The sequence below is a fragment of the Luteococcus sediminum genome (assembly GCF_054783495.1).
Map to the genome: position 1 here is coordinate 111,241 of NZ_BAAGQL010000013.1, position 55,781 is coordinate 167,021.

General features: G+C 69.6%; 55 protein-coding genes and 2 pseudogenes (1 of these 57 running past the window's edge). 22 read left to right on the forward strand and 35 right to left on the reverse strand.

All coding sequences use genetic code 11. From position 1 onward, the window contains the following. The first annotated feature begins 173 nt into the window (after positions 1 to 173). Genes ACYVKA_RS07320 through ACYVKA_RS07330 form a run of 3 tightly spaced genes read left to right on the forward strand, consistent with a single transcriptional unit; the run spans position 174 to position 4,622 of the window. Positions 174 to 1,106: an AAA family ATPase gene (locus tag ACYVKA_RS07320; RefSeq protein ID WP_460704895.1), complete on the forward strand. Its 933-nt coding sequence runs from the start codon at positions 174 to 176 to the stop codon at positions 1,104 to 1,106. Positions 1,107 to 1,110: 4 nt separating this feature from the next. Further along, positions 1,111 to 2,370 carry a DUF58 domain-containing protein gene (locus ACYVKA_RS07325; protein WP_394275270.1) on the forward strand — a complete coding sequence of 420 codons (1,260 nt, stop codon included), beginning with the start codon at positions 1,111 to 1,113 and terminating at the stop codon, positions 2,368 to 2,370. Then, positions 2,370 to 4,622 (forward strand): transglutaminase family protein, encoded by a 2,253-nt coding sequence (locus ACYVKA_RS07330; protein ID WP_460704216.1) that lies wholly within the window; start codon positions 2,370 to 2,372, stop codon positions 4,620 to 4,622. Before ACYVKA_RS07325 ends, ACYVKA_RS07330 begins: the two co-directional genes overlap by 1 nt. 187 nt (positions 4,623 to 4,809) lie before the next feature. Here ACYVKA_RS07330 and ACYVKA_RS07335 read toward each other — a convergent pair whose 3' ends face one another. The 5 genes from ACYVKA_RS07335 to ACYVKA_RS07355 all read right to left on the reverse strand — a co-directional run bounded on the left by ACYVKA_RS07335 (position 4,810) and on the right by ACYVKA_RS07355 (position 11,421). Then, positions 4,810 to 5,223, reverse strand: coding sequence for a DUF3040 domain-containing protein (locus tag ACYVKA_RS07335; RefSeq protein ID WP_460704218.1), 414 nt, complete (start codon positions 5,221 to 5,223; stop codon positions 4,810 to 4,812). A 99-nt stretch (positions 5,224 to 5,322) separates the two neighbouring features. Continuing rightward, entirely contained in the window at positions 5,323 to 6,513 is a 1,191-nt protein-coding gene (dinB, locus tag ACYVKA_RS07340) for a DNA polymerase IV (protein ID WP_460704220.1), read from the reverse strand. Continuing rightward, complete coding sequence (locus ACYVKA_RS07345) at positions 6,510 to 10,250, reverse strand: DNA polymerase III subunit alpha (RefSeq protein WP_460704222.1); 3,741 nt, start codon at positions 10,248 to 10,250, stop codon at positions 6,510 to 6,512. The genes dinB and ACYVKA_RS07345 overlap by 4 nt, the downstream gene beginning before the upstream one ends. Beyond that, a complete protein-coding gene (locus tag ACYVKA_RS07350) occupies positions 10,250 to 10,579 on the reverse strand; it encodes a DUF6504 family protein (RefSeq protein ID WP_394275690.1) in 330 nt (109 codons plus the stop codon). The genes ACYVKA_RS07345 and ACYVKA_RS07350 overlap by 1 nt, the downstream gene beginning before the upstream one ends. Before the next feature lie 146 nt (positions 10,580 to 10,725). Beyond that, on the reverse strand, positions 10,726 to 11,421 hold the full coding sequence (locus ACYVKA_RS07355; RefSeq protein WP_460704223.1) for a hypothetical protein: 696 nt from the start codon (positions 11,419 to 11,421) through the stop codon (positions 10,726 to 10,728). Between the two features lie 137 nt (positions 11,422 to 11,558). Between ACYVKA_RS07355 and ACYVKA_RS07360 the strand changes: the two genes are divergently transcribed. The 6 genes from ACYVKA_RS07360 (at position 11,559) to ACYVKA_RS07385 (ending at position 17,281) form a co-directional block, all read left to right on the forward strand. Next, positions 11,559 to 11,783: a hypothetical protein gene (locus tag ACYVKA_RS07360; RefSeq protein ID WP_460704225.1), complete on the forward strand. Its 225-nt coding sequence runs from the start codon at positions 11,559 to 11,561 to the stop codon at positions 11,781 to 11,783. Continuing rightward, on the forward strand, positions 11,780 to 12,070 hold the full coding sequence (locus ACYVKA_RS07365; protein WP_460704227.1) for a hypothetical protein: 291 nt from the start codon (positions 11,780 to 11,782) through the stop codon (positions 12,068 to 12,070). The genes ACYVKA_RS07360 and ACYVKA_RS07365 overlap by 4 nt, the downstream gene beginning before the upstream one ends. Further along, entirely contained in the window at positions 12,031 to 12,639 is a 609-nt protein-coding gene (locus tag ACYVKA_RS07370) for a hypothetical protein (RefSeq protein WP_460704229.1), read from the forward strand. Before ACYVKA_RS07365 ends, ACYVKA_RS07370 begins: the two co-directional genes overlap by 40 nt. Positions 12,640 to 12,693: 54 nt before the next feature. Then, a complete protein-coding gene (locus ACYVKA_RS07375) occupies positions 12,694 to 13,587 on the forward strand; it encodes a hypothetical protein (protein ID WP_460704231.1) in 894 nt (297 codons plus the stop codon). Beyond that, positions 13,584 to 14,942 (forward strand): hypothetical protein, encoded by a 1,359-nt coding sequence (locus tag ACYVKA_RS07380; protein WP_460704233.1) that lies wholly within the window; start codon positions 13,584 to 13,586, stop codon positions 14,940 to 14,942. The genes ACYVKA_RS07375 and ACYVKA_RS07380 overlap by 4 nt, the downstream gene beginning before the upstream one ends. A 146-nt stretch (positions 14,943 to 15,088) precedes the next feature. Further along, positions 15,089 to 17,281: a HelD family protein gene (locus tag ACYVKA_RS07385; protein ID WP_460704897.1), complete on the forward strand. Its 2,193-nt coding sequence runs from the start codon at positions 15,089 to 15,091 to the stop codon at positions 17,279 to 17,281. A 76-nt stretch (positions 17,282 to 17,357) separates the two neighbouring features. On the opposite strand, the gene ACYVKA_RS07390 is transcribed toward ACYVKA_RS07385, so the two are convergent. Further along, a complete protein-coding gene (locus ACYVKA_RS07390; protein ID WP_394275684.1) occupies positions 17,358 to 18,248 on the reverse strand; it encodes a methylenetetrahydrofolate reductase in 891 nt (296 codons plus the stop codon). A gap of 104 nt (positions 18,249 to 18,352) precedes the next feature. On the opposite strand from ACYVKA_RS07390, the gene ACYVKA_RS07395 reads away from it, so the two are divergent. Beyond that, the gene (locus tag ACYVKA_RS07395) at positions 18,353 to 19,459 is read left to right on the forward strand and encodes a polyprenyl synthetase family protein (RefSeq protein ID WP_460704235.1); all 1,107 of its coding nucleotides are present in this window, start codon (positions 18,353 to 18,355) and stop codon (positions 19,457 to 19,459) included. Positions 19,460 to 19,536: 77 nt separating this feature from the next. Here ACYVKA_RS07395 and ACYVKA_RS07400 read toward each other — a convergent pair whose 3' ends face one another. After that, positions 19,537 to 20,283, reverse strand: a complete 747-nt coding sequence (locus ACYVKA_RS07400; protein WP_460704237.1) for a thiamine phosphate synthase — start codon at positions 20,281 to 20,283, stop codon at positions 19,537 to 19,539. Positions 20,284 to 20,478: 195 nt separating this feature from the next. Between ACYVKA_RS07400 and pknB the strand changes: the two genes are divergently transcribed. Next, entirely contained in the window at positions 20,479 to 22,632 is a 2,154-nt protein-coding gene (gene pknB / locus ACYVKA_RS07405; protein ID WP_460704239.1) for a Stk1 family PASTA domain-containing Ser/Thr kinase, read from the forward strand. Between the two features lie 192 nt (positions 22,633 to 22,824). On the opposite strand, the gene ACYVKA_RS07410 is transcribed toward pknB, so the two are convergent. The 7 genes from ACYVKA_RS07410 to ACYVKA_RS07440 all read right to left on the reverse strand — a co-directional run bounded on the left by ACYVKA_RS07410 (position 22,825) and on the right by ACYVKA_RS07440 (position 29,414). Continuing rightward, a complete protein-coding gene (locus tag ACYVKA_RS07410; RefSeq protein WP_460704241.1) occupies positions 22,825 to 23,466 on the reverse strand; it encodes an MBL fold metallo-hydrolase in 642 nt (213 codons plus the stop codon). A gap of 52 nt (positions 23,467 to 23,518) precedes the next feature. Next, entirely contained in the window at positions 23,519 to 24,043 is a 525-nt protein-coding gene (locus ACYVKA_RS07415; protein ID WP_460704243.1) for a GNAT family N-acetyltransferase, read from the reverse strand. Beyond that, positions 24,040 to 25,062, reverse strand: coding sequence for a threonine aldolase family protein (locus ACYVKA_RS07420; protein WP_394275678.1), 1,023 nt, complete (start codon positions 25,060 to 25,062; stop codon positions 24,040 to 24,042). Before ACYVKA_RS07420 ends, ACYVKA_RS07415 begins: the two co-directional genes overlap by 4 nt. 20 nt (positions 25,063 to 25,082) lie before the next feature. Next, positions 25,083 to 26,471, reverse strand: coding sequence for a class II 3-deoxy-7-phosphoheptulonate synthase (locus ACYVKA_RS07425; RefSeq protein ID WP_394275677.1), 1,389 nt, complete (start codon positions 26,469 to 26,471; stop codon positions 25,083 to 25,085). A gap of 89 nt (positions 26,472 to 26,560) precedes the next feature. After that, positions 26,561 to 27,226, reverse strand: coding sequence for a response regulator (locus tag ACYVKA_RS07430; RefSeq protein ID WP_460704245.1), 666 nt, complete (start codon positions 27,224 to 27,226; stop codon positions 26,561 to 26,563). Next, complete coding sequence (locus ACYVKA_RS07435) at positions 27,226 to 28,368, reverse strand: sensor histidine kinase (RefSeq protein WP_460704247.1); 1,143 nt, start codon at positions 28,366 to 28,368, stop codon at positions 27,226 to 27,228. Before ACYVKA_RS07435 ends, ACYVKA_RS07430 begins: the two co-directional genes overlap by 1 nt. 2 nt (positions 28,369 to 28,370) lie before the next feature. Further along, positions 28,371 to 29,414: a lysophospholipid acyltransferase family protein gene (locus ACYVKA_RS07440; protein WP_460704249.1), complete on the reverse strand. Its 1,044-nt coding sequence runs from the start codon at positions 29,412 to 29,414 to the stop codon at positions 28,371 to 28,373. 177 nt (positions 29,415 to 29,591) lie between these two features. Between ACYVKA_RS07440 and ACYVKA_RS07445 the strand changes: the two genes are divergently transcribed. Further along, entirely contained in the window at positions 29,592 to 30,050 is a 459-nt protein-coding gene (locus tag ACYVKA_RS07445; RefSeq protein ID WP_460704251.1) for a hypothetical protein, read from the forward strand. 233 nt (positions 30,051 to 30,283) lie between these two features. Here the strand turns inward: ACYVKA_RS07445 and ACYVKA_RS07450 are convergent. From ACYVKA_RS07450 to ACYVKA_RS07460, 3 genes and pseudogenes are all read right to left on the reverse strand, one after another. Beyond that, positions 30,284 to 31,270 (reverse strand): annotated as a pseudogene (locus ACYVKA_RS07450) (ROK family glucokinase); the annotation flags it as partial. Between the two features lie 27 nt (positions 31,271 to 31,297). Further along, the gene (locus ACYVKA_RS07455; protein ID WP_460704253.1) at positions 31,298 to 32,458 is read right to left on the reverse strand and encodes a C40 family peptidase; all 1,161 of its coding nucleotides are present in this window, start codon (positions 32,456 to 32,458) and stop codon (positions 31,298 to 31,300) included. A 114-nt stretch (positions 32,459 to 32,572) separates the two neighbouring features. Continuing rightward, positions 32,573 to 32,818 (reverse strand): hypothetical protein, encoded by a 246-nt coding sequence (locus ACYVKA_RS07460; protein WP_460704255.1) that lies wholly within the window; start codon positions 32,816 to 32,818, stop codon positions 32,573 to 32,575. A 99-nt stretch (positions 32,819 to 32,917) separates the two neighbouring features. Here ACYVKA_RS07460 and ACYVKA_RS07465 point away from each other — a divergent pair. Continuing rightward, a pseudogene (locus ACYVKA_RS07465) lies at positions 32,918 to 34,600 on the forward strand (DEDD exonuclease domain-containing protein); the annotation flags it as partial. 45 nt (positions 34,601 to 34,645) lie between these two features. Here the strand turns inward: ACYVKA_RS07465 and ACYVKA_RS07470 are convergent. Both ACYVKA_RS07470 and ACYVKA_RS07475 read right to left on the reverse strand, forming a co-directional pair. Then, complete coding sequence (locus tag ACYVKA_RS07470; RefSeq protein WP_394275669.1) at positions 34,646 to 34,921, reverse strand: Lrp/AsnC family transcriptional regulator; 276 nt, start codon at positions 34,919 to 34,921, stop codon at positions 34,646 to 34,648. A gap of 87 nt (positions 34,922 to 35,008) precedes the next feature. Further along, on the reverse strand, positions 35,009 to 35,521 hold the full coding sequence (locus tag ACYVKA_RS07475) for a peptidylprolyl isomerase (RefSeq protein ID WP_394275668.1): 513 nt from the start codon (positions 35,519 to 35,521) through the stop codon (positions 35,009 to 35,011). Positions 35,522 to 35,734: 213 nt separating this feature from the next. On the opposite strand from ACYVKA_RS07475, the gene ACYVKA_RS07480 reads away from it, so the two are divergent. The 3 genes from ACYVKA_RS07480 (at position 35,735) to ACYVKA_RS07490 (ending at position 38,245) form a co-directional block, all read left to right on the forward strand. Beyond that, positions 35,735 to 36,745: a sunset domain-containing protein gene (locus ACYVKA_RS07480; RefSeq protein ID WP_460704257.1), complete on the forward strand. Its 1,011-nt coding sequence runs from the start codon at positions 35,735 to 35,737 to the stop codon at positions 36,743 to 36,745. A 238-nt stretch (positions 36,746 to 36,983) separates the two neighbouring features. After that, positions 36,984 to 37,556, forward strand: coding sequence for a hypothetical protein (locus tag ACYVKA_RS07485; protein ID WP_460704259.1), 573 nt, complete (start codon positions 36,984 to 36,986; stop codon positions 37,554 to 37,556). 2 nt (positions 37,557 to 37,558) lie between these two features. After that, positions 37,559 to 38,245: a hypothetical protein gene (locus ACYVKA_RS07490; protein ID WP_460704261.1), complete on the forward strand. Its 687-nt coding sequence runs from the start codon at positions 37,559 to 37,561 to the stop codon at positions 38,243 to 38,245. Positions 38,246 to 38,533: 288 nt separating this feature from the next. Here ACYVKA_RS07490 and qcrB read toward each other — a convergent pair whose 3' ends face one another. The 4 genes from qcrB to ctaE form a co-directional block, all read right to left on the reverse strand. After that, complete coding sequence (gene qcrB, locus ACYVKA_RS07495; protein WP_460704263.1) at positions 38,534 to 40,189, reverse strand: cytochrome bc1 complex cytochrome b subunit; 1,656 nt, start codon at positions 40,187 to 40,189, stop codon at positions 38,534 to 38,536. Beyond that, a complete protein-coding gene (qcrA, locus tag ACYVKA_RS07500) occupies positions 40,189 to 41,199 on the reverse strand; it encodes a cytochrome bc1 complex Rieske iron-sulfur subunit (protein ID WP_460704899.1) in 1,011 nt (336 codons plus the stop codon). The genes qcrB and qcrA overlap by 1 nt, the downstream gene beginning before the upstream one ends. 80 nt (positions 41,200 to 41,279) lie before the next feature. Continuing rightward, positions 41,280 to 42,086, reverse strand: a complete 807-nt coding sequence (gene qcrC / locus ACYVKA_RS07505; RefSeq protein ID WP_460704265.1) for a cytochrome bc1 complex diheme cytochrome c subunit — start codon at positions 42,084 to 42,086, stop codon at positions 41,280 to 41,282. 21 nt (positions 42,087 to 42,107) lie between these two features. Continuing rightward, positions 42,108 to 42,818, reverse strand: coding sequence for an aa3-type cytochrome oxidase subunit III (gene ctaE, locus ACYVKA_RS07510; RefSeq protein ID WP_460704267.1), 711 nt, complete (start codon positions 42,816 to 42,818; stop codon positions 42,108 to 42,110). 200 nt (positions 42,819 to 43,018) lie between these two features. On the opposite strand from ctaE, the gene ACYVKA_RS07515 reads away from it, so the two are divergent. From ACYVKA_RS07515 to ACYVKA_RS07525, 3 genes are all read left to right on the forward strand, one after another. Next, positions 43,019 to 43,447 carry a response regulator gene (locus tag ACYVKA_RS07515; protein ID WP_460704269.1) on the forward strand — a complete coding sequence of 143 codons (429 nt, stop codon included), beginning with the start codon at positions 43,019 to 43,021 and terminating at the stop codon, positions 43,445 to 43,447. Next, positions 43,444 to 44,487, forward strand: coding sequence for an anthranilate phosphoribosyltransferase (trpD, locus tag ACYVKA_RS07520; protein WP_460704271.1), 1,044 nt, complete (start codon positions 43,444 to 43,446; stop codon positions 44,485 to 44,487). The genes ACYVKA_RS07515 and trpD overlap by 4 nt, the downstream gene beginning before the upstream one ends. Positions 44,488 to 44,555: 68 nt before the next feature. Beyond that, on the forward strand, positions 44,556 to 46,016 hold the full coding sequence (locus tag ACYVKA_RS07525; protein ID WP_460704273.1) for a GuaB1 family IMP dehydrogenase-related protein: 1,461 nt from the start codon (positions 44,556 to 44,558) through the stop codon (positions 46,014 to 46,016). A gap of 133 nt (positions 46,017 to 46,149) precedes the next feature. On the opposite strand, the gene ctaF is transcribed toward ACYVKA_RS07525, so the two are convergent. From ctaF to ACYVKA_RS07580, 11 genes are all read right to left on the reverse strand, one after another. Further along, positions 46,150 to 46,548, reverse strand: coding sequence for an aa3-type cytochrome oxidase subunit IV (gene ctaF / locus ACYVKA_RS07530; protein ID WP_460704275.1), 399 nt, complete (start codon positions 46,546 to 46,548; stop codon positions 46,150 to 46,152). Further along, positions 46,545 to 48,209: an aa3-type cytochrome oxidase subunit I gene (gene ctaD / locus ACYVKA_RS07535; protein WP_394274847.1), complete on the reverse strand. Its 1,665-nt coding sequence runs from the start codon at positions 48,207 to 48,209 to the stop codon at positions 46,545 to 46,547. The genes ctaF and ctaD overlap by 4 nt, the downstream gene beginning before the upstream one ends. Positions 48,210 to 48,268: 59 nt before the next feature. Continuing rightward, complete coding sequence (gene ctaC / locus ACYVKA_RS07540; RefSeq protein ID WP_460704277.1) at positions 48,269 to 49,144, reverse strand: aa3-type cytochrome oxidase subunit II; 876 nt, start codon at positions 49,142 to 49,144, stop codon at positions 48,269 to 48,271. Between the two features lie 201 nt (positions 49,145 to 49,345). Next, on the reverse strand, positions 49,346 to 49,699 hold the full coding sequence (locus tag ACYVKA_RS07545) for a HesB/IscA family protein (protein ID WP_394274833.1): 354 nt from the start codon (positions 49,697 to 49,699) through the stop codon (positions 49,346 to 49,348). Between the two features lie 92 nt (positions 49,700 to 49,791). After that, positions 49,792 to 50,781: a glycerate kinase gene (locus ACYVKA_RS07550; RefSeq protein WP_460704279.1), complete on the reverse strand. Its 990-nt coding sequence runs from the start codon at positions 50,779 to 50,781 to the stop codon at positions 49,792 to 49,794. Beyond that, positions 50,781 to 51,068: a PspA-associated protein PspAA gene (pspAA, locus tag ACYVKA_RS07555; protein WP_394274835.1), complete on the reverse strand. Its 288-nt coding sequence runs from the start codon at positions 51,066 to 51,068 to the stop codon at positions 50,781 to 50,783. Before pspAA ends, ACYVKA_RS07550 begins: the two co-directional genes overlap by 1 nt. Next, the gene (locus ACYVKA_RS07560) at positions 51,065 to 51,874 is read right to left on the reverse strand and encodes a PspA/IM30 family protein (protein WP_394274836.1); all 810 of its coding nucleotides are present in this window, start codon (positions 51,872 to 51,874) and stop codon (positions 51,065 to 51,067) included. Before ACYVKA_RS07560 ends, pspAA begins: the two co-directional genes overlap by 4 nt. A 176-nt stretch (positions 51,875 to 52,050) precedes the next feature. After that, positions 52,051 to 52,371 (reverse strand): DUF3349 domain-containing protein, encoded by a 321-nt coding sequence (locus ACYVKA_RS07565; protein ID WP_394274837.1) that lies wholly within the window; start codon positions 52,369 to 52,371, stop codon positions 52,051 to 52,053. Next, complete coding sequence (locus tag ACYVKA_RS07570; RefSeq protein WP_394274838.1) at positions 52,371 to 52,685, reverse strand: DUF3349 domain-containing protein; 315 nt, start codon at positions 52,683 to 52,685, stop codon at positions 52,371 to 52,373. Before ACYVKA_RS07570 ends, ACYVKA_RS07565 begins: the two co-directional genes overlap by 1 nt. 8 nt (positions 52,686 to 52,693) lie before the next feature. Further along, a complete protein-coding gene (locus tag ACYVKA_RS07575; protein WP_394274839.1) occupies positions 52,694 to 52,990 on the reverse strand; it encodes a hypothetical protein in 297 nt (98 codons plus the stop codon). A 13-nt stretch (positions 52,991 to 53,003) separates the two neighbouring features. Then, positions 53,004 to 54,227: an inorganic phosphate transporter gene (locus ACYVKA_RS07580; protein WP_460704281.1), complete on the reverse strand. Its 1,224-nt coding sequence runs from the start codon at positions 54,225 to 54,227 to the stop codon at positions 53,004 to 53,006. A 153-nt stretch (positions 54,228 to 54,380) separates the two neighbouring features. Here ACYVKA_RS07580 and ACYVKA_RS07585 point away from each other — a divergent pair, with 153 nt between their 5' ends. The 3 genes from ACYVKA_RS07585 to ACYVKA_RS07595 are packed head-to-tail and all read left to right on the forward strand — an operon-like array spanning position 54,381 to position 55,689. Further along, the gene (locus ACYVKA_RS07585) at positions 54,381 to 55,094 is read left to right on the forward strand and encodes a DUF3043 domain-containing protein (protein WP_460704283.1); all 714 of its coding nucleotides are present in this window, start codon (positions 54,381 to 54,383) and stop codon (positions 55,092 to 55,094) included. 44 nt (positions 55,095 to 55,138) lie between these two features. After that, positions 55,139 to 55,357 (forward strand): hypothetical protein, encoded by a 219-nt coding sequence (locus ACYVKA_RS07590; protein ID WP_394274842.1) that lies wholly within the window; start codon positions 55,139 to 55,141, stop codon positions 55,355 to 55,357. Further along, the gene (locus ACYVKA_RS07595; RefSeq protein ID WP_460704285.1) at positions 55,354 to 55,689 is read left to right on the forward strand and encodes a hypothetical protein; all 336 of its coding nucleotides are present in this window, start codon (positions 55,354 to 55,356) and stop codon (positions 55,687 to 55,689) included. Before ACYVKA_RS07590 ends, ACYVKA_RS07595 begins: the two co-directional genes overlap by 4 nt. Positions 55,690 to 55,760: 71 nt before the next feature. Here the strand turns inward: ACYVKA_RS07595 and gcvT are convergent, their stop codons facing one another. After that, positions 55,761 to 55,781, reverse strand: the end of a protein-coding gene (gcvT, locus tag ACYVKA_RS07600; protein WP_394274844.1) for a glycine cleavage system aminomethyltransferase GcvT. It continues 1,119 nt past the right edge of the window; 21 of the gene's 1,140 nt are visible here — the last part of the coding sequence; its start codon lies off the right edge, out of view; it ends in the stop codon at positions 55,761 to 55,763.

The following is a 55,781-nucleotide window of genomic DNA, read 5'->3' on the forward strand; positions in this document are numbered from 1 at the left end:
GCGGTAGGCTCGCCAGGGTGCCCGCGGACCGTCCACAGGCGGCGGGGGCACACTGCTGACAACCCGCGGCCCCGGCCGCGACCCGACGACCAGCACGCGGCGCCAGCCGGTGCCCAGATGATGAGGAGAAGCCGGTGGAGCAGAATGGGGCACCCAGCCGCACCCTGTCCGACGTGGTCGACGTGATGGGTCACGTCCGCACCGCCATCGAGAGCGTGATCGAGGGCAAGACCGACCAGGTCAACATCGCCCTGGCCGTCCTGCTCGCCGAGGGCCACCTGCTCGTGGAGGACGTGCCCGGCGTCGGCAAGACCATGCTCGCCCGGGCCCTGGGCCGCTCCATCGACTGCAGCGTGCGGCGCCTCCAGTTCACCCCCGACCTGCTGCCCAGCGACATCACCGGCGTGAGCGTCTACAACCAGGAATCGCGCGAGTTCGAGTTCAAGCCCGGCGCCATCTTCGCCAACATCGTGGTGGGTGACGAGATCAACCGCGCCTCCCCCAAGACCCAGTCGGCCCTGCTCGAGGCGATGGCCGAGCGCCAGGTCTCGGCAGACGGCATCACCCACCATCTGGCCTCCCCCTTCATGGTGGTGGCCACCCAGAACCCGGTAGAGATGGAGGGCACCTACCCGCTGCCCGAGGCCCAGCGCGACCGCTTCATGGCCCGCATCGAGATGGGCTACCCCACCCGGGCCTCCGAGCTCGACATGCTCGACTCGCACGGCGCCACCAGCCCGCTGGAGGAGCTGCACCCGGTCACCGACGCCGACACCGTCGTCGACCTCGCCCGCACCGTCAAGACCGTCTACGTCGCCCCGGTCGTCAAGGACTACATCGTGGGCGTGGTGGCGGCGACCCGCCAGAGCAAGGACCTGCGCCTGGGCGCCTCACCGCGTGCCAGCCTGCACCTGCTGCGCATCGTGCGGGCCCAGGCCGCGCTCGCCGGACGCGACTACGTCATCCCCGACGACGTGCAGGCCCTCGCCCCGGTGGTGCTGGGCCACCGCCTGCTGCCCTCTGTGCAGGCCCAGCTGGCCGGCCGCACGGTGCACGAGATCATCGAGGCTGCCGTCGAGACCGTCGCCATCCCCGACCGGCGGTGATCCCTTGATCGCCAAGTCATGGCGAGTGCTCACCGGCCGAGGGCGGGCCTTCCTGCTCGTCGGCCTCGTGGGTCTCGTGCTCTCGCTGGCCTTCGGCCAGCGCGACCTCGCACGCGTCTTCATCCTGCTGCTCCTGCTGCCGGTGGCTGCGATCCTGGTGGTGGGCCGCTCCCGTCTGCACCTGGTGGCCGAGCGCACCATCGACCCGCCGCGCGTCACGCTGGGCGAACGGATGGAGGCCTCACTGGTGCTGCGCAAGGCCGGGGCCCTCCCGGTCGGCCTGCTGCGCTTCGAGGACAGCGTGCCACGCGAACTCGGCCGTCGGCCCCGCTTCACCGTCCACACCTTCGCCGGCGACTGGCAGCGCAAGGTCACCTACCCGCTGATGGGCCTGGCCCGTGGTCGCTACCGGGTCGGCCCCCTGCTCGTGCGCGCCGTCGACCCCTTCGGCCTGGCCGAGATCGACCGTCGCTTCCGCGCCAGCAACGAGGTCCTGGTCACCCCCGCCGTGGAGCCGCTCGACCAACTCGGATCGGCGGCCGGCAACAACGCCTCCGGCGAGTCCACCCCGCAGAAGATCGGCCTCGTGGGGCAGGACGACGTGCTGGTGCGCGAATACCGCGACGGCGACGACGTGCGTCGCATCCACTGGCGCTCCACCGCCCGCAAGGGCGAGATCATGGTGCGGCGCGAGGAGCAGGCCTGGGACCCGAGCGTGTCCCTGCTGCTCGACTCCCGCGCCTCCAGCCACGCAGGCACCGGCCGTACCGCCAGCTTCGAGTGGGCCGTCTCAGCCGCCACCAGCATCGCCCACCACCTGCTGGGCAACGGCTTCCGGTTGTCCATGGTGGATGCCGAGGGCCGCGTTCCCACCGCCAGCGCCGAGGACCCGCATGCCGCCCGCGAGGCGGTGCTGCTGGCCATGACCGACGAGCAGACCTGTGATCTCGACAGCCTCGAAGGTGCGCTGGAGAGCAAGATGCAGCAGCAGGGCGAGATGCTGGTGGCCGTGCTCGGCCGCCTCACACCCGACGACGTCGCTGCCCTGGCCACCGCGCGACACGGGCGCACCGTGGGCCTGGCGATCGTGCTGGACGTCGACTCCTTCACCATCCGCGGTCTGCGCGCCGCCCCCGAGGTGATGGCCCAGCACCAGGACTGCGTCCGCCAGCTGGCCGATGCCCAGTGGCGCGTGGTGCAGGCCACCCGCAACTCGACGGTGGCCGGCGTCTGGGCCGAACTGGAACGACGAGGAGGAGCCTGATGCGCGACACCGACCGCACGACCCTGGCCGTGGGCGTCGCGATGGCGCTGGGCGCCGCCAGCCTCGCCCCGCTGACCACCGACCGTTTCTACCTGGTGCTCTCGGCCGCCCTCGTGCTGGCCCTGCAGTCCACCTCGCTGCTGCTGCGCCGCACCGGGCTGCGTCCCCTGTTGGTGCACCTGGTGCAGGTGCTGCTGCTCCTGCTGGTCGCCGTGGGCCTTGGACTGGGCAGCCAGCCGGAGGCCACTCGCAGTCTCGGCCACCTGGGCCAGCTGTTCAACGACGCCGTGCTCCAGATCCGCGTCCAGAGCGCCCCGATGGCCACCACCCCCAGCGTGCGCTGGCTGATGGTGCTGCTGGTCGGCGTGGTCACCATCGTCGCCGACGTGCTCGTGACCACCCTGCGCTCCACCGCCTGGATGCTGGCATCCCTGCTGACCCTCTACCTGATCCCCGCCCTGGCCGTCGAGCAGGACGTGCACTGGCTGCCCTTCGCCTTGTTGGGCCTGGGATACCTGCTGGTACTGGTGGCTGACGGGATCAACGAGAACGTCGCCTGGACCCGCAACCTGGCCAGCGACAGCGTCACCAGCAGCCACACCGCCGCCGGCGCCCGCCGCCTCGGCGCGCTGGTGGGCGTGCCCGCCCTGGCCCTGGCCCTGCTGCTCGGACAGGTGGCCCCCCGCTTCGGCAGCCTCGACATCGAGTCCGCCCGCCCACGCGGCAGCGGCCCCATCCAGATGGCCGACCCCACCCTGGACATGTCGAAGAACCTCAACCTGCCCAGCGACCGGGTGGTGCTGACCTACCAGTCCGACGAGCCGCTCTACCTGCGCACCGCCTCACTGACCGTGATGGACGCCGAGGGCTGGCACATGGCCCCGGCCAAGCTGGAGGACGGGCCATTGCCTGCCCCGCCCGGCCTGACCACCGGCGGCAAGCAGGTCTCCACCCAGATCGACATCAAGGACCTCAACGGTGAATACCTGCCGGCCCCCTACGCCCCGCAGAACTACACCGTCGACGGGCGCTGGCGCCATGACCCGGCCACCCTGACGATCCTGTCCACGCAGGACAAGGACCGCACCGAGGCCATCCGCAACAAGAGCTACCGCGTCATCAGCAAGCTCAACGATCCGGGCGCCGAGAACTTCACGCTGGCCCAGCCCGGCACCCCTCCGGACGTCAAGACCACCAGTGCGGTGCCCAAGGACGTCCCCAAGACGATCATGGACATCACCCACCAGGTGACCAAGGAGGCCTCCACCCCGGTGCTGAAGGCCGCCGCGATCCAGGCCTACCTGGCCAGCCCGCGCAACTTCGGCTACTCCACCACTGCCCCGCCCGGCAACGGCTTCGAGGTGCTCACCAACTTCCTCACCAAGGACAAGATGGGCTACTGCGTCCACTTCGCCTCGGCGATGGCGCTGATGGCGCGCATCGAGGGCATCCCCTCGCGGGTCTCGGTGGGCTTCCTGCCCGGCGAGAAGGTGGGCGACCACTACGAGGTGAGGGCCAGCAACATGCACGCCTGGCCCGAGCTCTACTTTGCCGAGTACGGCTGGGTGCGCTTCGAGCCCACCAGCCGCGTCGCCTCGGCCCCCGAGTGGTCGCTGGTGAACAAGGACGTCAAGCCGCTGCCCTCGGCGACCGCCTCGGCCGGTGCCAGCTCGGCGGCGCCGACGCCCTCGGCCACCGTGTCCAGGGCCAGTGCCAGCCCGAGCGCCAGCGCAGCCCCCGCCCCGGCCACCGACCAGGGACTTCCCTGGGGACGCCTGCTCGCCTGGGGCGCCAGCGCACTCGGCGTTCTCCTGGTGCTGGCCCTGCCGGCCATCGTGCGGGCCCTGACCCGACGCAAGCGCCTGGGTGAGCACGCCGACATCCACCAGCAGGTGGCCGACGGGTGGTACGAGGTACGCGACAGCATTCGGGACCTGGGGAGCACCTGGCCCCCCGGCACGATGCGCGAGAAGGCCGTCGCATTGCACCCGCAGCTCGACCAGTCGGGGCGCGAGGCCATCGACGGGCTGGTGCACGACCTGGAGAGGTCCCGCTTCGCCCCTGCCCTGGACGATGCCGGCCAGACCGCCGACCAGGTGCGCGCCATCCGCGCCGACCTGGCAGAGCGGTCCACCACCGGGCAGAAGGTGGCGGCAGCACTGCTGCCCCGCTCGCTGTGGGCCCGGCTGCAGGACCGCCGGGAACGACGGCTCAGCCAGCGGGTGGTGCGGCAGTCGGACTTCGACGACTGACCCACCGCACTGGGCCAATCCACTGGGCCAATTCACTGGGCCAACTCACTGGGCCAATTCACTAGGCCAACTCACTGGGCCACCCGGCCCGTCCACAAGACCCGCCGAGGGCCCCGAACCAGCTGGTTCGGGGCCCTCGGCGGATGTCTGTCAGGTGGGGTGCGTCTGGTCGGCTGGGATGCGGGGCTCAGCGGCCCTCCTCCTGGCGCCACCGCTCGGCAGCGCGCTCCAGCCCCTCATGGGCGGGATGGCTGGGCCCCGGCCCGTGCAGTTCATCGCGCTCGAGGCTCGCGGCACGCACGTCGTCGGACAGCACCACCAGGCTGACCAGCATCACGGCGAAGCCCAGCAGGCCCACCACGGGGTGCACCTGCATTCCGCCGAAGAGCCCGGCCAGGCCCACCAGCAGACCGGCGACGCATCCTCCAACACGACGGGCGTGGACCTCGCCGCCGGGGCCCGGACGCAGGGCTGCACGGCCGCCGCGGGCGGGGACCGCCGACAGCCCGCCCCTCAACCGCTGTGCGAGCATCGGATCATCCGCCGCAAGGGAGGCCTCCAGCTGGTCGAGCAACTGCTGCTCGTGCTCGGACAGAGCCATCACAAGCCTCCTGGGGTCAGTCGTGCAGCGACGACGCGGCACGTGGTGAGGCCCAGTGTAGGCTCGTCTCCCCCGCTCGCCAAGGACCCCCGGGCAGGCTCAGCGACGGGTCAGGCTGGCCCGCTGCACCGCCGCCGGGCCGAAGCGGCTCACCACCTCGTCGGCCACCAGCTCCACCTCCCTCATCCCCCGGTCGGGGGCATCCAGCGGCAGCTGCTGGAAGGCCCGGTCCTGTTCCACCAGTTGCTCCACCCGCACCCCCACCCGTCGGATCCGGGCCCGCTGCAGGTTCAGCCGGCAGAAGGCCCGCCAGGCCCCGTCGAAGATCTCGTCGGTGACATCGCTGGGCCCTTGCAGGGTGACCGAGCGGCTGATCGTGGTGAAGTCACTGAACCTCACCTCCACCTGCACCTGGCGACCCAGCAGGCCGGCACGGCGCATCCGGGAGGCCACCCGGGCACTCAGCCGCAGCACCTCCAGTCGCACCAGGCGCGGATCGTCGGTGTCACGGGCGAAGGTCTCCTGGGCCCCCATCGACCGCTCGGTCTGCTCCGGCACCACCCGACGCGCATCCCGCCCCCAGGACAGCTCGTGGAGGCTCCCCCCCAACTGCACCCCGAAGGCGCGCTGCAGGGTGCCGCGCGGGGTGTGGGCCAGGTCGGCGACGGTGCGCAGTCCCAGCTGGTGCAGCTTGCCGGCCGTCGACGGCCCCACCCCCCACATGGCCTCCACAGGCAAGGGGTGCAGGAAGTCGACCACCTGTCCCGGCGGGACGCACACCAGCCCGTCGGGCTTGGCCTGCCTGCTGGCCAGCTTGGCGACGAACTTGGTGGGGCCGATCCCCACCGAGCACGGCACCCGCTGCTCGTCGGCCACCTGGGCGCGCAGCAGCTCCCCGATGGCGACCGGGGAGCCCAGCCGACGGATCGCACCGGTGACGTCGAGGAAGGCCTCGTCGATGCTGGCCGGCTCCACCTGCTCGGTGATGGTGCGCAGGATCGCGAAGACCCCCTTCGAGACCAGCTGGTAGGTGTCGAAGTCGGGTGCCACCGCCACCGCCTGTGGGCACAGCCGCCGGGCCCGCGAGGAAGGCATCCCGCCCTCGATGCCGTAGCGCCTGGCCTCGTAGTTGGCGCTCAGCACCACACCGCGGTGCTCGCCGCCCACGTACATCGGCCGGCGCACCAGCTCGGGGCGCCGCGCCATCTCGACGCTGGCGTAGAAGGCGTCCATGTCCACGTGCAGGATGACGCGGGAGATGTCCGGCCGCCCGCCGGCCTTGCGCGTCATCGCCCACCACTTCCCGGCGAGGAGTGCCACAGCTTGCGCGGGGCCTGGGCGCCCGAGATCCCGGCCGGCCTGATGTCGGCATAGGGCGACTGGACGAAACCACTGGGATGCACCAGCATCCGGCGCGGACCGGGATCGGGCAGCGGCTCGGGGCGGTGGTCGACCAGCTGGCGCACCAGGGCCAGCGCCTCGACCCGCCCCGCGCCCCGGTCGAGGGCCTCGCGCCAGATCCGGTGCAGTTCCATCAGGTCCCAGGCCCCGGTGGCCCGCAAGGAGACCCCCCGCGGCCCGGTGCGTCGCAGCTCGCCGCGCACCACCAGCAGCCAGCTGGTGAAGACCGTCGGGGCGTAGTGGCCCTGCGCGTCCTCGAAGAAGGTGGCATCCACCGGACCCGAGGCATCGTCCAGGGTGAGGAAGACCACCCGTCGTCCGCTGCGCACCGGGGGCGTCTGGGTGGCCACCTTCACTCCCGCCACCAGGTGCTCCGAGGCCTGGCGTCGCCCCAGCAGCTCACCCGAGCGGGTGGTGCCCAGTTCGTCGAGCAGCTCCCGGTAGGGCTCCACGACGTGCTGGCTGACGTCCATGCCCAGGATCTCCAGCTCCGCGGCCAACCGCTCGGACTCGTCCATCTCGGGCAGGCCGGTGGCCACCACGTCGGCCGGCGGGAGCCATCCGTCGCCCGCCCCGGACGAGGCGGGCTCGGAGGACGCCTGCGCTGGAGGTGGCTCGGTGAAGTCCAGTGCCAGCTGCACCCCCTGGAGCGCCTGCGCGCGACGGCCGGGGACCGCCTCGCTGCGGGCCTGGCGGCGGGCCAGCTCGCGCGGGTCGTCGCCCAGCACCACCGGACGGGAGGCTTGCAGCCCGCGCGCCCGGCTGCCGGCGCGCTGGTCGACACGCTGCTGGCGGCGCAGGTCGGCCAGGGCCAGCAACAGGTCGCGCCGGGTCAGGTGCCCGTGGCGCAGCAGGCTGGGACCGCGACCGATGCCGTAGAGCTCGTCGAAGGCCCCGGCCAGCACCAGGTTGTGCACCAGCTGGTGGTCGACTGCGGCGCGCTGCCAGAAGTCGGTGAGGCTGGCATAGGGCTGGCCGGCGACGATCCGCGCGATGTCCAGCTCATTGCTGCCGGCAACCTCGCCCAGGGCCAGCCGGATCGCCCAGCCCGAGCCGTCGGGGAGACCCGGAGGGGGCACGAAACCAGCCTCCACCTGCACGTGCTCGGCGCGGTGTGTGCTGTGGCTGTGGTTGATGTCGACTCCCAGCACGGTGATGCCGCAGCGCCGGGCCTCCTCCAGCACCAGCCGCTTGGGGTACATGCCCGGGTCATGGGTGAGCACCCCGGCCAGGAAATGGGCAGGGTGGTGCCGCTTGAGCCAGGCCGACTGGTAGGTGGGCAGCGCGAAGGCGGCGGCGTGGGCCTTGCAGAAGCCAAAACTGGCGAAGGCCTCCAGCACCTGCCAGAGCTCGTCGACCACCGATCGCTGGTAGCCCCGCGCCAGCGCCGCGGGAAAGAACCAGTCCTTGACGTCGAGCTGACCGGCGGTGCTGCCCAGGGCACGCCGGGCCTCGTCGGCCTGGGCCAGGGTGCAGCCGGTGAAGACCGCGATGATGCGGATCACCTGCTCGTGGAAGACCACCACCCCACCGGTCTCGGCCAGCACCGGCTCCAGGTCGGGGTGCGGATAGCGGGCTGGCGCCCAGCCCTGGCGCGCCTCGAGGAAGGGCACCACCATGTTCGACTTCACCGGCCCGGGACGGAAGAGCGAGATGTCGATGATGATGTCGCCGAAATTGCTGGGGCCGAACTTGCCGACCAGCTCGCGCTGGCCCGGCGACTCGATCTGGAAACAGCCCAGTGTCTGGGCGTGGGCGATCATGTCGTAGACCTCGGGGTCGTCGAAGGGCGCCAGGGCGTCCAGCTCGGGGCGGGGCTGGCCGGTGCGCTCCAACTCGTCGACGGCATGGGCCATCGCCGACTGCATCCTGATGCCCAGCACGTCGAGCTTGAGCAGGCCCAGCTCCTCGACGTCCTGCTTGTCGAACTGGCTCATCGGGAAGCCCCCGTGGCTGGCCTCCAGCGGGCTGCGGTCGGCCAGGGTGGCATCACTCAGCACGATCCCGCACGGGTGCAGCGCCACATGGCGCGGCAGGCCGTCGAGGGACTCCACCAGCTCGAAGAAGCGCTGGTACCGGGTCTCGCCGAGCCCCAGGTGGCGCAGCTCGGGCAGTTCCTCCAAGGCCTTGCGGGCATCACGCGCGCGCACGTGGGGAAAGGCCTTGGCAATCTGGTCGGTCTCGGACGGCGGCAGGCCCATGGCGGCGCCGACATCGCGCACGGCATGGCGCACTCGGTAGGTCTCCATCATCGCGACGCAGGCCACCCGCCGTCCCCCGAAGACCTCCAGCACCTTCTCGTAGATCTCGGTACGCCGGGCACTCTCCACGTCGAGGTCGATGTCGGGCAGGCTATGGCGCAGCGGGGACAGGAAACGCTCCATCAGCAGCCCGTGGGCCATCGGGTCCACGCCCGAGATCCCGAGCAGGTGGTTGACCAGGCTGCCGGCCCCCGAACCGCGCGCGGCACACCGGATGCCCATCGCGCGCACCATCCGCACCAGCTCGGCGACGGTGAGGAAGTAGGAGGCATAGCCCATCTGGCCGATCACGGACAGCTCCTGGCCGAGCCGCTCCTGGAGCTCGGCGGTGGGCCGGACGTAGCGGGAGCCGATGCCTGCCTCGCAGCGGGCGCGCAGCTCCGTCATCGCCCCGGCGCTGGTGGTGCCCAGCAGCTCGAACTCGGGCAGGTGCAGCTCGCCCAGCCCGATGTCGGCCCGGGGGTCGAGCCGGGAGCGCAGGGCGGTGGTGCGGGTCTGGGCCAGCAGCTCGGCGGCGCCGTGGCGGCCGCGGCCGGCCAGCACCGCCACCTGCTCGGCCAGGGCCAGCATCTGCTTGCCGGGCTTGAGGTGGGCCTCGGCATTGCTGCGGTCCACATTGCGCCGGTCGAGGGGCACGCGGCGCCGGGCGGCGTCCAGGACGTCGACGGTGGCGGCCTGGTGGCGGTGGGCCATCCGCACCTGGTTGGTGAGCACGGCAGCCACCCGGTGCTCGTCGGCGATCGCGACCATGGCGGCGGCATGCCGGGCGCTGCCGCTGGCCCCCTCGGCGCTCTGGTGGTGGGTGGCGGCCACCACCAGCTGACCGGGATCGACCGCCTGCAGCCACTGCCGCAACTCCTCGCGTGCCTGGTCATGGCGACCCGCCAGGACGTGCTCGCCATAGGGGGAGTCGGCGCCCAGCAGCACCAGCAGGTGCCCCGAGGAGGCGTGCCGTGCCAGCAACTCCCGGCTGGCGACGGGCCTGCCGCGCTCCCCGGACAGGTGGGCCTGGGTGACCAGCCGGCACATCTCGGCCCAGCCCTGGCGGCTGGTGGCCATCGTCACCACCCGCGGGTGCCGGGGGTCGCGCAGCTGTCCACCCTTGGCTGCGGTGCGCCGCCCCGCGGGTCCGGACGGGGCAGGGTGTTGGTGGGGTACGGCCAGGTCGACGCCCACCACGGGGGCGATCCCGGAACGCTGGCAGGCGTCGGCGAAGCGCACCGCGCCGTAGAGTCCGTCGCGGTCGGTCAGCGCCAGGGTGTCCATGTCCTGGGCGGCAGCGGCGGCCACCAGTTCATCCGGATGACTGGCCCCGTACTGCAGCGAATGGCCCGAGGCCACGCGCAGGTGCACGAAGGGGTCCATCAGTCCAGCACCGCCCGCATCCGCCACTGCTCGCCACCGTGGTGGACCAGCTCGTAGACGCCGCGGCGGGCCAGCCGCCCGTCGGCGGCCTCCAGTCGCCAGACCTCGCGCTCACCCAGCGGGTCGGCACCCTCGCAGGTTTCCGGGCGCCACCAGTCCCCCGCCTCGATCCAGCGCTGGTGGACGCACAGCACCCGCCACAGCCGGTTGCGCCACAGGAAGAGGCTGGGACCCTCCTGGTCCTGGCCCGCCTCCTGCGGCACGGCCCCCTGCGGGGGCGTGATGCGTCCCATCCGCACCTCGACGACATCATCACACCTGCGCATCATGGTCCTCCCCTGGCCGGTTCCTCGTGGTGACTCCCCCCATCACGAGTCCTGGGAACACGTGCCGACCCGGGCAGGGATGCCCGGCAGCGCCGGGGGTCGAGGCCGACCCCACCGGGCATCCCTTGCTCGAAGGAGGCCGGGCCTCGTCAGGCCGCGGCCGTACGAGAGGGTCGGGCTCCCTGCAGTGGAACCACGACAGCCAATCGAACACCCGTTCGAGCAAGGACAACTATAGACATGGGCTCGGACAAAAGAACAGCACCGCCACCATCGCGGGCACCGTGATGTCCTCCGGAGCATTCGTGGGGGATGATGGATCCCTGCCACAGCAAAGGATCACCCGCGCCGAGAGGAATGGGAACCAGTCCTTCGCCGATGTCCTGGCCGAAGCCGTCTCCAGTCGCCACGTCACCCTGGACCGGTTGAACCAGGAACTGAAGGCGGCCGGCACCCCCGTCTCCATCGCCACCCTGAGCTACTGGCAGACCGGCCGCTCGATCCCCACCCGAGTAGGGTCGCTGAAGGCCCTGGCCGTCCTGGAGCAGCTGCTGCGCCTGCCGGCCTGCCACCTGGCCGCCGCCCTGGGCCAGCTGCACGGTGACGACCGCATGGCGCGCCTGCTGGCCGAACTGGACTTCCCCCCACAGCAGGACTTCACCACCCAGACCGTGCACCACCGGACCCATTTCTCGCTCCAGCAGCACGAGCAGCGCGAGACCGTCATCCAGCTCATCCAGGCCGACGAGGACCAGCTGCGCCGCATACCCCTGGTGCGGCAGGCCGACGAGGACCAGGCCCCGCCGGAGATGACCGATCCCGTCGGCTGCCGCATCGGCGAGCAAGTCTCCTCCGTCGATCTCGGGCTGACCCTGATCGAACTGGAGCTGGAGCAACCCCTGCAGCTGGGCGAGATGGCCATGTTGGAACACACCACGACCTGGTCCGTGGCCGAGACCCGGTCCACACCTTCGCCCATGCAATGCTGCGGCCTGTCAGCTTCCTGGTGCTCGAATTCCTGGTGCTCGAACTGCTCTTCGCCGACACCCTGCCCCGCCACGCCGACTACCTGCGCTACCACCTCGGCGCCCTGGACCCCGACCTCGACCGAGCCCCCGGCCAGCCCATGGAGGGGACCGACTTCTTCCAGCTGGCCCTCGCCAATGCCGCGGCCGGCACCCACCACCTGCGCTGGGAGATGCCATGACCCTCCGGTCGACCGAATTCACCTTCGCCGAGGTGCTCTCCCAAGCCGTCGGGGAGCTGGACTGGTTGAGCACCCGGCTGTCCCAGCTGGGCACGCCGACCTCGATCGCCACCCTCAGCTACTGGCAGACCGGGCGCTCGCTGCCCACCCGTGCCCGCTCGCTCAAGGCCATCGAGCACCTGGAAAGGATCCTCGGCGTCCCCACCGGGCACTTGGTCCGCTCGCTGCCGGGCGACCAGATGAGCCGTTGGACCCCCAGGCCGCAGTGGACGGCGGCCCCGACATGATGGAGGCCCTGGACTCCCTGGGGCTGGACCTGAACCGCCATTCCACCAACCAGACCCTCCAGGCCACCTACTTCGTCAGCGAGGACCGGCTGCACATGACCGAGCGCATCCGCCAGCTGGCGCGCGCCGACGAGGACGGCTGGAACCGCTTCCCGATCGTGCTGGACATTGGCGAGGACCACCACAGTCCGATACCGGAGGCGGGCATCGGGTGCCGGATCGGCGAACAGGCGCGTCAGAAGGGCGGCCGACAGGTGGTGGCCGAGGCTCTGCTCCCCCGACGGCTGGCCCAGGGCGACCTGGTGGGCTTCGAGTACTCCATCCACTGGAGCAGCGCTGGCCATCCCATCCGGGAGCACCACCGGGCCATGGCCAGCGAGGCGCGCTTTCTGGTCATGGACGCCCACCTGGAAGGGGCACAGTCCACCGCGGCGCGGTTCTTCCAGGCCGTCTCGATCGAAGCCCCGGAGGAGGACGACATCATCGAGGAACTCCCCAACGGCAACCACGTCCAGAAGGCCCTCCGCAATGTGCCGGCTGGTCTCTACGGACTGGGCTGGGACCACTGAAGTGTCATACCGAGGTCCATCACGGACCATCCAGCTATGGGACGATGGAGGGCAATGACTGAGACACAATCCCCGGCCCCGTCCCACAAGGACCTCTCCTCGGGCCCCGATGTCTTCGCACAACGCCTCGGACAGGCGATCAGCGAGCGTGGGCTCTCACTGCACCGGCTCCAGGCCCGCCTTGTGGCCGTCGGCCTCAAGGTCTCGACGGCCACCCTGAGCTACTGGGCCAGCGGCCGCTCCCGCCCCACCCGCGGAGGCTCCCTCGACGTGGTGCGCAACCTGGAACAGATCCTGCAGGTGGAGACCGGCTGGCTGGTTCAGCCCCTCGAGACCAACCAGGAGTGGGACCAGATCAGCGACCTGCTGCCCAAGGCGGACCTGCCCGAGGAGCTGGAGCGCATCACCCGGCAGCAGGCGGCCCACTGGCAGCGCCTGCACGTGCACGACCTGTCGGTGGTCGACGCCACCTCCCCCGTCTCCCACTGCACCACCCGGATGGTCTCCCGAGCCGAGGTGGAGGGCCTCGACGGATGGACCACCATCGTCCAGCACGCCCCCGGCGAAAGCCCCGGCGTGGTCGGGGTGACGGCGCTGGAGGTGCGCAGCATCCGTTCCCTGCCCAACCAACAGCTCAGCGTCATCGAGCCGGCCCTGCCCCGGCCGCTGCACCGCGGTGAGATGGTGCTCACCGAGCACCGCACCGAGGTCCACGACACCCAGCCGCCCACCGAGATGGGGCGGGCCCTGATGGGCCGCACCCCCCTGCTCGCCATCGAGGTCCGCTCCCCCAGCGGCCGCCCGGAGCAGGTGCAGCGCACCCACATCGACCCCAAGACCGGCCTGCCCCGAATGATCGACCAAGGCATCATGCACACCCCGCACGGCGCCCAGTGCGTCATCCCGGATGCCGCCCCCGGATCCCACCTGTTGTCATGGGAGTGGTGAACACCGCCCGCGAGCCCGCCACCGTCCTGGTCCGGGGCGCGAGCCTGGCCGGGATGGCCTGCGCGGCACGCCTGGCGCGCCTGGGCCACCACGTGGTGCTCGACGCCGACGGACTGCCCGACGCGGGCCACTGGGCCGCCGGCCTGCACCTGGGGGTCGAGGTGGACCAGCTGCCCCAGACCTTCCGACTTCCGGCCACCTGGCGCGACCTGTTCACCAAGACGGGCCGCCCCCTGCCCCCCGAGCTGGAGCGTCGCGGGCTGCAGATGGTCGAGGCTCCGCCCCAGCTGCACCGCTTCGCCGACGGACGGCTCTTCGCACTCCCCAGCGAGCGCGGCGCCCAGCACGCCGCCGTCGAGCAGGCCTTCGGTGCCGCGGCCGCACAGCGCTGGACCGGCCTGCTCGACGAGCTCGACGAGCTGTGGATGGCGCTGCGCCCGATGGGCCTGGAGGAACCCTTCCGTCCCGAGCGGCTGGACCGGCAACGGCGAGCCGCACTGATGGCCCAGACCAGCCTCGACGACCTCTCCGAGCGCAGCGGCGCACCCCACCTGGCCCGCATCGTCCGCAGCCAGGGCGCCCTGTCAGGGGCCGCCCCCGGCCGTAACCCGGCCCTGCTGGCGGTGACACTCGCCGTGCACCGGCGCTTCGGCAGCTGGCAGGTGGCCGATGCCCAGGCGCGTCCGCTGCGGGCCTCGACCATGGTGGACCTGCTCGGGCGGCGCCTCGACCTGCGCGGGGTGGAGCGCACAGGCTCGCCAACCCCCCTGTTGGGCTCGGGGCTGCCCGACCTGTCGCGCATCAGCACCGCCCCCCGTCTGGAGGCCGACGCCCGGGTGGAGGCACTGCCCGCACAGCCCACCGGCTTCGCGGGGCGACGCATCGGCCGCCCCGCACTGGCCCCCACCGTGCGCCACCAGCTCCTCGACGAGACCCCTGGGTGGCTCGTCGAGCACCAGCGCCAGAACCCGTCCGCCCCGCCCGGCATCGTCGAACTGGTCGACCACAGCGCCGGCGCCCCCGTGGTGAGCTGGTACCGACCGCTGCCCGACGGCCGACTCGCCGTCACCGTCCACAATCACAACGAGCCACGCCCCGACATCTGCTGGGGGCTGTCGGCCACCAACTTCAAGGACTGGGCCGCCCGCCCCCTGGTGCAGGCAGCGGCCGGCGACGGGCCTCCCCTGTGGCGCGCCTCGGCGGCCAGCCACGCCGGCCACCAGCCCTGGGCCGAACTGCTCACCGCCGCCCTGGCCAGCTACGAGGTGCACGAGCATCTCACCGGACAGGACGTGCGACCCTCCAACCGCACCCCGCCAAAGCTGGCCCGCCAGGCCCGGCCGAGGATCCGCTGAAGACTCCCGGAGGCCAGCGCCGGGCACCTGCTCCCGACCAGGCCCACACTGGCGTAAAGTTGGTGGGCAAGTCATTCAACGGAGGAATCCACTTGAGCGAGCACGCACCGCAACCCCACTCCGGAGATCTCGACCAGCAGGCACTGCTGGAACGCGAGATCGCCGTCGAACAGCGCCACGTCAACCGGGTCAATGCCCAGCTCGAGGTGGCCACCGCCTCGGCCAAGCAGGTGGAGGCGGAGGGGCGCAGCAAGTTCGTCACCGACCGCGGCAACTGGATGCGTGAGGAGGACGGCACCGCCCTGTTCGAGCGCGACGCCTTCGCCTTCCAAGCCGCCAAGCGGCTGGCGGTGCTCGATGCCGAGCACGAGGGACTGGTCTTCGGCCGGCTCGACCTGTCCGTCGACGACGAGCCACGCTACATCGGACGCATCGGGGTGCGCGACGACGACTACGAGCCACTGGTGATCGACTGGCGCGCCCCCGCCGCCGAGCCCTTCTACCGCGCCACCGCCAACACCCCGATGGACGTGATCCGCCGTCGGGTGCTGCGCTGCCGCAACGAGGTGGTCATCGGCATCGAGGACGACCTGCTCGACGACTCGGTTCCCACCGAGCTGCCGATCATCGGCGAGGGGGCCCTGATGGCAGCCCTCAGCCGCGCCCGCGGGCACCAGATGAAGGACATCGTCGCCACCATCCAGGCCCAGCAGGACGAGGCGATCCGCGCCCCCTACCAAGGTGTGACGATCATCGCCGGTGGCCCGGGTACGGGCAAGACCGTGGTTGCCCTGCACCGCGCCGCCTACCTGCTCTACACCAATCGCAAGCGCCTCGAGAAGGGCGGCGTGCTGGTGGTGGGCCCCTCCCCCGTCTTCATGAACTACATCGAGCGGGTGCTGCCCAGCCTGGGAGAGGACTCGGTGACGCTGAAGTCGATCGGGCAGGTGCCCAGCGACGTGCTGCGCCTGGGAGTGGAGCGGGTCGATGCCGCCGCCGCGGCCACCCTCAAGGGCTCGCTGCGGATGCTGCCGGTGCTGCAACGCCTGGTCAGCGCCCCGCTGGTGGAGTTCGAGGAGGCCCTGCGGGTGCGGGTCAGCGTCAAGGGCGAGGTGCTCACCCTCACTGCCGACAAGCTGCGGCGGATGCGCACCGACCTGCTGGCGCACCACCGCAACAACCGCGCCCGTGAGGTGGCCGAACAGGCCGTGGTGAACTCGCTGTGGAGCCGCTTCCCGCAGGAGGTGGCCGCGGAACACGAGCTGGACCGTGACCAGTTCGAGGACCTGGTCACCAGCCAGGCCTCCTTCCAGATGGCCATGAATGCCTGGTGGCCGATGCTCTCCGCGCCCCGCGTGCTGCGCCGCTGCGCCGATGCCGCCGCCCTGCACCGGATCGCCGGTGACCTGCTCAGCGAGCAGGAGTGCGAGCTGCTGGCCGAGTCCTATGCCCACCTCGACGACGTCGACGACCACCGCCACCAGTCCTGGTCGGTGGCCGACGTGGCCCTGCTCGACGAGCTGGTGGCGATCGTCGGACCGATCCCGCGCCACGAGCAGGAGGAGACCAGCCTGTTCGTCGAGGGCGGCGAGGATGTCTCCGAGCTGGTCACCACCGCCGACCTGCTGCGCGACGACCGCGACCTGGACGAGGACGAGCCGCACAACACCTTCGCCCACGTGCTGGTGGACGAGGCCCAGGACATCACCCCGATGCAGTGGCGAATGCTGCGCCGTCGCGGACCGCAGGCCAGCTGGACCCTGGTCGGTGACCCCGCCCAGTCCTCCTGGCCGGTGGCCGCCGAGACCGACAAGGTGATGCGCGAGCTGATCGGCAGCGGCGCCCAGCGCACCTACCGGTTGGACACCAACTACCGCTCCCCTGCGGAGGTCTTCGACCTGGCCGCCAAGGTGATCACGCCCGTCTTCCCCGACGCCGACCTGCCGCACGCAGTGCGTTCCACCGGACACGAGCCGGCACTGGAGGTGACCGGCCGCGAGCAACTGATGGAGGCGATCAGCGAGCAGGTGGCGCTGCTGGCCGAGCAGGTCAACGGCACCATCGGCGTCATCGTTCCGCCGTCGCTGATGGAGCAGGTGCGTCGTCAGGCCTCGGACCAGCCGCAGCTGGTGGCCAACCTGGAGCGCACCGTCGTGGTGACCCCGCTGGAGAGCAAGGGCCTGGAGTACGACGGTGTGCTGGTGGTCAGCCCCGACGACATCGTCGCCGAGAGCCCCGGCGCGGAGCGGGTGCTCTACGTCGCCCTGACCCGTCCGACGCAGCGCCTGACCACGCTCGACGTGGACGGACGCCCGGGTCGCTGGCGCTCGGTCCTCTGAGACGCGTGGCTGACCATCCTGGTCAGACTTGTGTGGCACCGCTGCCACACATCTCTGACCAGGACTGGTGAGGGCCTCACCAGCGGCGCTCCAGCAGCATCGCGTAGATCTCGCGGGTGGCCAGCGAGCGGTTCTGGGTGAAGAACTGCAGGCCCGGGGCCCCGCCGCGCAGCAGCGTGACCGCGATCTCGGTGGCGATCCGCGAGCCCACCTGGCGCACCCGGGCAGGATCGTCGGCGACCTCGGCCAGGCGCATCTTCACCTGTCGCGGCACGGGCGCGCCGCTGAGCTCCTCGAAACGCTCCACCTGCTTGATCGTGCTGATCGGCTGGATTCCCGCGATGATGGGGATCTGGCAGCCGAGGCTGCGCACGCGCTGCACCAGGTCGAAGTAGGCGTCGGGGTTGAAGAAGAGCTGGGTGATGGCGAACTCGGCTCCCGCCTCGGCCTTGTCCACCAGGATCCGCGCGTCCAGGTCGGCGTCGGACTTCTCCGGGTGAACATCGGGGAAGGCGGCCACCCCGACGCAGAACTCGCCCCGCTGCTTGACCAGCCTCACCAGCTCGGTGGCATTGGCCAGGCCCTCGGGATGCCTCTGCCAGGGCACGGTGGGCCCGCCGGGCATGTCGCCGCGAATCGCGAGCACGTGGTCCACACCGGCACTGGCATAGTCGTCGATCACGCCCTCCAGGTGGGAGCGGCTCTGCGAGGCGCAGGTGAGGTGGCCCATCACCGGGATCGTGCTGGTCTCGGCCAGGCGCCGGGTGGTCTCGACGGTGCGGTCGCGGTTGGTGCCGGAGGCGCCATAGGTGACCGAGACGAAGTCGGGCGCCAGCGGCTCCAGCCGCTCGACGGCGGTGTGCACGCGCTCCCAGCCGTCGTCACTGCGCGGGGGCAGGAACTCGAAGCCGACCAGGGGCCTCTCCTGCGTGCTCAACAGTTCTGCAATGGTGGAGCGTGCGGACATGGGCTCCAGACTAGGGCTTCCACCGGCTGCCTCCTGTCCACCGCCACTGCCGTGGACAGGATCGCAGCCGTGGACTTCGTCGCGGGGGCCAGTAGGCTCGGGGCATGGCCATCGTTGAGCACTTCCACCCCACCGATCCCGCCGGCGCCGACTTCCGCGCGGCTGTCCAGGCCCGGATCAGTGGCTTCCTCGACGAGCGCGAGCCCGAACTGGCGAGCATCGGTGTCGAGCTCGACCTGCCGCTGGAGCTGGCGCGCGTCTTCACCGGAGGTGGCAAGCGGATTCGTCCGGCCTTCTGTTACTGGGGGCGGGTGGCGGCGGGTGGTGCCCCCGAGGACCCGGAGCCGCTGGTGACGGCGGCCGCCAGCCTCGACGTGCTGCACGTCAGCGCCCTGATGCACGACGACGTGATGGACTCCTCCGACACCCGGCGCGGGGTCCCGGCCGCCCACCTGCAGTTCGAGCAGCTGCACCGGGAGCGCACCGGCCGTGGACTGCCGGAGGCCTTCGGACGGGCTGGGGCGATCCTGCTGGGCGACCTGCTGCTGGTGTGGAGCGAGCAGATGCTGGCCCGCAGCGGCCTGGACCCGGTCCGTCTGGACCGGGCGCGCCCGTGGGTGGAGGCAATGCGCACGGAGGTGACCTGCGGTCAGTTCCTCGATGTCATTGCCCAGTCCGCCCCGGCCACCGCCACCCTGGCGGAGGCCCTGACCACGGCCAATCGGGTGGTGGAGTACAAGACCAATCGGTACACCGTGCAGCGTCCCCTGCAGTTCGGGGCCGCTCTGGGTGGCGCCGACGAGCAGTTGCAGGGGCATTTGGCGGCCTTCGCCTCGCCGATCGGGCGCGCCTTCCAGTTCCGCGACGACCTGCTGGGCATCTTCGGCGACGAGGAGCTCACCGGAAAGCCCGCTGGCGATGACCTGCGCGAGGGCAAGCGCACCGTCCTGGTGGCCCACGCACTGGCCAACGCGCCGGCCGGGCAGGCCGCCGAGCTGGACGCGATGCTGGGCGACGCCACCCTGGGCGCTGACCAGGTGCAGCGGGGCCGCGAGATCATCACCGCCTCTGGCGCCAAGGAAACCGTCGAGGCGACCATCGATGCCGCCCACGAGCAGGCGATGGCGGCGCTGGAACGCGCCGAAGTCACCGAGGGGGGCCGGGTGGCGCTCACGGCGCTCGCCGAGGCCTGCGTGCGGCGCGACCACTGACCAGCGCGACCACTGCACCCCTCACCACCACCGGGCCCGGCGGCTCGCTCCCGCCCGGGTGGTGAGGAGTGTGCGTCTCAGGAGCCGGCGACGCGGCGGGGTGCGAAGGACAGGCCCTGCCCACCACCGAAGGCCTTGAGGGCATACTCCTCCATGCCCGGCGTGCGGCCCCAGGCTTCGAGCAGCACCTTCTTCAGGGCAGCAGCGCTGGACTGGGGATCGGCGGCGCGGGTGATGGCGGAGCTGACGGCCACGCGCAGGGCACCGGCCTCCACCACGCGCTCGATGGTGCCGGCATCGATGCCGCCCACCGCGAACCACGGGGTGCCACGCGGGTCGTCCACCCGGTGGGTGGCGGCGGCGTCGCGCACCAAGTCGAGACCCGGGAAGCGCACCCCCTCGAAACTCTCGCCGAAGACGGGTCCGACCATCAGGTAGTCGGCGCGAGTCTTCCGCAGTGCCGCGGAGTCGTGCACCGAGCGCCCCACCAGGGAGTGCTGGGGCAGCACACGGCGCGCACTGTCAACGCTCGACCCGGCCGCACCCACGTGCACCACGTCGGCCCGGAAACGTTCGGCCACGGACAGTGAGGTTCCCGCCACGACGGTGGCATTGAGCTGCAGCGCCGCGCTCTGGGCGATGGCCAGGGCCTCGGCGAGCTCCTCCTCACGGGCGCGGGCGTCACGCACCTGCAGCAGGTCGACCCCGCCGTGCAGGGCTTCGACGACGAACTCGCGAAAGTCGCCCTGCTCCCGGCGCACGTCGGTGATCAGGTGCAGCTTTGCCACCTTGAGGCGGCTGGTCAGTCCCATCAGTGCAGTCACGGTTCAACACTAGGCCTCGGGTGCATCACCGTCACCGCTTTCACCCACCAGCGAAGCCCATCCCCCTCCCGATGGCGGGGCTCGGCGCAGCGTGGCTGTCCACCACCTCCACGGGTGTGCACATACACTGCTGGGTGAGGACTTCCTCGAAGGGCTGACACGGCCTTCTCTTCCCCGACCGTGTTTGGAGCAGGTGTGACCGCAACGAGCTTGGGCGACCCCATGGTCGGCCGTGTGCTGGATGGTCGCTACGAGATCCTTGCGAAGCTGGCTCGTGGCGGAATGGCCACGGTCTACCGTGCGCAGGACCGCCGCCTGACGCGGGTCGTCGCCGTCAAGGTGATGCACGACGGGCTGGGCGACGATGCGGAGTTCGCGCGCAAGTTCGACCGTGAGGCGCGCAGCGCCGCCACCTTGAGCAATCCACACGTGGTGAGCGTCTTCGACCAGGGTGTCGACATCGACCGGCCCTACATCGTCATGGAATTCGTCCAGGGCTGCACGCTGCGCCATGCGATCACGCGCGAGGCCCCGCTGCCGCCGCTGCGTGCGCTGCAGGTGGTGGAGTCGATGGCCAGCGCCCTGGCCAGCGCCCACGAGGCCGGCCTGGTGCACCGTGATGTGAAGCCCGAGAACGTGCTGATCAGCGACCGCGGGCAGATCAAGGTCGCCGACTTCGGCCTGGCCCGTGCGGTCACCAGCCAGACCGCGACGGCCACGCAGGGTCTGCTGATCGGCACCGTCAGCTATCTCCCGCCCGAACTGGTCACCACCGGGCGCGCCGACGTGCGCAGTGACGTCTACTCCGCGGGCGTGGTGCTTTTCGAGATGCTCACGGGCAAGAAGCCGCACGCCGGTGAGACGCCGATCCAGGTGGCCTACAGCCATGTCCACAACGACATCCCCGCCCCATCCACGCTGCTGGCGGGCAATGATCCCCGCTCGATGGATTCGCGCCGCATCATCCCGCCCTACCTGGACGCGCTGGTGGTGGCCTGCACACGCCGTCGCCCCGAGGAGCGTCCTGCGGACGGTCGCGAACTGCTGCGCCTGGTGCGCACGGCTCGCAAGGCCCTGGGTCACGGCATCCTCGACGACCCCGACCTGACCCGCCAGATGCGGGCCTCGATCGACCAGGCACCACCGCCGGCCAGCCCGGCAGTGCCGGACGGCCCGCCCACGACGGTCCACCTCGCGGCGACGCAGGTGCAGCCGGCCGTACGAGACACCGCCCAGCCGTCCACACCCCCGGCCCCCCGCCGGGATGATCCCCCGACCCGCATCGACGCGTCGATGCCCCTGGACGCCAGGGCCGAGGCCGCCCGCACGGGGGCCGCCTTTGCCGTGGAGGACAGTGGTTCGTGGGAGCAGTCGACGCCGTGGGTTCCCGCCGCGGCTGCCTCCGGCACTACCCCGGATGGACGCTCTGCCGGCGCCTCGCCCGCCGGGGAGCGTCGACGCACCCACCGTCGCCGTCGCGCCCTGGTGCTGGTCCTGCTCGCCCTGCTTTTGGTCGGGGCCGTGGCTGGGGGCTGGTGGTGGAACAGTGGCCGCTACGAGGCCACGCCCGACTTGGCGAGTCATCCGCAGGCCCAGGCCGTCGCCCTGGCCCAGCAGCAGGGCCTGCAGCTGGAGACCACCCAGGAGTTCTCCGAGACGGTGCCGAAGGGCACCGTCATCCGCACCGAGCCGCGTGCCGGGGATCGGGTGCTGAAGGACGGCACCGTGCAGGCCTGGGTCTCCAAGGGGCCCGAGCGCTACCTGATGCCGTCGGTGGTGGGCATGGACGAGTCCAAGGCCCGTGATGCGATCGAGAAGAACAACCTGGCGGTCGGCAAGGTCACCGAGGACTACAACGAGGAGGTGCCGCAGGGCATCATCGCCACGGTCAGCCAGTCCAAGGGCACTGAGCTCAAGCGCGGCACCGAGATCGACCTCGTGGTCAGCAAGGGTCCCCGCCCCATCAGCATCGAGGACTTCACCGGCAAGTCGGCCGAGCGGGCCCGCAAGGACCTGGAGGGCGCCGGTTTCCTGGTGAAGACCGAGGAGCAGCACTCCGACGAGGTCGACAAGGGCAAGGTGATCAGCCAGAACCCCAATGGCGGCACCGGCAGGAAGGGCGGCACCATCACCCTGACGGTCTCGACCGGGCCGGTGATGGTCGCTGTGCCCACGGTCGCCGGCCTGACGGAGAAGAAGGCCTCCGATGCCCTGACCAGCACGGGCTTCAAGGTGAAGGTGGTCCACGCCACCCCAGAGTGGTTGCGTGAGGACAAGGTGAAGGCGGCCTCCCCCACCCAGGGCCAGCAGGCCAAGCAGGGCTCGACGGTCACGCTCTGGGTGATCTGAGGCCGCCTCGCCCCGCCCTACTCTGGGCCCGGGGGGCTTCGCGTCAGCTCCGGCTCATGGCTGCTCTCGGATGCGCAGGCCCCCCTTCGTCGGGCAGCCTCGCGCATCCTCGCCTTTGACGCCGCTTCACCGGACTGCCGCTTCGCACCCCTCGTCCACCCGAGGGGTGCGAAGCCGGGCGCCGAGGCGGCCTCAGGCCTGGAAGGGCTGCTGGTCGCGGTGGTCGGCGATCTCGGTGGGGCCGAGGTTGCCGACCTGGGTGTGCAGCAGCTTCCAGCCGCGCTCGTTGAGCAGGCCGTCGTGGATCAGGAAGCCGTGGGGCGCGTCGACGTCGCGCACGAAGTCGACGGTCTCCTTCATCGCCGCCCACGGCCCGAAGGCGGGAATGGCGAGCAGGTCGATGCCGGCCGGGGCGACCTCCAAGGAGTCGCCGGGGTGGAAGAGCGTCGGCTCCCCCTCGGCCTCGAGCACCAGGCCGACATTGCCGATCATCGGGATGTCGCGGTGGATGACGGCATGGCGCCCACCCACGGCGGAGACCTTCAGGCCCCCCAGCGAGACGGAGCTGTCGGCGGTGAGGCCCTCGCCGCGGTCAGCCAGGTCGACGGCCTCGATCACACCGGGCTCGACCAGCACCTTCGCAGCCGGATTGGCCTTGACCAAGGCGGGCAGGTTCTCGGGGTCGGCGTGGTCCGGGTGCTGGTGGGTGACCAGGATCGCGTCCAGGTCGGTGAGCCCGTGCCAGGCATCGCTGAAGGCTCCCGGGTCGATGAGCACGCGCTGCTCGGAGGTCTCGACGAGCAGGGCGGAGTGTCCAAGCTGGGTGATCTTCATGTCCCCAGTCTGCTGCCCCATACCAAGGCTGTCGAGCAGACCCGCGTAGGCCTCAGCGCATCGGCAACGCCTCCAGCGCGGGCCAGGGATCGCTGCGCAGGCGTGAATAGCTGATCGCATCCACCCGCTGGCCGTCGACCAGGAACTTCTCGCGCTGGATGCCCTCCCGGACGAAACCGGCCCGTTCCGCGACGATTCCGGAGGCGGGGTTGTCGGCGCGGTGGCCCAGTTCGAGCCGGTACAGGCCCACCTCGTCCAGGGCCCAGCTGGCCACCGTCGCGGCGGCGCGGCTGGTCCATCCCCGCCCCCGGCAGCGCTTGGCCATCCAGTACCAGAACCAGCCCACCTCGTCGGGTTCGACGGTGATCGCCACCAGCCCACAGAGCCGGTCGTCCTCGTCCACCACGGCCCAGGCCATGTGCGGGGCGTCGACGGAGGCCAGGCGCTCCACATAGGCGCGCGCCTGCTCCAGAGAGGCGATGCCACCCTGGCGGTCCATCGAGACGTCACCGATGAAGGCATTGAGCACCTCCTGCTCGTCGCCCACCACCAATCGCCTGAGCGAAGGGCTGCTCATGACAGCACTTCCCCCAGGACCCGGCCCGCCTCGCGGCACTGCTCACCGGTCACGTCCAGGTGGGTGACGGCGCGCACCAGGTGGCCACCCACTACCGAGAGGCGGATGCCCCGCTCCCCCGCTGCGGCCACGACATCGGCGGCCGGGCGGGTCCCGGTGGAGACCACCACGATGTTGGTGGCGACCTCCTCGGGAGCGCAGGCTCCCGGCGCTGCCAGCGCCACCTGCTCGGCGAAACCGCGGGCGGCGGCATGGTCCTGGGCAAGGCGCTCCACGTGGTGGTCCAGCGCGTACAGCCCGGCGGCTGCGAGCATCCCCGCCTGCCGCCAGCCACCGCCCAGGCGCTTGCGCTGCACCCGGGCCCGGGCGATGTGCTCGGCCGATCCGGTGAGCACCGAGCCCACCGGCGCGCCCAGCCCCTTGCTCAGGCACAGGCTGGCGGTCTCGAAGAGCGCCCCGTGCTCCCGCAGCGACTCACCCGTGGCGACGTGCGCATTCCACAACCTGGCCCCATCCAGGTGCATCGCCAGGCCGTGCTCGTCGGCCACCTGCCGGATGCCCCGCAGGGTCTGCAGCGACTGGATGGTGCCGCCGCCGAAGTTGTGGGTGTTCTCCACCTCGATCGCCGTAGTGCGCACCAGGAAGGGCCCGTTGTGGGGGGCGACGGCCGCCGAGACCGTCGAGGCACCGGCGATCCCATGCGCACTGGTCCAGGTGCGCGTGGTGATCCCGTGCAGGCTGGCGTGCGCCCCCATCTCGGCCCGCACGATGTGGGCCTGCTGGTCGCACAGCACCTCACCGCCCGGCGGCACGTGCAGCCAGATGCCCAGCAGGTTCGCCAGCGAGCCGGTCGCGCAGAACAGGCCCGCCTGGTGGCCCATCAGGCCGGCGACCCTGGCCTCCAGCTCGGCGACCGTTTCGTCCTCGCCGTAGACGTCGTCCCCGACGGGCGCCTCCAGCATGGCCCGGCGCATCTCCTGGGTCGGACGGGTGATGGTGTCGGACCGCAGGTCGATCATGCCGGGCATCATCATCCTCCTCAGAAGTCGAGGTTGCGGAACTCGTCGATCAGGTTGGGGCGACGGATCCTTCCGTCGGACAGCCGCTCGGCCACCATGAAGGCCAGCTCCAGCGACTGGTTGCGGTTGAGCCGCGGGTCGCAGGTGGTCTGGTAGCGGTTGGCGAGGTCGGCCTCGGCGAGCTGGAAGGCACCGCCCAGGCACTCGGTGACGTCGTCGCCGGTCAACTCGACGTGCACGCCACCGGGCCAGGTGCCCAGCTCGTGGTGGACGTCGAAGAAGCCGTTGAGCTCCTCCACGACGTCGGAGTAGGAGCGGGTCTTGAAGCCGTTGTCGGTCTCGAAGGTGTTGCCGTGCATCGGGTCGCAGACCCACACCACCTTGCGTCCGCTGGCCTCGATGCCCTTGACCAGCGCAGGCAGCTTCTCGCGCACGTTCGCCGCACCCATGCGGGTGATGAAGGTGATGCGGCCGGGCACGCGGTCGGGATCGAGAGCATCGGCCAGGGCGATGGCATCCTCGGGCGTGCTGGTGGGGCCCAGCTTGATGCCGATCGGGTTCTGCACGTGGCGCAGCAGCTCGACGTGAGCGCCGTCCAGCTGCCGGGTGCGCTCGCCGATCCACACCATGTGCCCGGAAGTGTCGTAGGGCAGCTGGGAGCGCGAGTCGATGCGGGTCATGGCGTGCTCGTAGTCGAGCAGCAGGGCCTCGTGGCTGGCGTAGAAGTCCACCTCGGACAGGGTCTGGTCGCTCACGCCGGTGGTCACCATGAAGGCCAGGGCACGCTCGATCTCATTGGCCAGCTGCTCGTAGCGGCTCTCCACATTGGAATTGCGCACGAAGTCGGCATTCCACGAGTGGATGGTGCGCAGGTCGGCGAAACCGCCCTTGACGAAGGCACGCACCAGGTTCAGCGTGGCGGCCGAGGCGTGGTAGACACCCACCAGGCGCTTGGGGTCGTGGCGACGGCTCTGCTCGGTGAAGTCGAAGCCGTTGACCGCATCGCCACGGTAGGCGGGCAGGGTGACGCCGTCGCGGGTCTCGGTGTCCTTGCTGCGCGGCTTGGCGTACTGGCCGGCGATTCGTCCCACCTTGACCACCGGCACCTGCGCGGCATAGGTCATCACGACGGCCATGCTGAGCAGCACGCGCAGCTTGCCCTTGACGTTGTCACCGGTCACCGTGTCGAAGGTCTCGGCGCAGTCACCTCCCTGCAACAGGAAGGCGCGGCCCTCGGCCACCTCCGCGAGCTTCTCGCGCAACTCGTCGCACTCACCGGCGAAGACCAGCGGGGGCAGGGTGCGCAGCTGGTCAGTGACCGCGGCCAGTTCGTCGGCGTCCTGGTAGGTGGGCTGCTGCACCTTGGGCAGTGCGCGCAATTCGTCCAGGGAAGGCACTCGGGAAGACATGGCAGTCAGCCTAGCCGCGCGTCCACGCTGGCGGGCGCCCGTCCACGCGACGACTGGACACCAGGTCGTCGGCCTGTGCCGGCCATGCCTCAGCGGGGGTCCTCAGGCTCGGCCAGGCCGACCTCCAGCGCGTAGAGCGTCAACTCGACACGATTGTGCAGCTGCAGCTTGCGCAGCACGTTCTGCACGTGGTTCTGCACGGTGCGGTGGCTGACGAAGAGCTCCTCGGCGATCTCGCGATAGGCCATGCCCTTGGCGACGCGACGCAGCACGTCGGTCTCGCGCGGGGTGAGCTGGGGACCCTCGGCGCCGGGGTCGTGGGCGATGGTGGCCATCCGACGGAACTCGCCCAGCACCAGTCCGGCCAGGCCGGGGGTGAAGACGGCGTCACCCTGGGCGGTGCGGCAGACCCCCTCGACGAGCTCGGCGCGGGAGGCCGACTTCACCAGGTAGCCCTTGGCCCCCGCCTTCACGGCGCGCAGCACGTCCTCACGCTCGCCGGAGGCGGAGACCACCAGCACCTTGGTCTCGGGGAAGTCGCGCAGCAGCACCTGGATGCAGGTGGCGCCGTCAGGTTCGGGGATGCGCAGGTCCATCACGATGACGTCGGGGCGGGCGGCGCGGGCGCGACGCAGGCACTCCTGCCCGTCGTGGGCGACGGCCGCGATCTCGAAGCCGGCCTGAACCAGGTCCTCGCCCAGGGCCTCGATCCACATCGGGTGGTCGTCGACCAGCATGACCCGTCGAGCCTCCATCACTGCTCCTCCGGCGCATCCATCGGCACGTGCAGCTCCCACTCCACTCCCCGTCCTGGCTGTGATCGTGCCACGGCCCGGCCCCCGATGTCCTCCAGCCGTCCCACGATGGACGCACCAATGCCCAGGCGTCCCCCGGCGGCGGCATCGGCCACCTGCTCACGCGACATGCCGACCCCGTCATCGCGGATGCTCACCAAGAGCTCGTCGTTCTCCACCTCCACGAGGATCCAGGCACGGGCGCCGGGGCCGGCGTGGCGTTCGACGTTGAGCAGCACCTCACTGACGGCTGCACCCAGTTCTTGGGCGCGGCGAACCTGCAGGAGTACCTCGCCGGCCGGGGCGGCCACTGTCACGCGGTCGTCGGCATGGGCCTCGATCAGTTGGACCACGTCGGTCTGGCTGCCAGGCTCTCCTGGCAGGTCGACGGTGCGGTCCTGCAGCAGCAGACGCAACTGGGACTCCTGCCGCCGGGCCAGTGCCGCGAGCCGCTCCCCCTTCGGTCCGAGCTCCGGCCCTTCCCGCTCGACCATGACCAGCACCTGCAGGGCGCCGTCGTGCACGATGCGGTTGAGACGGTCGCGCTCGGCCAGTACGAGCAGGCGCGCATTGCGCGCATCACGGTCGGCGGCGACCTCCTGCACCGTGGTGACGATCTGGGCTGTGGCCCAGGCACACACTGCCTGCACCACCAGCAGCGACCACACCCACAGCTCCTCCAGGGAGTGCAGGTAGCAGACCAGCACCAGGGCGCTCGCGGAGGCCATGCCGACCCCTGCGCCGTACCAGACGGCCAAGGCCAGGGAGGGCATCCCCATCCAGAAGCCACCCACTCCCAGCTGGGTCTGCAGGAAGACCTCGTGTCCCAGCGTCCAGTCGGTCAGGGCGACGACCAGGGCGGAGACGGCCAGGTCCGCCCAGAAGACCGAGGAGCGGCGGGTGTCCGGGTCCCGCAGGAGCCGGTTGACCACGACGGTCCACAACCCCATCCCCAGGCACATCGCCAGCAGCACCCGGGGATGGTCGGCGCGTTCGATGCGCGCCAGGTTCACCACCACGGCATGGACAAGCAGCCCCCATCGCATCCGGGCCTGCACCCGGTAGACGGAGTCGAACAGGTCGTCGGTCGCGCCCAGGGCCATGCTCAGTCGTTGCCGTCGGTGGGGCTGTGGTGGCGTGGCCGGGTGATGTCGCGTCCCTTGGTCTGCGCGCCCTGGTCGAGCCGGACCTGGCGCAGGGCCTGGCGTCGCGCGTCGGCCTCGGCAGCGCGCCGGGCCTGGTCGCGGGCAAGGTCGGCGGCCAGGGCCTGGGCGCGGGCGATCTCGGCGGCCTCGGCCTCCCGGTCGGCGATCCGCTGCTGTTGCTCGGCCAGTTCGCGGGCCCTCCGGGCGCGGGCCTCGGCCCGGGTGGCGGCGGTGCGGGTACGGCGCTGTTCCAGCAGTCCGGCACGCCGTCGGTCGACATCGATGTCCATGTAGGTCTGGCCGGACAGCGCCATCAACGATTCCATCAGCAGGTCGGTGACCATCTGGCAGACCAGCTGTTCCTGTCCTTCGGGGCAGGGCAGGGCGCGGTAGCGCTCAAGGTCGAGCGGCGTGCCCACGCGCAGGTGTGGGGCGACGGTGCGTGCCACAAGGGACTGCTGTGGCAGCACCGCGACCGGCAGCACGGGCACCTGTGTGTCGAGCACGAGCCGGGCCACCCAGGGCCGGCCCCGGTAGAGACGCCCGTCGGGGGAACGTCCCCCCTCGGGGAAGACCGCGACCAGTTCGCCCTGCTCCAGCAGCGCCTTGGCCCGGGTGTGGGCCAGCTCCTCGGGGTCCTGGTCGGGCTCGGAGCGTCGGGCCAGCCGCTTCAGGGTCCTGGCGGCGGTTCCCCGGTGAGGGCCGACGACGTGGATGCGCCGGCCGTGCGGGCGGGCAGGCACCTGGTCCAGGTGCGAGAGGTGGTTGAGCACCAACAGGGCTGGCCCCTCGGCGGGAAGGAGGTCCGCGCCTTCGACCTGGACCCGTACCCGTTCGGCGGCCTGGTGGGTGAGTTCGGCGGCACACGCCACCAGCTGCGGACCGGCGGGCGGCTGCTCGGGAGGAGGGCTCGCGGGCCCGCCGCCAACCTCGGTGCCGGGGGTGGGCCCCGTCATGTCGGGGGCGGTCCCGGCCTCGTCCCGGCTCTGCTCGTCGATGCTCATCGGTCCTCCTGCTCCTGGCCTCGCGCGTGGGGAACCCGGCGGGGCGGCCGCCTCCCAGACTAGGGCCTGGGCAGGTTGCGGACGGCCTGCCGCGCCCCGTGGCGGGTGCTGCCTGCGACGTCGTGCTCGTCGTAGGCTGGTGGACGTGACCAGCTGCTTCGACGAATCGTCCTGCCGATGAGCGCCACGGACGACACCGAGGCCCGTTTCCGGGCGATCATGGACGCCGAGTTCGGCCCCCAGCCGGGCGGACCCGCGCCATCGACGGAGCCCCGTGACCTGTCCCCCACCCCGGCGTCGGAGGCCGCAGCGCCCGCTCCTCGGGAGGCTGCACGTCCGGGCACCCGCGACGACTTCTCGATGACCGCGGCGATGGACGCGGCGGTTCCCGACGACCCCGATGAGCCCTTCGTGCCACCCCGACCCCGCCCGGCGGAGATGCCGAAGGGCCCCTTCCTGGCCAGCTCGCTGCTGATGTCCTTCGCGCTGCTGGTCTTCCTGGGGGCCATCTTCGGCGCCGAAGTGGGGCCGCTGGTGGGCTGGGCTGTCGGCGCCTTCCTGATCGGCCTGGTGGTGGCGCTGGTCAGTCTGCCGAAGGACCGTGAGCCGCTGGAAAGTGACGGGGCCCAGGTCTGAGGGCACCGCCCCTTCCAGCCCCAGCCCTGCGGCGCCACCCATCGTCCATGCACCGGCCCGACGAACTACTCGGTCCAGTGCTGGTCGCTCCAGTAGCGCGGCGGCCAGACGCTCTCGCGCTGGGTCTGGCTCGACGCCGCGGCGGACGCCCATCGGGAGCGCGTGGAACGCGATGAGATCGCCTCGCCCGGCTCCAGTCGGTGCAGCAGGCCGCCCAGTCCGGTACCCCTTCGCCGGCGACGCGGCCAGAAGCCGCGGGCGGCACCAGGGGGCTCGTCCATCGAGTGGCGCGCCAGGTCAGCGGCACCGACCAGACCGGCGTCATTGAGGAAGCTCGCGAGCTCCAGCCGGGCCGGGGGCCGGAATCCCCGCCCGGTGAGGGTGCGGTCGAAGGCTTGTTGAGCCGGTTCCATCAGCAGGTCGCCGGCGGCGCTCACCCCACCGCCCACGACGAACAGGTCCGGGTCCAGGGCAGCCGCCAGGTTCGCCAGCCCGCGCCCAAGCCAGGTGCCGACGTCACTGATCAGCTCCACCGACATCCGGTCACCGTCCATGGCGGCGGCGGTGACGTCAGGGCCGGTCAGAGCGTCGATGTCGCCGTCGATGCGTTCCAGCAGTGGCTGTGCCTGAGGCGAGTTCTCGCGCAGGAGGGCCTTCGCGTCACGCACCAGGGAATTGCCCGAGGCGTACTGCTCCCAGCATCCCCGGTTGCCGCACGGGCACCAGTGGCCCTGGGGCACGACACCCATGTGGCCGAACTCGCCGGCCATGCCGAAACGCCCACGAAAGAGCCGGCCATTGATCACCAGGGCACCGCCGATACCGGTCCCCAGCGTGATGCAGGTCATCACGTGCGCATTGCGCCCGGCGCCGAAGCGGTACTCGGCCCAGGCGGCGGCATTCGCGTCATTGTCCACCAGCACGGGCTGTTCGATGCGCTGGTTCAGCCGGGCCTTGAGCGGTTCGTTGCGCCAGGCCAGGTGGGGCGAGAAGCGCACGATCGCCTGGTCGGTGTCGACCCATCCGGCGGCTCCGATGCCCACGGTGACGGCCTGGTGTGTGGAGCACAGCTCCTCGACGACCTCCACGATGACGTCCTCGACCGCTTCCGGACTGGTCGAGGGTGTGGGGCGCTGGAGCCGTCGCAGGACCTGGCCCCGTTCGTCGACGACGCCGGCTGCCACCTTGGTGCCACCGATGTCGATGCCGATGCTCAGCACACCGTCGCTCCCTCCTGACCGCCGGACTCAACCGACGCGGCGAGCCCCCATCAGGGGCATCTGGTCGACGGGCGCCACCTTGACGCCGCTGCGTGGATTCGCCGCATGGACGATCATGCCATTGCCGATGTACATTCCGACATGGCTGATCCCCGAATAGTAGAAGACCAGGTCGCCGGGCTGCAGCTGGCTGGTGGGAAGGGATGTGCCGGCACCGAACTGCGCCTGGGAGGTGCGGGGCAGGCCGACGCCCGCCTTCTCCCATGCCCGCAGCATCAGCCCTGAGCAGTCATAGGCGCCCGGACCGGTGGCTCCCATCACATAGCTCTTGCCCACCTGGGACAGGGCGAAGGAGACCGCGGTTCCTGCCCGTCCCGAGCCGGCGGTGGCCGGGCCCGCCGACGACTCGGGGCTGGACTCGCTGCCGGTGCCCGCGCCACTACTTGAGCTGGGGATGGCGGTGGGGCTCGGGCTGGCAGCCGCCTCGGCAGCACGGTCGGCCTCGGCGGTGCGAGCCTGTTCGGCAGCCCGGGCGGCCTCGATGGCCTTCTTGGCCTTGGCCTGCCGCTCGGCCTCTTGCTTGCGCTCGATCTCGGCCAGACGCTTCTTCTCCTCGGCCGTCAGCTTGTCGAGGACCTTCTGGGCCTCGTCCTGCTTGCGGTGGTACTCCTGCGAGGCCTTGGCCTGGGCAGACTTGGCGGCGGCGATCTGGCGGCGGGACTCGGCGGCGCTCTGCTGGCTCACGGCGAGGTCCGCCTGGGCCAGCTGCAGTTCCTGCACCCGCTGGTTCGCGCGATCGGTCACCGACTGCACCTGGGCGAGCTGGCCGAGGAAGTCCGCCTCGTCCTGGCTCGTGAGCAGGCGGGTGGTCATGTCGACCCCGCTGGTCTGGTAGCGCTCGGCGGCGAACTGGCCCAGGCTCCTGCTCAACTCGTCGACGGTGGCGTCCTGGCTGGCCAGGTCCTTGTCGGCACGAGCCAGCCGCTTGCTGGCCTGGTCCAGCTTCTCCTGCAGTTCGATGTATCGGGCGTCGATCGCGGAACTCTCCGCCTCGATGCGGGCCAGTTGTTCCTGAGCGCGCGCGACGGCATCAGGGTCTGCCTGTGCCGCGGGGCTGCCGCACCACAGCGAGGCTGCCATCACCGCGGCCACTGCCGTGCTCGCACCAAGCTTTGTGAACCTTGCCACCGTCTGTCTCCCATCGCGCTGGCCGCGCTGGCCACCGCGTCGAATTCTAGGTTGCGTCACAGACGCCGACCAAAAGCCTCGCCAGGTCTTCAGCCAAGCCGCATCGTCGCCCCCTCAGGCGGCGCTCGCCAGTGGCCGGTCGCTGGCCGGGGCCCGGCCGCCGAGCCCGTCCAGCAGGCCTGCGCCGGCGAGAACCAGGACCGCCTGCAGCTCTTGTTCGTCCGGTTGCGTGCCGTTCCAGTCCCGCTCCAGGATGCAGTCCGCCTCCCAGGCCACCAGCTGCGGCCACCCACCCGGGCACGGGATTTCCTGTTCGGTCCGGTCGGATACGGACCCTCGTGCGTCACTCGTGTTCTCCATGCCCATGAGGCTGTCATCCGGCACTGACATTTTTCGCACACCTGTTCTGTTCACGTCGTCCGGCGGCTTTTGTCAGAACCGGTGCATAGCGTCTCCCCCATGAGTCCCGCCGCCCACCGAGCCAGTCAACCGAGCTTCGACGACCTGGGCACCCACCTGTCACAGGTGACCTTCGTCGTGGTCGACCTGGAGACCACTGGTACCGGTGAGCAGAGCGCCATCACCGAGTTCGGGGCGGTGAAGGTGCGCGGCGGCGAGATCCTGGGCGATTTCCAGACCCTGGTCAATCCGGGAGCACACATCCCCGCCTCCATCGCCGTGCTGACGGGAATCACCGACCGGATGGTGGCCGCCTCCCCCACGATCGGACAGGTGATGCCGAGCTTCCTCGAGTTCTCCCGTGGTGCGGTGCTGGTGGCCCACAATGCCGGCTTCGACATCGGCTTCCTCAAGCGCGCCTGCGTCCAGCTCGACACTCCGTGGCCCGGCCCCGTCGTGGTCGACACCGTTGCCCTCGCCCGGCAGGTCCTGCTGCGCGACGAGGTCGCCAACTGCAAGCTGGGGACCCTGTCGGCCCATTTCGGGGCCACCACCGTGCCCAACCACCGCGCACTGTCCGATGCCCGGGCCACCGTCGACGTGCTGCATGCCCTGCTCGAGAGGGTCGGCAGCCTGGGCGTGGACACCCTCGAGGACCTGGTGGAGTTCACGCACAAGGTCTCTCCACAGCGACGGGCCAAGCGGGTCTGGGCCAAGGAGCTGCCCACCGGTCCGGGCGTCTACTGCTTCCATGCCGACCACCAGGAGTCGACGGGGACGCGGCGGGAGGTGCTCTACGTGGGCAAGTCGAAGAACATCCGCACCCGGGTGCGCAGCTATTTCACCGCAGCCGAGAAGCGGGGTCGCATCGAGGAGATGGTCCGGGTCGCCACCGGCGTCGAGGCCCATTCGTGCGCCACCGAGCTGGAGGCGGAGGTGCGTGAACTCCGACTGATCCGTGCCCACCGTCCGCGCTACAACCGCCGCTCCCGCAACCAGGACAAGCTCGTGTGGGTGAAGTTGACCCGTGAGGCCTTCCCTCGGCTCTCGGTGGTGCGCCAGGTGCTCGCCGACCAGTGCGACTACTGGGGACCCTTCCACAACCGCCAGTCGGCCGAGTCCGCGATGTTGGCGCTCTACGACGCCTACCCGATCCGCCAGTGCACCCAGCGACTCTCGACCACCCGGCCCACGGCCTCCTGCGCCCTTGCCGAGATGGCGCGCTGCCTGGCCCCCTGCGAGCTCGGCCGGGGTGCGCAGGACTATCCCGAGGTCGTGGAGCAGGTGAGGGTGGCGATCAGCCGCGACGTCCGTCCGGTGCTCGGGCGCACCAGCCAACGCATGGCCCGCCTGGTGGAACAGCAGCGTTTCGAGGAGGCACAGGTGCTCTCCGAGCGGATGCAGGGCTATGCCCGGGTCACCTTGCGCGGGCAACGCATGGCTGCGGTGGCCCGCTGTGCCCAGATCGTGGCGGCGCTGCCCCGCGACGAGGGGGGCTGGCAGATCCACGTCATGCGCCACGGCCGGCTGGCGGCGGCCGTGGTCAGCCTGCCGGGCGAGGTGCCCCAGCGGGTGGCGCGTGAGGCGGTGGCGCGCGCCGAGACGGTGCTGCCTCCGCGCGAGGGAATGCCCGCGGCCACCGTCGAGGAGTGTGAGTTGCTGGCCGCATGGCTGGAGCGTCCCGGGGTGCGCCTGATGGACCTCGACGGCGAATGGAGCTGGCCGGTGAACGTGGGGCTGGCCGAGGGCCAGCTGGCGCGCCTGCTGCTCGGCCGGGACCAGACGGGCTCAGTTGCCCAGGGAGAAGGTGGCCTCGAGGTCGTGGTTGGAGAAGGCGCGGAAGGCGATGTGGGTCTCGGTCTCCAGCACCCCGGGGACCTTGTTCAGGTGGTCGGCGACGACCTCGGCGACGGCATCGTTGTCGCGCACGCGAACCATCACGATCAGGTCGATGGCACCGGTGACTGAGTAGACCTCGCTGACGCCGTCGAGGGATGCGATCTGCTCGGCGACCTCGGGGATGCGGGAGACCTCTGCCTTGACGAAGGAGATTGCGGTGATCATTGTCCGATCCTAGTGGCGCGCCGGGGCGACATGCCGACGGGCCGCCCCCTGCAGGGGACGGCCCGTCTGGCGTGGTGGGAGCCTGGGTCAGGCGATCTCGACCGACTCGATGACGACCGGCTCGACCGGACGGTCCATGCGGCCGGTGGGGACCTGGGCGATCTCGTCGACAACCTTCTTGCTGGCCTCGTCGCTCACCTCACCGAAGATGGTGTGGCGACGGTTCAGGTGCGGGGTCGGGGCGACGGTGATGAAGAACTGCGACCCGTTGGTGCCGGGGCCCGCATTGGCCATGGCCAGCAGGTAGGGGCGGTTGAAGGAGAGCTCCGGGTGGAACTCGTCACCGAACTGGTAGCCGGGGCCGCCGGTGCCGGTGCCCAGAGGACAGCCGCCCTGGATCATGAAGCCGTCGATGACTCGGTGGAAGCCGAGGCCGTCGTAGAACTTGCCCTTGGTGGTGTCACCGCTCTTGGGGTCGATGTAGTCCTTGGTTCCATCGGCCAGGCCGACGAAGTTCTCGACGGTCTTGGGCGCCTGGTCGGCGAAGAGCTCGATGACGATGTCGCCGTGGTTGGTGTGCAGGGTTGCCGTGCTTGCCACAGTCATTCCTCTCGTGTCAGGGAGGCGCGAGCCGCGACGCGGGGGCGCAGGCCCGTGCCCTTCACCACGAAAGCCTAGCCGCCCGGACCTGCCGCCCGGGGCCGTTGCTGTTCGCTCTGCGGGTAGACGGGCTGGCTGGGCTGTTGCCAAACCCCCTTGTTGGCTAGCGTGAAGGGGTGCTCGACCACGAGCTCCCAAACGATCGGAGGAAACGTGTCCCGGAAGAAGGACGTGCGCGACACCGCCGCAGAGACCACTCACACGGCCGTTGAGCGTGGAACCGAAATTCTCGAGCAGGCCCTGGAGGCGCTGGCCCCCCTGCTCAGCACGGCATCCGAGAAGACCGAGTCCGCCCGTGAACAGCTCGCGCCCTACGCGGAGCAGGCCAAGGACAAGCTTGGCCCGGCCACCGATGCCGCGAAGGTGAAGGTGGCCCCGCTGGCCGCCACCGCGGTCGTTGGCGCCAACAAGGCCCGCAAGCAGCTGGAGCCCCACCTCGAGGCCGCTGCCGACAAGGTGCAGCCCGCCGTGGAGCAGGCTCGCTCCAAGGTGCAGGAGGACCTGGTCCCCCAGCTCGTCGAGCTGCTCCACCAGGCCGAGAACCACCCGGCCGTCAGCGAGGCGAACAAGCGCAGCCATGCTGCCGTTGCTGCCCTGCGCGGTGACCTGGAGCTTCCTGAGAAGAAGAAGCGCAATGTCGCCGGGTCGGTCGCCAAGGTGGCCGCCGTCGGCACCGTGATCGCCGCCGTGGGCGTGGCCGTGCGCCAGTTCCTGGCCACCAAGGACGATGCCTGGACCGCCCACCAGCCCAGCGACGCCTACCGCGCCGACGAGAGCGACCAGACGGTCCCCACCGAAGCGTCCCCGGCTTCAGCCACGTGGGTCGCCGCCACCAGCGAGGACGCCACCCTGGACCGCGCCGAGACCGAGCCCGCCGACGGCTCGCTCGCCGTCACCGAGCCCTCACCGGAGGAGCGCATGGGCGCTGAGGGTGGCCCGGCCACTTCGGAGCACGTCGCCGAGAGCCTCAACGTGCTCAATGAGTACGGCGAGGGCTCCTATGTGGGCGACGAGCCCCCGGCCGACTACGCCGTCAAGGGCAACGAGCGTTCCATGAAGTACCACACCAGCGATTCGGCCGGCTATGAGCGCACCATCGCCGATGTCTGGTTCCGCAGCACCGAGGATGCCGAGAAGGCTGGCTTCACTCGCGCGCAGCGCTGATCCGGGACCGGCACACCGCGTGCCGTCCGACAGGTCGTGACCGGGAGGGTCCACGCCACATGGCGTGGGCCCTTCTGGCGTCCCCGTCCACTGCACCCGCACCGGACGGGGCGGACCAGGGCCGGTGTTGTCCACGTGTTGTCCTGGTGTTGACGCAGGTGGCGCTCGCGGCCACGCGCTCGGAAGGCTGGCGACGTGGGAGCAAGGCGCACCCACCGTGATCACCACAGGAGACACCATGTCCGGCGTACTCGCCTCCCTACCGACCCGTACCCGTCCCGATGTCCCAGTGGGGACGCGGGTCCGGCAGGGCAGGTATTCCGGGACCATCCCCGCAGACGAGCGGTGGGTACCGGCTGCGCCCTTCCGGACCAGCTTTCGCATGCTGGTGGACGCGACCGGGCTGCCTTGGCAGATGGTGGCCGGGCTGGCCCGTGTGCCGACCCGGGTGGCAGCCCGTCTGGTGAGTGATCCCCCTCCCCCGCGCCACCGCCTTCGTCAGATCGATGGCCAGCGCATCTGCTTGCTCTCCGCGCGCTCGGTTCGCTGCTTGCGTCATCGCCGGGTGCCCGCGGCCACCGCCCGTCGCCGTCTTCGTCGCCTCGAGCGCCAGTGTTCCCGTCTGGAGGTCGCCCGACGCACGGGGGTGGCACGGCGCGAGCTGGACCTGTTGTCCCGGGCCTCCACCAGCGAGTGCAGCGAACTCACCGCACGGCTGCTGCTCATCCTGGAGAACGAGCTGCAGGAGTCTAGTGTGGGCCCGGTGAGGGATGACTTGAGCCCGCCGAGCCGTATCCTCGAGGCGGCATGACGGTGGCTGCTCCTTCCGCCACCGCGTTGGTGGCGGTGCTGCTCACCTGTGCTGCCGCGTGCCTCTTCCTGATCGTCGTCATCGCCCGCTTGCCCGAGCCGGCGGACGCGGTGCAGGAGGGCTGGACCAAGCGCCCCTATGCGAGCCTGGCGGCCAAGGGGCCGGTGTGCGTCGTGTTGCTGCTGTCCGCCGGCAGCGCACTCCTGGCAGTGGAACAGGCTCGCTCGCAGTGGCCTTTGCTGTTGGTCCTGGCGGGCCCCGTGTGTGCGTTGGTCACCTGCGACCTGTACACCACGTGGCTCCCCCTCCGAGCGACCCGGTGGTGCTGGGTGCTGTCCGCAGCGGCCCTGGCCTGTTGTCTGCTGGTCACGCCCCGCTACGCGTGGACTGTGGGCCTTCGCTCCACCCTCGCTGCGGCCGTCACCACCTTGTTCTTCTGGACGTGCTGGCGTCTGACGGGCGCCCTTGGCTTTGGGGACGTCCGCCTGGTCGGAATGCTGTCTGCTGGCGCCGCCCTGGACTCGTGGACACTGGTCGGCGCCACCCTGCTGGCCGGCACAACGGTGGGCGCCGTCGCCTCGATCGTCGTCGCACTGCTCCGGCGACGTAGGCCTCATCCCATGGGGACGACGATCCCCTACGGCCCGGCGCTGTGGTCGGGCATATGGCTGGCCTTCCTGGCCACCTGAGACCCCTGGAGAGCCCGACTGACTGCCCGGGCCAGCTGTGTGGTCCTTCGACACTGCGCCCACGACCACCAAGGGCTCCTCCCAGCGCGTTGCTGGCGTGCGTCGATGCTGCCTGCAGGTCTGTGGATGGCTCAGCGGCAGACCAGGCCGGCTGGTACCCCTGGTCGGTGAACAGCCCTGGAAGGGCAACCACGGGAGCTCGCGGACTCGCCACCACGGGCACACCTGAAAGGGCCCGTGGCCCCCGAATGATCGGGGGCCACGGGCCGTTGGAACTGGATGCCTTGGTCAGGCGCGAGGAAGCTCGGGGGTGTCGTCCGCACCGTGGTGGTGCGCATCCTCGATCTCCTCGGCGGTGGGCTTGACGATCTCGTCACCCACCAGGAAGCGGCTCGCACGAGCACGCTTCTTGCTGACGGGGGCGTCGTCGTCGGTGTCCACCATGTCGTACTGCTTGTGCTGGGTGAGCGTGAAGGCCTCGTCGTGGCTGACCGGGACGTGAGCCTCCGAGTAGTGCCCCGAGGGGTCGCGCACGATGATGCCGGACTCGGAGCCGTGCAGGACGCGCTCGTTGTCACGCCGCTGCAGCGACAGGCAGATCCGCTTGGTGACCATGAAGGCGACGATCGGGGCCAGGAAGACCGCGAAGCGCAGGAACCAGGTGATGGCGTTCAGGCTCAACTGGAAGTTGGTCGCGATGATGTCGTTGGCACCACCCAGCCAGAACATGGCGTACCAGGTCATGCCCGCCACGCCGAGCGCCGTACGGGTCGGGGCATTGCGCGGCCTGTCGAGCAGGTGGTGCTCAGCCTGGTCGCCCGTGATCCACCGCTCGATGAAGGGCCACACACCCAGACCGGTGAACAGGATGCCCATCAGGCCGACACCGGGAAGGAAGATGTTCCAGCTCCAGGTGGTGCCACCGATGTGGCTCTCCCAGTTCGGGATGATGCGGATGGCACCCTCGACCCAGCCCATGTACCAGTCAGGCTGCGAACCGGCCGTTACCTGGGCAGGGTTGTACGGGCCGTACTTCCACACTGGGTTGATCTGCATCAGACCACCCATCAGCACGCAGAAGCCGAAGACCACGAAGAAGAAGCCCCCCGCCTTGGCCATGTACACCGGGAAGAGCGGGTAGCCCACCACGTTCTGCTCGGTGCGACCCGGGCCGGGGTACTGGGTGTGCTTGTGGTAGACGATCAGCGACATGTGGGCCGCGATCAGGCCCAGCAGGATGCCGGGCAGCAGCAGGATGTGCGCCATGTAGAGACGGGGCACGATCGCGGTACCCGGGAACTCCCCACCGAAGATGAAGAACTCGGCCCAGGTGCCGATCAGCGGGATCGAGCGGATCAGGCCGTCCGCGAAGCGCAGGCCCGTGCCCGACAGCAGGTCGTCCGGCAGCGAGTAGCCAGCGAAGCCCTCGATCAGGCTCAGGGCCATCAGGGCAACACCGATCACCCAGTTGATCTCACGGGGCTTGCGGTAGGCGCCGGTGAAGAAGACGCGCAGCATGTGGGCGACGCCACCGGCGATGAACAGCAACGCTGCCCAGTGGTGGATCTGACGGACCAGCAGGCCACCGCGGATGTCAAAGCTGAGCGTCAGGGTCGACGCATAGGCCTCGGACATCGGGATGCCGCGCATCAGCTGGTAGGCGCCGTGGTACTCCACTTCAGCCATCGACGGGCGGAACCAGATCGTCAGGAAGATGCCGGTGATCAGGCAGACGATGAAGGAGTACAGGACGATCTCACCGAGCAGGAAGCTCCAGTGGTCGGGGAAGACCTTGCGCAGGTTGTGCTTGCCCAGACGGGAAAGTCCCAGACGTTCGTCGAACCAGGTGTAGCCGCCGCCACGCTTGGCGGCCGACGTTGCGCCGGTGGGTCGCTGTGCCTCGACGGGCTCGGCATTCTCGGCAACGGCTGCGGGGCGTGCCATCAGTTGTCACCCTTCTTGTAGTCGTTGCGGGAGTCCCGCTCGAAGTAGCTCGGGCCCACCGGGACCGTGAAGTCGCTACGGGCAATGAGGTTGCCCTCGCTGTCCGTGGTGATCGGCAGCTGGGGCAGGGCCCGGGCGGCGGGACCGAAGACCACGACGCCGGAGTCGCCCAAGTCGAAGGTCGACTGGTGGCAGGGGCACAGCAGGTGGTGCGATTTCTGCTCCCACAGCGAGATCGGGCAACCGACGTGGGTGCAGATCTTGGAGTAGGCCAGGATGCCATTGACCTGCCAGTCCTTGCGACTCTCGGGGACCTTGATCGAGTTCGGGTTCATGCGCACGATGATGATCGCGGCCTTGGCCCGCTCCTGGTGGAAGGCCACATGGTCCTCGTGGGCCAGCGGCTCCAAGGTCTCGGGCTCGGCGTTGACCATCTGGCCGATCTCGAGATCGGAGGCCTTGATCGGCTTCCAGGTGACGTCGTTGACGAGCTTGACGCCCTCGGCCCAGATCGTCTTCTCGATGGTCGCAGCCCGCGTTCCCTTGCCGGGGTGGGGGCCCATGTCGGCGAGGCTGACGACGGCCGGGACGGCCACCAGGCCGGCGGCACCGGCGAGCATGCCACCGATCAGCTTGCGACGGCCGATGTCGGAGTCCTTGACACCGGCGCTCCAGGACTCGGCCATCTCGGCGTGGTCGTCCTCGCTGGAGGCGATCGGGTGACGGACGTCGACGACCTCCTCGTCATTCATCAGCTGCTTGGCCCAGTGGATCGTCGAGAAACCGATCAGCAGGACGGCCAGACCGCCGGTCAGACCGAGCAGGATGGTCTGGGCGTTGCTGTGCCAAGGCCCGAAGTTGACGACATCGCCCTTGGGGACGGCGAAGTAGATCACCACGAACAGGATCGAGCACAGCATTGACAGGGCGAGCATGCCGACGATCTGGCGCACGACGCGAGCGGCAGCCGCCGGGTTCACGTCCGTCCAGCGCTCGACGTGCTCCTCCATGCCCGGGTCGGTCACGGGGTGGTAGGACACCGGCTCCGCGGAGGTCACGGACTGGCCGTGGGTGTCGATCTCAGTTGACTTCATCGGGCACGAGCCCCCTTCTTTGCGAGCCACATGGCGACGAGGACGAGGCCACCGATACCGACGATCCAGCCGTAGAAGCCCTCGGAGACGGGGCCGAGGCCACCGAGCTCCAGGCCACCGTGCTGGGGCTGCTCACGCACCTCGGCGAGGTAGCCGATGATCTCCTTGACGTCCTGGTCGGGCAGGGCGCCCTCATTGAAGACCGGCATCTGCTGGGGGCCGGTGCGCAGCGCCTCGTAGATGTGCTTGGAGGAGACATTGGTCAGCGAGGGGGCGTAGGCACCATTGGGCAGCGCACCACCGCGGCCCTCGATGTTGTGGCAGGCCGAGCAGTTGGTGCGGAAGAGCTCGCCGCCGCGGGCGATCTCCTCCTCGCTGAGGCCGGCCGGGGAGTACTTGCTCTCGGCGGGCACCTTGGGACCCTTGCCGAGGGTGGCGACATACGCGGCGATCGCGTCGATCTCCTCCTGCGTGTACTCGGGAGCCGCATCACGCGGGGCCTGGGCCATCGGCTTGGACAGCGGCATGCGGCGCGTGCCCATCTGGAAGTCGACAGCAGCAGCGCCAACACCGATCAGCGACGGGGCCTGGCTGGTGCCCTCACCGTTGAGTCCGTGGCAGGACGAGCAGGTCACGTCGTAGAGGCCCTTGCCCTGGACGACCTGCGGGTTGGTGTTGGTGTCGGCCGCGGACTGCTCGGCCGGTGAGACCACCGAGTACACGGCGCCCATCATGAACAGTGCGAGAAGCAGGGTGAGCGGCTTGGCCGCCGGGTGCTTGCGTCGCGTGGACAGGAATCGCACGGGATCGCCCTCTCTGGTGGATTAGTTGGGAAGCAGGTAGATGACCGCGAACAGGATGATCCAGACCACGTCGACGAAGTGCCAGTAGTAGCTGATCACCATCGCGCTGACGGCCTGTTCGTGGGTGAAGGTGCGGGCCAGATAGGTGCGGCCGAGGATGAACAGGAAGGCGATCAGACCACCCGTCACGTGCAGTCCGTGGAAGCCGGTGGCCAGGAAGAAGGCCGACCAGTAGGCATCGGTGCCGATGTTGATTCCCTCGCTGAAGAGCTTCGCGTACTCCCAGACCTGGCCGCTGATGAAGACGGCTCCCATCAGGAAGGTCAGGATGTACCACTCGCGCATGCCCCACTTGCCGATGTTCAGCAGGCCGCTGGTGCGCTTGACCTGGCCGTGCTCGGCCTTCATCACGCCGAGCTGACAGGCGAAGGAGGAGAGCACCAGGATGCCGGTGTTCACGCTGGCGAAGACCACGTCGTGGTGGTTCTGGCCGACCTGGAACATCGTCTCGGTGCCGGGGGCCGCCTGCGCCCCGGTGAACTCGCGAATCATGAAGTACGCGGCGAAGAGGGCGGCGAAGAACATCAGTTCGCTCGCCAGCCAGATCCAGGTCCCCAGGGGGACCATGTCGGGCCTGCCCTTCGGCGCGTGCAGGCGCGAGGGGGCGATCGGGTGCACGGCCCCCACGGGCGTGCCATGAACGGCGCTGGTCGCATGCGGAGAAGTAGCCACGGGAGCATTATTGCCTCAAAAGGCCGGTTTGGCACGTCGGACACTGGCGATGGACCACAACATGGCACGTGACGCTCCTTGTGGCGGCGCCGGACCCCTTCCCGCGCTGGATGATTCGCGCGATAGCATCTAGTCCAGGGCGGCCGGCCCGCCGAGTCGAGCGGCGCCTTGTGACCTACCACCGAACGAACAGGACGACGATGAGCGACCAGGCATCCAGCGGACGCACCCTCAAGGTTCTGCTGTACTCCGACGACCGCAGCACTCGTGACCAGGTGCGACTGGCCCTGGGCCGTCGCGTGGCCCCGGACCTGCCCGAGGTGGAGATCTTCGACACCGCGACCGCACCTGCCGTGGTCAAGGCCGTCGACTCCGGGTTCTACGACGTCCTGGTCCTCGACGCGGAGGCCACCCCCTATGGCGGCATGGGCCTGTCCCGCCAGCTCAAGGAAGAGGTGGCCGACTGCCCACCCGTTCTTCTCCTGGTCGCCCGTGTGGCCGATGCCTGGCTGGCCACCTGGTCCAATGCCGATGCGATCGAGGCCTTCCCCGTCGACCCGATGCGCCTTCCCGCGACCGTCGCGGACCTGGCGCGTCGACGCCTGGCCGCGGCACGGGTGGGCCGGTGAGCCCAGCACCGCGCTGGCCAGACCTGCTGACCCGCCTCGCGGACGGTCAGGACCTCTCGCCGAGCCAGACCCGCTGGGCGATGGATGAGATCCTCTCGGGCAACGCCACCCCGGTCCAGATCGCAGGTTTCGCCGTGGCGATGCGAGCCAAGGGCGAGACGGTCGCGGAATTGCAGGCCCTTGCCGATGTGATGACCGAGCACGCCACCGCGATCACGCTGGCCGACGACGCCGTCGACATCGTGGGCTCCGGGGGTGACCGGGCCAACACGGTCAACATCTCCACGATGGCCGCTCTGGTCGCCGCGGCCGCGGGGGCCAGGGTGGTCAAGCACGGGAACCGGGCTGCGTCGTCCATGTGCGGAACCGCGGACTGCCTGGAGGAACTGGGCGTTCGACTCGATGTCGATCCCACCCGTCAGCAGTGGGTCCTGGACCGGACCAACATGGTCTTCCTCTTCGCCCCCCGCTACCACCAATCACTGCGCCATGCTGCTGGACCGCGCAAGGAGCTGGGGATCCGCACCCCCTTCAACCTGCTGGGCCCCCTGACCAATCCCGCCCGACCGGTGGCCCAGGCGATCGGCGTGGCCGATCCCGTCTCGGCCGAGCTGATGGCCGGCGTCCTCACGGCACGGGGTAGCCGCGGTCTGGTCTTCCATGGTGGCGACGGACTGGACGAGTTGACCACCACCACGACCAGCCAGGTCTGGCTCATCGGTGGCGGACGCATCGCGCGGACGACCTTCGACCCGGCCTTGCTCGGACTGCAACCGGCGACGCCCGACGACCTGGTCGGCGGCCCGCCCGCGGTCAATGCTGCCGTGGTGCACGAGGTACTGGATGGCAGGACCGGTCCGGTCCGTGACATCGTGCTGCTCAATGCGGCCGCCGCCCTGGCGGCCTTTCGGGGGATCGACATCGACCAGCCCCTGGCCCCGCAGATGGAAGCTGCCCTGTCGGACGTGGCTCGTGCCGTGGACGACGGTGCGGCCCACCGCACCCTGGCCGCGCTCGTCGAGGCCACCCAGCAGGCCTGAATCCCGCCGCCGAGTCCAGCAGCGAGGGGGCTCGGTCGTGCCCCAGCACGAGCGTGCAAGATGGGCTCGTGCGATTTCTCACCGACAAGCCAGGCCATGACCTGACCTACAACGACGTCTTCATGGCACCGAACCGCTCCAGCGTCACCAGCCGGATGGACGTGGACCTCACCTCGACCGACGGCATCGGCACTCCCCTTCCCATCGCGGTGGCCAACATGACGGCCATCAGCGGCCGCCGGATGGCCGAGACCATCGCTCGTCGCGGTGGCATCGCCGTCCTTCCCCAGGACATCCCCACCGACGTGGTGGGCCGCTCCATCGACCGCGTCAAGGGGGCCCACGCGGTCTTCGACACCCCGGTGCGGGTCACTCCCGACACGACCGTGGGTGAGGCCATGGCACTGCTGGGAAAGCGTGCCCATGGCGTGGTGATCGTCGTCGAGGGGGGCCACCCGATCGGCATCGTCTCCCCCACCGAGGCCAATGGGGTGGACCGCTTCGCCCAGGTGCACGAGGTGATGACGACCGACCTGACCCTCGTCGACCCCGCGAGCAGCCCCCAAGAGGTCTTCGACACCCTCTCGGCCCACCACCAGAAGGTGGCACTGGCGGTCGACGAAGAAAGTCGACTTGTTGGCATCATGACGAGCAAGGGTGCCCTGAGAGCAGCCATCTATCGCCCTGCTCTCGACCCGCAGGGTGACCTGATGGTGGCCGCCGCGGTGGGGATCAATGGCGATGTCGCAGGCCGCGCCCAGGCCCTGCTGGAGGCCCGGGCCGACGTCCTGGTGATGGACACGGCCCACGGACACCAGGAGAAGATGATCGACGCCCTGTCGACGGTCTCCCGGGTGCGTGACGATTTCAAGGCCAGCTCCGGCCGGCGGATCCCCATGGTTGCCGGCAACGTGGTGACGCCACAGGCGGTGCTGGACCTGGCGGAGGCCGGTGCCGATGTCCTGAAGGTCGGGGTCGGGCCGGGCGCGATGTGCACCACCCGGATGCAGACCGGCGTGGGACGTCCCCAGTTCTCCGCCGTCCTGGACTGCGCCGAAGCAGCACAGTCCGTCGGCAGGGCGGTGTGGGCCGACGGCGGCGTTCGGCATCCACGTGATGTCGCCCTGGCCCTGGCGGCAGGCGCGGGCAGCGTGATGGTGGGCTCCTGGTTCGCCGGCACGCACGAGTCCACTGGAGACCTGCTGGTCGATGCCCAGGGACGCCACTACAAGGAGTCCTTCGGCATGGCGAGCGCCCGGGCCGTGAAATCACGCACCCGTGCCCAGTCCGCCTTCGATCGCGCTCGAGCCGCCCTCTTCGAGGAGGGCATCTCCAGCTCCAAGATGTACCTGGACCCGGCCCGACCCGGTGTCGAGGACCTGGTGGACTGGATCACCTCTGGCCTTCGCTCGGCGTGCACCTACGCGGGCGCCCGCACTCTCGAGGAGTTCGCCGAGAAGGCAGTGGTGGGCGTCCAGAGCCCCTCCGGCTATGACGAGGGACGTCCCTTGGCACAGTCCTGGAACTGATGGCCGACCGCCGGGCCCCTGCCCGGCATTGGACGACGACGTGCTGCGGGCTCCGACTCCATGGAGTCGGGGCCCGCAGCCAGTACAGAGTGTTGCCTGCCTGCCGGCGTTCGGCCGGTCAGGTGGTCACGGCTCAGTGGGCGTAGTCACCGCGGTAGAACTCGTAGCACCAGCCCGCGACGGCCCAGACGCCCATGCCAAGTGCCAGCAGGGAGATCCACCAGCCGAAGATGGGACCCAGCAGCAGCAGCGAGGCAGTCAGCGCGGTCCAGAAGGGCCAGATGCTCTGGGGCGGGAAGAAGCCCAGCGCGCCTGCACCCTCCGCGATCTCGGCGTCACCGATGTCGGAGAGCGGAACGTCGTTCTTGGAACCAATGGCCCACAGGTAGGCGGTGATCATCAGCGACATCGCGCTCGACAGCAGCAGGACCATCAGTCCGACCCACTCGTGGGTGAAGCCGAACCAGTAGACCAGGGCGCAGACGAGGTAGAAGACGCCGAGGAAGCCAAAGATATTCCGTTCGACCTTCATCGGGCCACTCCTGCATTCTCTCGGGCGGACTCGGTCTCGGCCGCCACGAAGCTGGCCTGGAGGCCGGTGTCACCGTGGTCAGCGAGCTCGGGATGGTTCATGTCGAAGGCCGGGTACGGCGAGCGCACGCGGGGCAGCGACGTGAAGTTGTGGCGGGGCGGCGGGCAGCTGGTGGCCCACTCCATCGAGCGGCTCCAGCCCCACGGATCGTTGACGGTGACCTTCGGGCTCTTGAAGGACAGGTAGACGTTGATCAGCCACGGGATGAAGGAGAAGCCCAGCAGGAAGGCGCCGAAGGTCGAGATCTGGTTGAACATGGTGTAGCCCGTGTTCGGCAGGTAGTCGGCAATTCGGCGCTGCATGCCCTCCACACCAAGCCAGTGCTGGATCAGGAAGGTGATGTGGAAGCCAGCGAAGAGCAACCAGAAGTGGATCTTGCCCAAGGTCTCGTTCAGCATGTGCCCGGTGATCTTGGGCCACCAGAAGTAGTATCCGGCAAACATCGAGAAGACGACCGTGCCGAACAGCGTGTAGTGGAAGTGCGCCACCACGAAGTAGGTGTCGGAGACATTGAAGTCCATGGGAGGGCTGGCCAGCATGACGCCGGTCAGGCCACCGAAGAGGAAGGTGGTCAGGAAGCCGACGGCCCACAGCATCGGGGTCTCCATGCTGATGGAACCACCCCACATGGTGCCGATCCAGTTGAAGAACTTCACGCCCGTCGGGACGGCGATGGTGAAGGTCATGAAGCTGAAGAAGGGCAGGCTCACCGCACCGGTGACGAACATGTGGTGGGCCCACACCGACACCGACAGGGCACCGATGGAGATGGTGGCGAAGACCAGGCCGACGTAGCCAAAGATGGGCTTGCGGCTGAAGACCGGCAGCACCTCGGTGACCATGCCGAAGAAGGGCAGGGCCAGCACGTAGACCTCGGGGTGGCCGAAGAACCAGAACAGGTGCTGCCACAGGATCGGACCACCACTGGAGGCATCCAGGATGTGCGAGCCGAGGATACGGTCACTGGCCAGCACCAGCAGGCCAGCGGCCAGCACGGGGAAGACCAGGATGATCAGGATCGAGGTGACCAGGATGTTCCAGGTGAAGATGGGCATGCGGAACATGGTCATGCCCGGAACACGCATCGCGATGATGGTGGTGAGGAAGTTCACCGCGCCCAGGATCGAGCTCAGCCCCAGGAGGTAGAGGCCCATGATCCACAGGTCGCCACCGGCACCCGGTGAGTTCAGCGAGTTCGACAGAGGGGCGTAGGCGAACCAGCCGAAGGAGGCGGCGCCGTCCGGGGTCAGGAAGCCTGCGCAAGCCATCAGGGAGCCGAACAGGTAGATCCAGTAGGCGAACATGTTCAGTCGCGGGAAGGCGACGTCGGGTGCACCGATCTGCAGGGGGACCAAGAAGTTCGCGAAGGCGGCGAAGACCGGTGTCGCGAACATCAGCAGCATGATCGTGCCATGCATGGTGAACATCTGGTTGAAGGTCTCGTGGGTCATGTACTGCATGCCCGGGCTCGCCAGCTCCGCACGGATCGCGAGAGCCATGAGACCACCGATGCCGAAGAAGATGAAGCTGGTGATCATGTACAGCTTGCCGATCTTCTTGTGATCGGTGGTCGTGAAATAGTCCATGAACAGACGGCCCATGGAGTGTTCACGACGGCGCACCTGCTGTGCAGGAGCGCCCGTGGTGCGCGACAGCGTGGTCACTTCTTCTCCTCCTTGTGCGGAGCGGTCGGCAGGGCTGAGTTGCCGGCGGGGCCGACCAGCTCACCGGTCTGGCCCTTGTCGGCCAGGCCCTTGACGTAGGCGGTGTACTCGTCCTCGCTCACGACCTTGACGGTGAACAGCATCGCGGCGTGGTAGGTGCCGCAGAGCTCGGCGCACTTGCCGTCGAAGGTGCCCGTCTTGGTGGGGGTGAGGTCGAAACTGTTGGGCTTGCCGGGGATCGCGTCCATCTTGAAGTAGAAGGCCGGGACCCAGAAGGAGTGGATCACGTCAGCCGAGTAGATGTTGAAGCGCACCGGTTTGTTGACGGGCAGGACCAGCTCGGGGATCTTCTCGATCGTGCCGACCTCGTGGACCGTCGCGCCGATCTCGGGGTTGTCCTGCTCCATGTAGTTGAAGGTCCAGGACCACTTCTGGCCCACCACGTTCACGGTGTGGGCCGGCTGGTCGACCTGGGCGAGGACCCGGTTCTCCGCCTTCACGGTGTAGAAGAACAGGACCACGATGATCAGGAAGGGCACCGAGGTGTACAGCACCTCCAGCGGCACGTGGTAGCGCACCTGGCGCGGCACCTCGTTGCCTTCGCGGCGGCGGAACTTGAACAGCGAGTAGAAGATCAGGCCCCAGACCATGACCCCGATGACGGCGCTGGCAACCCAGGCCCCGACCCACAGGTCCCCCATGAAGGGGGCGCGGTCCGATGCGGGCTCCACCAGTCCGACGCGGGCCAGCTGTCCGCGGCCTTCACCGGTCTGGCTGCTACAACCGGCCAGCCCGAGCAACACAGCGCTGCCCAGCCCCAGCGCAGTGGCCCTGCCGAAGTTGCGGCGCAACCCGTTGAGTTCACGACCCACGTCAATGCCCTTCCACCGTGAATGGCTCCCCAGGGGGAGTGGGACCCGCAGGCCCCGAGTTCGAAACGTTGCCATGGCTGGTCACAGCACACTCGTGAGGAGACGCAACCGTGGCGGGTTCGCCCAAAGACTAACCCAAAATCCAGCGTCCCGCCGCATCGATCCGATGCAGCGGGACGCTGTGCTGATGTGCGGAACGACTCAGTGGAAGGAGTCGCCACAGGCGCAGGACCCCTGCGCGTTGGGGTTGTCGATCGTGAAGCCCTGCTTCTCGATGGTGTCCACGAAGTCGATGGTGGCCCCACCGAGGTAGGGGGCGCTCATGCGATCGGTGACGACATTGACGCCGTCATAGGTCTTGACGACATCCCCGTCGAGCTCCCGCTCGTCGAAGAAGAGCTGGTAGCGCAGGCCCGAGCAGCCGCCGGGCTGCACGGCCACGCGCAGGGCCAAATCGTCGCGACCCTCGGACTCCAGCAGCGACTTGACCTTGGCGGCGGCGCCGTCGGTCAGGACGATGCCGTCAGTGGTGGGCTGGATGGTGGTGTCAGTCATGTGTCTCCTCCTGGACGGACGGTTCACGTCCTCAACGCCGGCTGGCGCGGCCGCTATTCCCGGCGTGGACCTTGTCAACAGTACCCGTTGGTTCACCAGCTCCAGGTCCGTGCCACGGGCAGGCAGGCGCTGGTGACCTGGGTTGTGGTGAGCGGCTCATTTTCGGGCGAGAGCGTGTAGCCCTCCTCGATGCCCATCGTGCGCAGTTCACGGGCCGAGACCCAGTTGTGGCGCGCCACGGCCACCACCGGTCGCATGGCCTGCTCCGCGAGCTCGGCGACCAGTGGGACCAGGGCACCACCCTTCGTCCCGAACTCCAGCTGGTCGTAGCCGGTCACCACGAGGTCCGCCTGTGCGATGGTGCCTGCGAGCCCGGCGAACTCGGCGCACCATGCGGGCCCGGTGGCCACGCGACCGCCGGTCAGCAGGGCAACGAAGCCCAGGCCACCCTGTGCACCCGAACCTGCGACGCTGGCCAGCTCCGGACGACCGCAGGCGGCAGCGAGGTCCACCAGCGCCTGATCCTGGGCAAGCATCTCAGCCGGATCGGCACCATGGGCATGGCCGTGGGCCGCCGTGATGCCCCGCATGCCCGTCAGGTGGCCGGCCTCGCCCTGAGGGGACACCACCAGGTGGAGCAGGCGACCTGCGAGACGAGCGCGCACGGGAGCCAGGTCGATCTGCGTGATGCCGGCCAAGGCGTCGACGCCCCGGTCGAGCGGCACGTCGGCAACCGCGCCGAGGGCCGCGAGCATGCCCGCTCCACCGTCACGCCAGTCGGCACCGACGATGTCCACCCAGACCTCGCGTACCTCGGGGGCACATCCGTCCAGGGCGTCGCCGACGGCCTGCCCCACCATCGTGGAGGCCTCCCTACCGGACAGGTCGGGGCAGGTGACCAGCAGGTGGTCCGAAGCGCCTGATGTGAGGGCGGCAAAGGCCGGCGCGAAGTCCGCGCCGGCCTCGGCCATCGGCACAACCGCCACCTCGGCTCCGAACGAGGCCCAGGCCCGGGCGATGGCAACTCCAGTGGCCTCGGGTCCGAGCCCCTCGTAGGGGCCGCATGCAACGACGACGCGCATCAACCCGGGATCAACCCCTCCCCCTGGCCCTGCTCGGCCAGGAAGGAACTGACCTCGGAAAGGCTGGAGGATGCGTCGGGGACGATCAGGTCGGACTCGACCAGTTCGTCGTCAGCGACGGGCTGGCCGCCACGGATCTCGTCGAGCAGACGTGCCAAGGCCGACTGCAGGGCGGGCTCGTCACCCGCGGCCAGTGCGTCCTCGACCTGCTGGTCGAGCGTGTTCAGGTCTGCCAGGGCGCCCTCGTCGATGCGCCACTGGCCCTCACCCAGGATGCGGACGATCATGCCTGCTCCCCCTGACGCTCGGTGCGCACCTGCTCGGGAGCGCCGGTGGGGGTGGACTGGCCGCCCTCGATGGCGGGGGCCTGCTCGCGTCCGGAGGTCACCTCACCGCTGACCTTGGCCTTCAGGGCGGCCAGCTCGTCCTCGACCTGGCCGCTGGAGGCCAGCTGGTCCAGCTCGCGGGTGATGTCGTCCTTGTAGGTGCCCGACGGGTCGTCCAGGGCGCCCGAGGCGAGCAGCTCGTCGATGGCGCCGGCGCGGGCCTGCATCTGCTGGGTCTTGTCCTCGGCGCGCTGGATGGCCATGCCGACATCGCCCATCTCCTCGCTCATGCCGCTGAAGGCCTCGTTGATGCGGGTCTGGGCCTCGGCGGCGGAGTAGGTCGCCTTGATGGTCTCCTTGCGGGTCCGGAAGGCATCGACCTTGGCCTGCAGTCGCGTGGAGGCGCGCACCAGCTTCTCCTCCTCGGCCTGCAGCTGCGCGTGCTGCGCCTGCAGGTCGCCGAGCTGCTGCTGGAGGCCCGACTTGCGGGTCAGGGCCTCGCGGGCGAGGTCCTCGCGGTTCTGCTCCAGGGCACGCTGGGCCTGGTTGGTGAGCTTGTCCACCTCGGAGTTGAGCTGCTGCGCCTGCAGTTCGACCCGCTTGCGGCTGGTGGCCACGTCGGCGACGCCTCGGCGCACCTTCTGCAGGAGGTCCAGCTGGCGCTGGTAGGAGTAGTCGAGGGTCTCGCGCGGATCCTCGGCACGGTCCAGGGCCTTGTCGGCCTTGGCCCTGAAGATCGTCGACATGCGCTGGAAAATGCCTGCCATGTGGGTCGGTCCTTCCACGGTCGGTGGTGCCGGTCGGTGGAGCCGGCGTTCGTCGACCAGCTTATGGGGCCCATGGGCGCGCAACACACTGATTGCGCTGTCAGCTGTCTGTCAATCAGGGACGACCCCGGGGCACATGGCCCCGGGGTCGTCCTTCGTGGTCCTGTTCCGGCGGTTCACCCGACCCCGGAGCCGGGCACGGTGCGCCAGGCATCGTCCTCGATCTCCCAGCCCGAGCGTCGGAGGTGCTCGGTGATCCGGCGCAGCTCCTGCACGCTGGGCAGCTCGTCGGTGATCCTGAGGTAGCCGGTGCCGACGTCGATCCGGTCGGCCGGGACGAGCCCCTGGTTGCTGAGTTCGCGTCCGAGCTGCTCGATCTCCTCATCGGTCAGCTTGCGGCGCAGCACCGCGACCAGCGGGATGTAGTCATTGGCCGGGATCCCCTGTGGGTATCCCGCCTTCAGCCACTCAACTGCCCGTTCGAGATAGGTGAACATCAGGAGCCGCTCTCGGATCCTCGATGCTGCGTGCGCCACCCGGCGTCGATCCGCTCCAACACCCGGTCGATGTCCTCGGCCGAGGGTTCCTCGTGGACGTACCGCTTGATGGCCTCGCGCACCTCGTCGGGATCGATCTCGCCGTCAGCGCCCTCCGGCCCTTCCACCAGGGCGGCCACGATGGCATCGACCTCGACATCGGTCAGTGAGCGGTGCAGGACGCCCAACAGGGCCACGTAGTCGCCCTGCGGGACGCCTTGGGGATAGCCGGCACGCAGCCAGTCCACGATCTTGGCGAGTGCGTTCTTGGGCACGGAGGGCCTCACTTCTTCTGGAAGACAGGGATGATGTTGGAGAAGTCGATCCGGTAGCCCAGCCCGGAACTCACGACGATGGCGATGCCCACCGCGATGCTGGCAATGACCAGGGCAAAACAGAGGTAGGCGACGAGTTTGCCGATGGGATGGCCGGGTGCATGGTCCACCTCGGCCTCCCCACCGGTGCCGTAGGCGAGGGACTTGATCCCGAGGCTGAACAGGGCAGGAAGACCCGCGCCGACGATGACGCCGACCAGCAGGACCTGCAGGATGGCGCTGAAGAACATGGACAGGATGTGCATCTCAGGTCACCTCTCACTGCGCCGCGACGGCGGGGTGGGTCTCGGGATCGAGGGGGCGCGCATCCCACTCGTCATTGACATTGTTGGCGTCGACCGGCGCCTTCTTCGAGTGCCAGACGAAGTAGCTCGACAGTCCGATCAGGATCCCGAAGACGGCCAGCGGTCCGGCATAGCCCGGCAGGGCCTTGCCGATCACGTAGCAGATCGCGCCGACGAGCCCTGCTGCCGGCAGCGTGATCAGCCAGGACACGACCATGCGCAGGGCCACGCTCCAGCGGACCTCGGCGCCCTTGCGTCCCAGGCCGGCGCCGAGGATGGAGCCAGTCGCGACATGCGTGGTGGACAGAGCGAAGCCGAGGTGGCTCGAGGTGAGGATCACCGCAGCGGAGGCCGCTTCGGCCGCCATGCCCTGGGGGGAGTCGATCTCCACCAGGCCCTTGCCCAGCGTCCGGATGATCCGCCAGCCACCGAGATAGGTCCCCAGCGCGATGGCCACCGCACAGATGACCTTCACCCAGGCCGGGATGGACTCGAGGTCGGTCCACTGCCCGGCACCGATCAGGGCGAGGGTGATGACGCCCATCGTCTTCTGGGCGTCATTGGTGCCGTGCGCCAGGCTCACCAGGGAGGCCGTGCCGATCTGTCCCCAACGGAAACCGGCGTTCTTGTAGCGCTCCGCCACGCCCTGGGTGATCCGGTAGACCAGCCACGTCCCCACCATCGAGATCAGGGCAGCCACGACCGGGGAGCTGAAGGCAGGAAGGATGACCTTGCCGACAACTCCATCGAGCTTGCTGCCGTCCCCGGCCCAGTTCACGCCATCGGCACCGGTCGCGGCGAGGGTGGAACCGACAAGGCCACCGAACAGGGCGTGGGAGGAGCTGGAGGGAAGGCCCAGCAGCCAGGTGAACAGGTTCCAGGTGATCGCACCGACCAGGCCGCTCAGGACGATGAGCAGCAACAGGTGCCCGTGGTTGGCGACATACTCCGCTTTGGGTGCACCGGTCTTGTCCTGGATCTTCACCACCCCATTGGTGACGGTGAGGGCCACCTCCACCGAGAGGAAGGCGCCGATGAGGTTGAGGATGGCCGACAGCGTCACGGCCGCCTTGGGCTTGAGGGCGCCGGTGGCGATGGAGGTGGCCATCGCATTGCCGGTGTCGTGGAAGCCATTGGTGAAGTCGAAGCCGATCGCGGTGATGACGACCAGGCCCAGCATGAGGAGTTCTACGGTCACACGAAACAGTGTCGCGCACCCCCGCGGCCTCCCCAAACGTGGGGTCAACGGGAGGTTAACGATCCATGACGCTGCTGGCGGCGGGACACGCCGTAGGATTGGTCGGAGCACGCCCGTACGGGCGCTGCCCGCACCAGACGACGAGGACGAGACGTGGCACTGTTCCGACCCTATGAGCAGGGCAACCAGGCCCCAGAGACGAAGAACCCAGAGACGAAGAACCCAGAGACGAAGAACCCAGAGACGAACCAGAGCGACCCGAAGGACAGGCCCTCCCGCCTGCGTCCGGTGCGCCGCCAGCAGCAGGAGCCGACGGCCCCCGCAGCACCCGCCGCCACCAGGAACGAGCCCGAGAAGGCCGACGGTTCGGCCCGGCAGCCCCGCAGGAAGGGCACCCGCACTCCGACCCGCGCCGAGGCAGAGGCGGCCCGGATGGCCCGCCTGCACCCGCAGCTGACGCCCAAGGAAGCCAAGAAGCTCCAGCGCCAGCAGGACCGGGAGGCCCGCCTGCGCAGCCTGGAGGCCACTGAGAACAGCCCCGCCCGCAAACTGGCGCGCGACCACGTTGACGCCCAGATGACCATCACCGAGTACACGATCCCGCTGATGCTGGTGATCATGGCCGTCAGCCTGATCTTCGCGCGCAACTACCTGGTGCAGCAGATCACCTCGGCGACCATGTTCGCGATCTTCGCCCTGTGGCTGGTCAACATCGTCCTGCGCTGGCGCTCCTTCAAGCGCATCGCCCTCGAGCGCGGGATCAACCCCAAGCAGCGCGGCCTGATGATGTACATGGTCAACCGGATGATGACCGTGCGCAGCCTGCGCCGCCCGCACCCGGCCATCGAGCGGGGCCAGAGCTACTGACCACCCATCCGACAACGCACCCGCACCGAGCGACAGGAGCACCCATGAGCTTCACCTGGACCGCAGAACTCACCCCCGGCGCCGACGTGGCCCCCGACGAGCTGGAGGGCGCAGGGATCGGCCGACCCTTCGAGGAGCAGGCAGAGGCCGAGGCCTGGCTGACCCAGGGCTACGAGGACCTGGCCGACCTTGGCGTTGCCGCTGTGAGCCTGTTCGACGACGGGCAGCTCGTCTACGGACCCATGCCGCTGGACGAGCAGTGAACCGGCAACGGGCTGCGCACCTGGCCCTGCTGGTGGCTGGGCTGGCCGTCGCACTCTACGGGCTGTGGGGGCTGAGCAACCTGCAGGTGACCTGCAGGGGAGTGGAGATGGGGCCCGGTGACGTCTGCCACAAGAACGACTTCTCGGTGATGGGCACTGAGGAGGTGCAGAGCTACGAGGACCGACTGCGCGCCCTGAGGCTCTCCCAGCCCGTGGTGATCGGCACCGGCCTGGTGGTGGCCGGATTCGCCACCGTCCTGCTGCGAGGTGAACGTACTCGGGAAGACGCCCCCACCGTCGCGGGTCGTGGCGCCCGGGCACAGGTCGGATGACCCTCCCAGACCAAGATCAATGGGCCCGTCACCAGTGGTGACGGGCCCATTGATCTTGGTCGTGCAGGTCCTCAGGACTGGCGCACCCCCGG

Excerpts from the sequence above, each read along its gene's own strand:
- ACYVKA_RS07420 (WP_394275678.1), bottom strand. The coding sequence starts at position 25,062 with ATGATCGACCTGCGGTCCGACACCATCACCCGTCCGACCCAGGAGATG.
- qcrB (WP_460704263.1), bottom strand. The coding sequence starts at position 40,189 with ATGGCACGCCCCGCAGCCGTTGCCGAGAATGCCGAGCCCGTCGAGGCA.
- ACYVKA_RS07425 (WP_394275677.1), bottom strand. The coding sequence starts at position 26,471 with ATGTCTTCCCGAGTGCCTTCCCTGGACGAATTGCGCGCACTGCCCAAG.
- ACYVKA_RS07460 (WP_460704255.1), bottom strand. The coding sequence starts at position 32,818 with ATGGAGAACACGAGTGACGCACGAGGGTCCGTATCCGACCGGACCGAA.
- ACYVKA_RS07375 (WP_460704231.1), top strand. The coding sequence starts at position 12,694 with ATGACTGAGACACAATCCCCGGCCCCGTCCCACAAGGACCTCTCCTCG.
- ACYVKA_RS07545 (WP_394274833.1), bottom strand. The coding sequence starts at position 49,699 with ATGACTGACACCACCATCCAGCCCACCACTGACGGCATCGTCCTGACC.
- ACYVKA_RS07565 (WP_394274837.1), bottom strand. The coding sequence starts at position 52,371 with ATGTTCACCTATCTCGAACGGGCAGTTGAGTGGCTGAAGGCGGGATAC.
- ACYVKA_RS07560 (WP_394274836.1), bottom strand. The coding sequence starts at position 51,874 with ATGGCAGGCATTTTCCAGCGCATGTCGACGATCTTCAGGGCCAAGGCC.
- ACYVKA_RS07390 (WP_394275684.1), bottom strand. The coding sequence starts at position 18,248 with ATGTCCGCACGCTCCACCATTGCAGAACTGTTGAGCACGCAGGAGAGG.
- ACYVKA_RS07415 (WP_460704243.1), bottom strand. The coding sequence starts at position 24,043 with ATGAGCAGCCCTTCGCTCAGGCGATTGGTGGTGGGCGACGAGCAGGAG.
- dinB (WP_460704220.1), bottom strand. The coding sequence starts at position 6,513 with ATGACGCGCAAGGCCGGCGGGCGGCCGGACATCTCCCGCGTCATCCTG.
- ACYVKA_RS07335 (WP_460704218.1), bottom strand. The coding sequence starts at position 5,223 with ATGGCTCTGTCCGAGCACGAGCAGCAGTTGCTCGACCAGCTGGAGGCC.
- ACYVKA_RS07360 (WP_460704225.1), top strand. The coding sequence starts at position 11,559 with ATGCTGCGGCCTGTCAGCTTCCTGGTGCTCGAATTCCTGGTGCTCGAA.
- ACYVKA_RS07350 (WP_394275690.1), bottom strand. The coding sequence starts at position 10,579 with ATGATGCGCAGGTGTGATGATGTCGTCGAGGTGCGGATGGGACGCATC.
- ACYVKA_RS07435 (WP_460704247.1), bottom strand. The coding sequence starts at position 28,368 with ATGGCCCTGGGCGCGACCGACGACCTGTTCGACTCCGTCTACCGGGTG.
- ctaF (WP_460704275.1), bottom strand. The coding sequence starts at position 46,548 with ATGAAGGTCGAACGGAATATCTTTGGCTTCCTCGGCGTCTTCTACCTC.
- ACYVKA_RS07485 (WP_460704259.1), top strand. The coding sequence starts at position 36,984 with ATGTCCGGCGTACTCGCCTCCCTACCGACCCGTACCCGTCCCGATGTC.
- ACYVKA_RS07590 (WP_394274842.1), top strand. The coding sequence starts at position 55,139 with ATGAGCTTCACCTGGACCGCAGAACTCACCCCCGGCGCCGACGTGGCC.
- ACYVKA_RS07345 (WP_460704222.1), bottom strand. The coding sequence starts at position 10,250 with ATGGACCCCTTCGTGCACCTGCGCGTGGCCTCGGGCCATTCGCTGCAG.
- ACYVKA_RS07440 (WP_460704249.1), bottom strand. The coding sequence starts at position 29,414 with ATGAGCATCGACGAGCAGAGCCGGGACGAGGCCGGGACCGCCCCCGAC.
- ACYVKA_RS07470 (WP_394275669.1), bottom strand. The coding sequence starts at position 34,921 with ATGATCACCGCAATCTCCTTCGTCAAGGCAGAGGTCTCCCGCATCCCC.
- ACYVKA_RS07330 (WP_460704216.1), top strand. The coding sequence starts at position 2,370 with ATGCGCGACACCGACCGCACGACCCTGGCCGTGGGCGTCGCGATGGCG.
- ctaD (WP_394274847.1), bottom strand. The coding sequence starts at position 48,209 with ATGGGCCGTCTGTTCATGGACTATTTCACGACCACCGATCACAAGAAG.
- ACYVKA_RS07395 (WP_460704235.1), top strand. The coding sequence starts at position 18,353 with ATGGCCATCGTTGAGCACTTCCACCCCACCGATCCCGCCGGCGCCGAC.
- ACYVKA_RS07365 (WP_460704227.1), top strand. The coding sequence starts at position 11,780 with ATGACCCTCCGGTCGACCGAATTCACCTTCGCCGAGGTGCTCTCCCAA.
- ACYVKA_RS07550 (WP_460704279.1), bottom strand. The coding sequence starts at position 50,781 with ATGCGCGTCGTCGTTGCATGCGGCCCCTACGAGGGGCTCGGACCCGAG.
- pspAA (WP_394274835.1), bottom strand. The coding sequence starts at position 51,068 with ATGATCGTCCGCATCCTGGGTGAGGGCCAGTGGCGCATCGACGAGGGC.
- ACYVKA_RS07445 (WP_460704251.1), top strand. The coding sequence starts at position 29,592 with ATGAGCGCCACGGACGACACCGAGGCCCGTTTCCGGGCGATCATGGAC.
- ACYVKA_RS07430 (WP_460704245.1), bottom strand. The coding sequence starts at position 27,226 with ATGGAGGCTCGACGGGTCATGCTGGTCGACGACCACCCGATGTGGATC.
- ACYVKA_RS07410 (WP_460704241.1), bottom strand. The coding sequence starts at position 23,466 with ATGAAGATCACCCAGCTTGGACACTCCGCCCTGCTCGTCGAGACCTCC.
- ACYVKA_RS07515 (WP_460704269.1), top strand. The coding sequence starts at position 43,019 with ATGAGCGACCAGGCATCCAGCGGACGCACCCTCAAGGTTCTGCTGTAC.
- qcrA (WP_460704899.1), bottom strand. The coding sequence starts at position 41,199 with ATGGAGGAGCACGTCGAGCGCTGGACGGACGTGAACCCGGCGGCTGCC.
- ACYVKA_RS07575 (WP_394274839.1), bottom strand. The coding sequence starts at position 52,990 with ATGCACATCCTGTCCATGTTCTTCAGCGCCATCCTGCAGGTCCTGCTG.